Source organism: uncultured Parabacteroides sp., assembly GCF_902493135.1.
Classification (GTDB): domain Bacteria; phylum Bacteroidota; class Bacteroidia; order Bacteroidales; family Tannerellaceae; genus Parabacteroides.
The window spans coordinates 1-46,099 of sequence record NZ_CABUOD010000038.1 but is presented as its reverse complement, the minus strand read 5'-3'; the positions used below and the strand labels follow the sequence as shown (position 1 = coordinate 46,099).

At 44.3% G+C, this 46,099-nt stretch carries 33 protein-coding genes; 19 read left to right on the top strand and 14 right to left on the bottom strand.

Translation table 11 applies throughout. The annotated features are described in order from the left end of the window. Window positions 1-288 precede the first annotated feature (288 nt). The 3 genes from RDN79_RS15070 to RDN79_RS15060 are packed head-to-tail and all read left to right on the top strand — an operon-like array spanning window position 289 to window position 4,993. The gene (locus RDN79_RS15070) at window positions 289-1,758 is read left to right on the top strand and encodes an ATP-binding cassette domain-containing protein (RefSeq protein ID WP_298555198.1); all 1,470 of its coding nucleotides are present in this window, start codon (window positions 289-291) and stop codon (window positions 1,756-1,758) included. 11 nt (window positions 1,759-1,769) lie between these two features. After that, window positions 1,770-3,521, top strand: coding sequence for a DUF6057 family protein (locus RDN79_RS15065; protein WP_298555195.1), 1,752 nt, complete (start codon window positions 1,770-1,772; stop codon window positions 3,519-3,521). A gap of 11 nt (window positions 3,522-3,532) precedes the next feature. Continuing rightward, a complete protein-coding gene (locus tag RDN79_RS15060; protein WP_298555193.1) occupies window positions 3,533-4,993 on the top strand; it encodes a hypothetical protein in 1,461 nt (486 codons plus the stop codon). A 76-nt stretch (window positions 4,994-5,069) separates the two neighbouring features. Here RDN79_RS15060 and RDN79_RS15055 read toward each other — a convergent pair whose 3' ends face one another. Genes RDN79_RS15055 through RDN79_RS15045 form a run of 3 tightly spaced genes read right to left on the bottom strand, consistent with a single transcriptional unit; the run spans window position 5,070 to window position 10,690 of the window. Continuing rightward, the gene (locus RDN79_RS15055; RefSeq protein WP_298555191.1) at window positions 5,070-5,939 is read right to left on the bottom strand and encodes a hypothetical protein; all 870 of its coding nucleotides are present in this window, start codon (window positions 5,937-5,939) and stop codon (window positions 5,070-5,072) included. 30 nt (window positions 5,940-5,969) lie between these two features. Beyond that, window positions 5,970-7,508, bottom strand: a complete 1,539-nt coding sequence (locus RDN79_RS15050) for a RagB/SusD family nutrient uptake outer membrane protein (RefSeq protein ID WP_298555190.1) — start codon at window positions 7,506-7,508, stop codon at window positions 5,970-5,972. Between the two features lie 29 nt (window positions 7,509-7,537). Then, complete coding sequence (locus tag RDN79_RS15045) at window positions 7,538-10,690, bottom strand: TonB-dependent receptor (RefSeq protein WP_298555188.1); 3,153 nt, start codon at window positions 10,688-10,690, stop codon at window positions 7,538-7,540. 1,123 nt (window positions 10,691-11,813) lie between these two features. Here RDN79_RS15045 and RDN79_RS15040 point away from each other — a divergent pair. From RDN79_RS15040 to RDN79_RS14995, 10 genes are all read left to right on the top strand, one after another. Then, window positions 11,814-14,693 carry a TonB-dependent receptor gene (locus RDN79_RS15040; protein WP_298555207.1) on the top strand — a complete coding sequence of 960 codons (2,880 nt, stop codon included), beginning with the start codon at window positions 11,814-11,816 and terminating at the stop codon, window positions 14,691-14,693. A 31-nt stretch (window positions 14,694-14,724) separates the two neighbouring features. Further along, entirely contained in the window at window positions 14,725-16,143 is a 1,419-nt protein-coding gene (locus RDN79_RS15035) for a RagB/SusD family nutrient uptake outer membrane protein (protein WP_298555141.1), read from the top strand. Window positions 16,144-16,653: 510 nt separating this feature from the next. After that, complete coding sequence (locus tag RDN79_RS15030; RefSeq protein WP_308573257.1) at window positions 16,654-19,635, top strand: TonB-dependent receptor; 2,982 nt, start codon at window positions 16,654-16,656, stop codon at window positions 19,633-19,635. Between the two features lie 27 nt (window positions 19,636-19,662). Continuing rightward, a complete protein-coding gene (locus RDN79_RS15025; protein ID WP_298555139.1) occupies window positions 19,663-21,258 on the top strand; it encodes a RagB/SusD family nutrient uptake outer membrane protein in 1,596 nt (531 codons plus the stop codon). A 229-nt stretch (window positions 21,259-21,487) separates the two neighbouring features. Then, the gene (locus tag RDN79_RS15020) at window positions 21,488-22,657 is read left to right on the top strand and encodes a site-specific integrase (protein WP_298555137.1); all 1,170 of its coding nucleotides are present in this window, start codon (window positions 21,488-21,490) and stop codon (window positions 22,655-22,657) included. Window positions 22,658-22,913: 256 nt separating this feature from the next. Beyond that, window positions 22,914-24,185 carry a replication-associated recombination protein A gene (locus RDN79_RS15015; protein WP_298555204.1) on the top strand — a complete coding sequence of 424 codons (1,272 nt, stop codon included), beginning with the start codon at window positions 22,914-22,916 and terminating at the stop codon, window positions 24,183-24,185. 186 nt (window positions 24,186-24,371) lie between these two features. Further along, window positions 24,372-25,439, top strand: coding sequence for a 3-phosphoserine/phosphohydroxythreonine transaminase (gene serC, locus RDN79_RS15010; RefSeq protein WP_298555135.1), 1,068 nt, complete (start codon window positions 24,372-24,374; stop codon window positions 25,437-25,439). A 2-nt stretch (window positions 25,440-25,441) separates the two neighbouring features. Then, complete coding sequence (locus tag RDN79_RS15005) at window positions 25,442-26,365, top strand: NAD(P)-dependent oxidoreductase (RefSeq protein ID WP_298555132.1); 924 nt, start codon at window positions 25,442-25,444, stop codon at window positions 26,363-26,365. Between the two features lie 149 nt (window positions 26,366-26,514). Continuing rightward, on the top strand, window positions 26,515-27,762 hold the full coding sequence (locus RDN79_RS15000; protein ID WP_298555129.1) for a DUF1015 domain-containing protein: 1,248 nt from the start codon (window positions 26,515-26,517) through the stop codon (window positions 27,760-27,762). Between the two features lie 163 nt (window positions 27,763-27,925). Further along, window positions 27,926-28,552, top strand: a complete 627-nt coding sequence (locus RDN79_RS14995; RefSeq protein ID WP_298555126.1) for an HAD family phosphatase — start codon at window positions 27,926-27,928, stop codon at window positions 28,550-28,552. A 203-nt stretch (window positions 28,553-28,755) separates the two neighbouring features. Here the strand turns inward: RDN79_RS14995 and RDN79_RS14990 are convergent, their stop codons facing one another. The 11 genes from RDN79_RS14990 to RDN79_RS14940 form a co-directional block, all read right to left on the bottom strand. Further along, window positions 28,756-29,262: a hypothetical protein gene (locus tag RDN79_RS14990; protein ID WP_298555123.1), complete on the bottom strand. Its 507-nt coding sequence runs from the start codon at window positions 29,260-29,262 to the stop codon at window positions 28,756-28,758. Window positions 29,263-29,276: 14 nt separating this feature from the next. Continuing rightward, window positions 29,277-30,644, bottom strand: a complete 1,368-nt coding sequence (locus tag RDN79_RS14985; RefSeq protein ID WP_298555121.1) for a C10 family peptidase — start codon at window positions 30,642-30,644, stop codon at window positions 29,277-29,279. Between the two features lie 232 nt (window positions 30,645-30,876). Beyond that, entirely contained in the window at window positions 30,877-31,917 is a 1,041-nt protein-coding gene (galE, locus tag RDN79_RS14980; RefSeq protein ID WP_298555119.1) for a UDP-glucose 4-epimerase GalE, read from the bottom strand. Between the two features lie 24 nt (window positions 31,918-31,941). Beyond that, window positions 31,942-32,514, bottom strand: a complete 573-nt coding sequence (gene rsxA / locus RDN79_RS14975) for an electron transport complex subunit RsxA (protein ID WP_293733327.1) — start codon at window positions 32,512-32,514, stop codon at window positions 31,942-31,944. A gap of 11 nt (window positions 32,515-32,525) precedes the next feature. Next, window positions 32,526-33,110, bottom strand: coding sequence for an RnfABCDGE type electron transport complex subunit E (locus RDN79_RS14970; protein ID WP_298555115.1), 585 nt, complete (start codon window positions 33,108-33,110; stop codon window positions 32,526-32,528). Continuing rightward, a complete protein-coding gene (locus RDN79_RS14965) occupies window positions 33,103-33,747 on the bottom strand; it encodes an RnfABCDGE type electron transport complex subunit G (RefSeq protein WP_298555112.1) in 645 nt (214 codons plus the stop codon). Before RDN79_RS14965 ends, RDN79_RS14970 begins: the two co-directional genes overlap by 8 nt. A 2-nt stretch (window positions 33,748-33,749) precedes the next feature. Beyond that, entirely contained in the window at window positions 33,750-34,709 is a 960-nt protein-coding gene (locus tag RDN79_RS14960) for an RnfABCDGE type electron transport complex subunit D (RefSeq protein ID WP_298555108.1), read from the bottom strand. Between the two features lie 12 nt (window positions 34,710-34,721). Beyond that, complete coding sequence (rsxC, locus tag RDN79_RS14955; RefSeq protein ID WP_298555105.1) at window positions 34,722-36,053, bottom strand: electron transport complex subunit RsxC; 1,332 nt, start codon at window positions 36,051-36,053, stop codon at window positions 34,722-34,724. An 11-nt stretch (window positions 36,054-36,064) separates the two neighbouring features. Then, complete coding sequence (locus tag RDN79_RS14950) at window positions 36,065-37,072, bottom strand: Fe-S cluster domain-containing protein (RefSeq protein WP_298555102.1); 1,008 nt, start codon at window positions 37,070-37,072, stop codon at window positions 36,065-36,067. A 10-nt stretch (window positions 37,073-37,082) separates the two neighbouring features. After that, window positions 37,083-37,499 (bottom strand): SoxR reducing system RseC family protein, encoded by a 417-nt coding sequence (locus tag RDN79_RS14945; RefSeq protein ID WP_298555099.1) that lies wholly within the window; start codon window positions 37,497-37,499, stop codon window positions 37,083-37,085. 100 nt (window positions 37,500-37,599) lie between these two features. Further along, window positions 37,600-39,147, bottom strand: coding sequence for a DUF3078 domain-containing protein (locus tag RDN79_RS14940; RefSeq protein ID WP_298555096.1), 1,548 nt, complete (start codon window positions 39,145-39,147; stop codon window positions 37,600-37,602). A 265-nt stretch (window positions 39,148-39,412) separates the two neighbouring features. Between RDN79_RS14940 and RDN79_RS14935 the strand changes: the two genes are divergently transcribed. The 6 genes from RDN79_RS14935 to pgeF all read left to right on the top strand — a co-directional run bounded on the left by RDN79_RS14935 (window position 39,413) and on the right by pgeF (window position 46,018). Further along, a complete protein-coding gene (locus RDN79_RS14935; RefSeq protein ID WP_298555093.1) occupies window positions 39,413-41,821 on the top strand; it encodes an ABC transporter permease in 2,409 nt (802 codons plus the stop codon). Between the two features lie 36 nt (window positions 41,822-41,857). Continuing rightward, a complete protein-coding gene (locus RDN79_RS14930) occupies window positions 41,858-42,532 on the top strand; it encodes an ABC transporter ATP-binding protein (RefSeq protein ID WP_298555090.1) in 675 nt (224 codons plus the stop codon). Window positions 42,533-42,803: 271 nt separating this feature from the next. Continuing rightward, entirely contained in the window at window positions 42,804-43,343 is a 540-nt protein-coding gene (gene hpt, locus RDN79_RS14925) for a hypoxanthine phosphoribosyltransferase (RefSeq protein ID WP_298555087.1), read from the top strand. Window positions 43,344-43,467: 124 nt separating this feature from the next. Next, window positions 43,468-44,037, top strand: a complete 570-nt coding sequence (locus RDN79_RS14920) for an adenylate kinase (RefSeq protein WP_298555084.1) — start codon at window positions 43,468-43,470, stop codon at window positions 44,035-44,037. Between the two features lie 21 nt (window positions 44,038-44,058). Beyond that, on the top strand, window positions 44,059-45,222 hold the full coding sequence (gene obgE / locus RDN79_RS14915) for a GTPase ObgE (RefSeq protein WP_298555081.1): 1,164 nt from the start codon (window positions 44,059-44,061) through the stop codon (window positions 45,220-45,222). Beyond that, window positions 45,170-46,018: a peptidoglycan editing factor PgeF gene (gene pgeF, locus RDN79_RS14910; RefSeq protein ID WP_298555201.1), complete on the top strand. Its 849-nt coding sequence runs from the start codon at window positions 45,170-45,172 to the stop codon at window positions 46,016-46,018. The genes obgE and pgeF overlap by 53 nt, the downstream gene beginning before the upstream one ends. The last annotated feature ends 81 nt before the right edge of the window (window positions 46,019-46,099 follow it).

Genomic DNA, 46,099 nt, shown 5'->3' with positions numbered 1-46,099 from the left:
GATAAAATAAGCCTTATTTTCAATATTCGTCTATTTTTTAAATGAAAGAGCCGTGTGTTTTGCAACAAATTTAAGTCTTTAAATGATAATAAGTGAAATTATTTACTATATTTGTGGAGTAAATAGTTTAAGTGTATTTCTGAAACGAACGTTGGGGTATTGTACAGGTCTGTTTTTGGTAACTAATTTGCGAAGGAATATATAACAATATACCTGTACAAAATAGAAGGGGGAGCTTGGGAGAGTTTCCCCTTTTCTGTTACCTTTGCTTCGTGTAATAAAAAGGCGATGGAAAATAGGAAAATAATGGTGAATATTCGGAACGTCGTGACCCGCTTGCCGGAACTGCGTTTTGAAGAACCTCTTAACTGGATAATAGAAGAGGGACAACAATGGGCTGTCATGGGGCCGAACGGTGCAGGCAAAACGTTGATTGCCGACGTCATGCAGCGTAAATTTGCATTGAAGGAAGGCGAAGTTACTTTCGGATACGAGGGGAATGTCGGTACCCTGGTGAAAAGTATTGCGTTTAAAGATATTTACTCCTTGGCCGATTGTCGTAATTCTTATTATCAGCAACGTTGGCATTCGACTGAAACGGACGAAGTCCCTACAATAGAAGATATATTAAATGAAGATGCGGGGTCGGAAGATTATCATAAAGTGTTATCTTTGTTCGGCATAGCAGAGTTTTTGCCGAAGAAACTGATCTTCCTTTCCAGTGGTGAATTGAGGAAGTTCTTGATTGTCCGTACGTTGTTGAAGCGTCCCCGTGTCTTGATATTGGATAATCCGTTTATCGGGCTGGATGCTCCTTCGAGAGGGGTCCTGGTGGAGATGTTGCAGCAAATGGCAAAGTTGAAAGGCGTGCAGGTGGTCTTATTGCTTTCCAATCCGGACGATATACCTGAGATGATTACGCATGTCTTGCCGGTCAAGCAGCGCAGATGCCTTCCGGTTTGCAGCCGCAATGAATTTCTGAAGGATACGGAGTTGATAGCCGATTTGTTCCCGTCTGAGGGAAAGGATGATCCCGTTCGGAGCGGATCCTTTTCCCTTCCGGTTGAGGAGCGGAAAGAACCTTCCGCCCATCTCGTTACTTTCAGGATGGAACACGTTTCGATCAAATACGGTAGCCGTACGATCCTGAAGGAGCTGGATTGGGAGGTGAAAAACGGGGAGAAATGGGCGTTGTTCGGTCCGAACGGGGCCGGCAAATCGACTTTGTTGAGTTTGATTTATGCCGATAATCCGCAATCGTATGCCAACACGCTTTATCTTTTTGACCGGAAGCGTGGTTCGGGAGAAAGTATCTGGGATATAAAGAAACGCATCGGATATGTTTCCCCTGAGATGCATCTCTTCTATATGGAGAATGTGCCGGTATTGAATATCGTCGGTTCCGGCTTTTTTGACTCGATCGGGCTGTTTAGGAAATGTACGGAACAGCAGCAACAGGTAGCTTTGGCCTGGATGCGTGTATTCGGTATCGGAGAGTTGAAAGACCGTTCTTTCCTTACGCTTTCTTCCGGCGAACAGCGGTTGGCGCTTTTGGCGCGTGCGTTTGTCAAAGATCCGGATCTGATTATCCTGGATGAACCGTTGCACGGTCTGGATGTGAGTAATAAGAAAAAGGCGGCTGCCATTATCGAGCAGTTCTGTTCGCGTCCGGGGAAGACGCTGATCTATGTCACGCACTATCCGCATGAATTGCCGGCTTGTGTGGATAAACGTTTTGAATTGGTTAAACACGCTTAAGGATTTGTCTGATGAAATACAAACTTGTAGCCTTTTGGTTGATCGTTTTCGGAGCTTTGTTCGCTTTTTTGCAAATGAGTTTCGAGTATCACTTTTATTATATAGAACAGAGCCAGCTGTTTCTGTTCTCCGAGTCGTATATAATGGATAAACTGGTTCTTCCGGGTGGCTTTTCCATGTTGGTGGCGGAATTCTTGGTGCAGTTTTTTATCCGGCCCTATGTCGGGGCGTTGGTCACTGCGGCCTTATTGACAGGTGTCGGGATTTGTACGGCTGGCATTGTGAAACGGCTCGCGCCTGCTTCGGGGCTTTTTATCCTCTATGTGCTGCCGATGTTGGCTTTATTGTTCATGCATTTCGATTTCAATTACCGGGTGCAGGGTACTGTTTGCTATCTGATGATGACGGCTTCGCTCTGCGGGTATATGCGGTTAAGGAATGATCTTTTCCGTTTGGTTGCAGGCTGTGTGCTGGTTCCGGTCTTGTTCTGGCTGGCAGGATCGATTGCCGTCTTGTTCGCCGGAATGGTTTGCCTGTCCGAAGGGTTGCAAAAGACTCCTAAATGGTATATCTCGTTGATCGGGGTTGCGGAAGTTATCCTATTGGGCATCGGAACGGTTTATTTCTCTTTGATGGGTGAATACCGGTGGGTTTTCGGGCCGGATCTGTATTATCATTATACGCTCCATCCTAAAGAAATCATTTATTATTCTTGGATTTGCCTGCCTCTGGTTTTTCTCGTCGCTTTCTTTTTCCGGAATAAAAATAGTTTGTCCGGGAAGAAGTGGCGGGCGGGTATCAGTTGTATCGCTCAGTTGGCAGTGATCGGTGCCGTCTTGTGGTGGGGGATTCCCAAGTATAGCGATGCTAAAACGTTGAAGTTGAAAAAACTGGATTATTTTGCCCGTACGGAACAATGGGACAAGACGATAGAAGAGTGTAAAGGAAAACTGACTAACTTCTTATATATGTGCCATCTGAATATGGCATTGGCCAATAAGGGGGAACTTTCGGATAGAATGTTCTGCTTCGACCAGCGGGGACCTCAGGGATTGCTTGTACAATGGAATAAATCGGAAAATATCTCTTGCATGCTCAGTGATATCTATTTTACGATGGGAGCAACCGCTTCATCGCAGGAAATGGCTTTTGAAGGTTATGTGAGTGCTATGGAGGATGGTAATCCGCGTATGTTGAAAAGGCTGGTGCAGACGAATCTGATTTACGGCACGTATCCCATAGCCGAAAAATATATCTCGATACTTGAGAAGACGTATGCATACCGGGATTGGGCTCAATCACAGCGCAAATTTCTTTATAATGACGATGCTGTCGAAAACGATTCCGTATTGGGAACTCGCAGGCGGATGTTGCCGGACCGGAATTCATTGGCAATGATCGATGGATTGGCGGGAGACCTGGGGCTTTTCCTGGAAAAGGGACCGGCCAATTCTGCCGCATTGCAATATTTGGGTGCTATGTATTTGTTGGCCAAAGACCTGGAAGGGTTTAAAGCCTTGATGGAGAAATATTACGGAACGGAGTTTTTGCCCGCATTGCCCGTGCATTTCCAGGAAGCCGTCATTGTGATGTCTGAAAAAGAACCGGATTATTGGAAACGTTTCAATATCTCCGAAACGACTGTAGCCCGCTTTGCCGATTATAAAAAACAGGTGCTTGCGAACCGTAATAACAGTGCCATAGCTGGATTATTGAACCGGTCGTACGGAAACACCTACTGGTTTTATTTTATGTTTAAATGATGCGTAGGAACATGGAAAGAAAGAATCTATATTTATGTATGCTGGCAGCTTTGTTGTCCTGTTCCGACTCGGTGAAAATGAGTTGGACGGCAGAACATATGCCGAATATTTTTCCGGATTATGCCGGTGTGGTCATACCGCCTAATATCGCTCCGTTGAATTTCGCTTTGAAAGACTCTGCCGATGAGACACGGGCGGTTTTTTCGTCAGGAGAACAATGCTTTGTTGTGAAAGGTGGAAAGCGAGGCTTCGTTATTCCGGATACGAAATGGAAAAAAATGTTGGATGCCGCTACCGGGAAATCTATTCAAGTGACGGTCCAGGCAAGGCGAGGAGGCGAGTGGATGGCGTATGCCCCATTTTCAATTCAGGTGGCTCCGGAAAAAGTAGACTCTTATTTGGCTTATCGCCTGATCGATCCCGGATATGAGTTATGGAACAAGATGGGCATTTATCAGCGGGATTTGGAGAGCCATACGCAAACTCCCATTATTGAAAATAAGATGAGTGGAAACAATTGTGTGAATTGCCATTCGTTTTGCATGCAGAATCCGGATAAGATGCTGTTCCATATGCGTGAAACTTTTCCGGGAACGATTTTGGTCGATGGCGACAAGATTGAAAAGCTGAATACCAAAACGAAGAAAACGATTTCTTCTTTGGTCTATCCATCTTGGCATCCTTCGGGCAAATATGTGGCTTTCTCCGTGAATACGACCAAGCAGGCCTTTCATCTGAATGACAAGAATAGGGTGGAGGTATATGACGAGGCTTCCGATGTTGTGGTGTACGATGTGGAAAAACACGAGATTGTAACGGCCTCGAATATTTTCTCGAAAGATGCTTTTGAAACATTTCCGACTTTCTCTCCCGACGGAAAGACACTTTATTTCTGTACTGCGGAGGCACGGCCGATTCCGCAAGAATATTCGGAAGTCAAATATAACTTATGTTCTGTCTCCTTTGATCCGAAGACACGTGCTTTCGGGACACAGGTCGATACGCTTTATAATGCGAAGAGCGGCGGAATGAGTGCTTCTTTCCCGCGCGTTTCGCCTGACGGACGTTACCTTTTATATACGCTATCCGGTTATGGAAACTTTTCAATCTGGCATAAAGATGCGGATTTATACATGGCGGACCTTCAGACAGGTACGAGCCGTCCGTTGGCGGAAGTGAATAGTGACGATGTGGAAAGCTATCATTCCTGGAGCAGCAACAGTCGTTGGTTTGTTTTCAGCAGCAGGCGGATAGACGGTTTATATACGCGTCCGTATATTGCTTATGTAGGCGAAGACGGCAAAGTCGGCAAACCGTTCCTGTTGCCTCAGAAAGATGCCGGTTTCTATCAGGCCTTTATGAAATCCTTCAATATTCCGGAATTTATAACCGGAAAGGTAAAAGTGAAAGGCCGGGTCCTGGCCATTAAGGCGAAAGAAGATAAGGGGACGGACGTCGGGTTTGCCCAATAATAAGACCGGACAAAAAAATAGAGGCTGAGTCCTATTCTTTAGAACCAGCCTCTATTGTTAATGGGCAATTTCTTCTTTATGGAAGAGTAATAAGGATGGAACCTCCTTCTCCTGTATAGTCAAAACCTCCTTGTAAGGCTTCAATATAGTAATAAGGAGCTAATTGGAATGTCTTGTCATCAAGCTGTTTATTATTTGCTAAGGTGATTCCGTCAAAATCACTTGGATGGTGTGCATAGATTGCATTTGAAGCGCTCCCGTCATAGTTGATTCCGATGAAGAACTTATTATAATAAATAATGCCATCCTTAATCCAGAATTCGATATAGTCACATGAAGTTGCGGCTACAGCATTTCCCCATTGGCCGTCATCATTCTTCAAGCCTTGTTCATACGGTTTCATTACGCGATAACGGTCGAAACCGTCCGCTTTTTGAATTTCCACATTATAAGGCTTTTCAGTGAAAGCCAAAACATCTGCAAATGTACCTGTACCCAAAGATACCCAATTGTAATCTTTGTTCACTGTCACCGAGATCGTATTACTGCCACTAAGAGGTTCTTCAGTATTATCCAATGTCAGTGTGACATTCAATTCCTTGCCAATTTCCAAAGGAGAAACGTTTACAGTGATTTTAGTGATATTTTCACCCGCAGCAAAGGTATAACCGGAGACGGTACAGCCGGCCAATGGTTCTTTGCCGATTGTTGCTGTCAATGTAACTGCCCCGCTTAATTCGCTATCAGCTTTTGCGCGAACGACATCTACCGTGAAAGTCGGATCAGATGGCGAAACTGTAATATTTGCTAAAGAAGCGTTTATGAAAGTAGCTCCATTTGTTGCTTCTTTATAGATAGCACATTCTTGTTCACTGTCACAAGCCGTGAAACTTAGTGTAGCCAGAAGAAGAGCTATTAATGTTGAAATTTTTGAGATATATTTCATCGCTTTAATCTTTTTATCTGTGGATAGAATTTATTTAGTATCACCTACCGGATTTTGATCTTTTTCCGGATCCATATTAACATTTCCATCAAACTCTGTTTGTGGAATTGTCAATACCCACATGTAGCTTTCCGGATCATTTGCGTTGCGATTGACAAGCAAAGCATCGGTCGGCCAACCCATCTCTGCAGTTCGTTTGAATCCTTGTTTCAAACGGCGAATATCATAAATACGTCCGGCTTCACCCCAAAGTTCAATTCGGCGTTGTATAATGATTTCTTCCAATAATGAACCTGTATAATCAGTGGTCAATTTTCCCATGGACGTACCGGATTTTTGGGCGCAACTGTAAGACGCGTCACGTTTGCTCATCAAATCCATTAAGTATTCGCGTGCGCCGGCGTCATTTCCTAAGCGGCATTCAGCTTCTGCTGCAATCAGATACATTTCTTCTATACGCATCCATACATAGTCTCCCATCCAAGTCTGGATATCGGAAAATTTGAATTTTTCCTGTTGATAGCCACCTTCTTTATTGTTGGCATCTTTGGGATTCCACCATGCCAAACGATCGTCTTCCGTGCCTATTTTTCCATATAGGTCTTTGTTGATCTGTTTACGGGCTGTTGCTCCATATTTATCGGCTGTAGCATCCATGTGTGAGAACAAACTTGCATACATACCGCTCTGGTCGGATATGATTTCAGCTCCCCACATGACGTTAGGTGCGCTTACGTTGTTCAAGCCTTTGAATTCTGAAACTTTAGCAATCGTGCAATTACTTGCGGCAATTGCATCTTCTGACGCTTTTTTGGCAGTCGCCCAGTCTTCCATCACTAATGCGATACGTGCTTGCAAACCTAATGCCGTGGCATAGTCGATATGCGAAATATGTTTGCGCGTCGTGCCGTTTAACCGTTCGACCGCTTTGCTGATATCACTTACGATCTGGTCGTATGTCTCTTGTACCGTGGAACGCGGTTTGCCTTCCGTACCGGCGACTGTCGGTTCGGTGTATAACGGGCAACAGGGTTCGGACTCATGGCCTTTATAGGTCCGGGCGAAACTCTGTGCCAACATGAAATAGGAATAAGCGCGTATTGCGTAAGCTTGTCCCATGATGTAGTTTACTTCCGTTTCCGTACCGGCCATCGTTTCTTCAGCCGCAAGGATATAGTTTGCATTGGAGATCCAAGTGTAATAGCAATTCCATAAATCGTATGAACGCCAAGTGGTAGTGGTATATCTACTTTTTACGTTATACAAGCAATCGTACCAGAACCAACCGCTACCTGATGCAGACATAATCATGTCTTCGCCCATTACGTCGGCCATCAGGTTGTAGGCGCTGATACCGAAGCATTGATGTGTATTGCCTGTCGGAGACCATGCCGAATACATGGAGCGATAAAGACCGTTCAGTGGTACCAAAGCTGCGTTTGCATTAGCCAGCAGTCCGCTTCCGGACATTGAATCGGTCGGATTGGTGTCAAGAGAACTCTCTAAGCAGGACGACAGAGTCGTACAAGCCACCAGACCGACAATCATATATTTGAATATCTTTTTCATCTTGTTTCTTATAAAATAATGATTCTACTTTAGAAATTAATTTCTACACCAAAAGAATATGTTTTGTTTGGTGCGTATGAATAATCGGTTTCACCCTTAAAATTATATTGAGGGTCCATACCTTTCAAATGGGAAAATAACGCCAGATTGTCAATGGAACCGAAGACACGGACATTTCCCAGCTTTGCCTTTCTCATCCAGTCTTTAGGCAAGGAATAACCTAATGTGATATTTTTGATTGCAAAATAAGATGCATTGATCAAGAAACGATCTGTCGTTGTATAAGAACCATTGATTTCCACGCGAGGAACATCCGTTATATCACCTGGCTTCTGCCAACGGCGTAACTGATGTTTATTCCATGTGTTTGTTGCATATTGGGCATTCATGGCACCCATATACAGGCCGTCATAAATCTTACCGCCAATTGAATACGAAGTCAGGACTGACAAGTCGATGCCTTTGTAAGAAAAGTCGGTTCCGATACTTCCGTAAAGATCCGGAATACGGTTGCCCTGATAATACTTACTGGTCGATGCTTTTGAGTAGTCGTCGCTGATACGTTCGTTAATGATGTTTCCGTTTTCATCCTTGTCGTACACCCAATAGAGTTGAGCTCCTGTGGCAGGGTCTACCCCGGCTGATTTTGCCATATAGAACGTATTGATAGGCATATCCTCTTTAATACTGTAAACACCTTTAATGATTTCAGGTGCAGTGCTTGTCAGTTTCAGGACCTTATTTTTTACAGTCGATCCCATCAAGCTTATATTCCAGACGAAATCGTCCGTTTTGATAGCAGTACCTCTTACCTCAAATTCGAAACCTGAGTTTCTCATGTCTCCGACATTGGCATTGTAGCCGTTGAATCCGGTAGAAGTGGCCATCGGATAACTTAACAGCATATCGACTGTCTTGCGGTTATAATATTCAGCGTTGACAGATAAACGGCTTCCCAGTAATGTCGCTTCGATGCCGACATTCAAATTACCATTTTTTTCCCAAGACACTTTTTGGTTTTCCAATGAAGTCACCAAGCCTCCGATCTGATTTGCATTCGGCCATCCCAAATCGTACAGGCTCTGCCATAAGTAATAATTGCTTGTCTGATCCGAATTCAGGATATTGTCGTTACCTTGTTGACCATAGCTCAACTTTAAAGACAAGTTGTCGACCCAATCAACATCTTCCATAAACGCTTCCTTGGAAATACGCCAGTTACCACCTATAGACCAGAATGTTCCCCAACGATGGTCTTTATGGAAACGGGAAGAACCATCCGTACGCAATGAAGCGGAGAAATAATATTTTTCATCATAGTTGTAGTTGAAACGTCCCAACCAGGATTCAATACGATAATTATCGGTATAAGAGTCGGCTGCATACAAAGTCGTTCCCGGACGCAATTCAAGGATACCATCGACTAAGTTTGTCTTTCCGGCTTTAAGGTATTCATAGCTGTAAGCATAAAATTCGTGTCCGACCAAAACATCAAAAGAATGTAATCCGAAAGAACGATCCCATGACAGTAATTGATTGAACGTATAACTCTGCATGCGCGTGTTGTATTTTGTCAGCAAACCGCCGGCAGTAGCCTGGTTACCGTGATACATATTCATGTAGCTCATTCGTGACTGGTTACGATAGTCAAGACCGAAATTAATATTCAGTTTGATCCCCTTGAAAATTCCGAAATTATCCTTGTCCGAACCAAAAGTCATACCTGTACGAAGACTTGCCACGTCATTTTTTTTGTTTGATTTGTCGTCAGTCAAACCGCCAACAGGGTTGTAATCCGTATAACTTCCCGGACGTCCGTTCTCACCATAATCCAACTGAGGCTTGCCATTTTCACCCAACACATTCTTTCCATCCAAACCCTTTACATAAACAGGGAATAACGGTGAAACGAATTGAGCCGAATACCATACATTTGATGTCGAAGAACCATCGTAGTCGCTATAATCCTGCACAGAGTTCGATAAAGAGGCGTTAACATTGGCTTTGAACCAATCCGTTACATTTGAATTAACGTTTACGCGGGCATTATAACGTTGAAAGCCCGTATTGATAAGAATACCATCTTCATTCAAATATCCGAGTGAAAACATATACTTCGTTTTGTCAGAACCTCCGTTTACGGATAACTGGTGTTCTTGTCTGAATGCATTATCACGCTGAACAGCGTCCATCCATCGTTCATCCCAAGCTGAGGCTGCATCAGCCTGTACCATTCCGGTTTCAGGATTGATCAAATTGTCCCAAGTATAGTTCTTAAACGGGTTGTATAATTCACCGCCTAAATTGGCACTTAAACCGGCTCTTGCCATCTGTTGTGCTTGTTCCCATGAATAACCGGAGTTGAATGCATAACCGTTACGAAGAGCTTCATAAGTCAATTGGACGAATTCTTTCTGATCAACCATATCATACGGTTGGATGGCACGTGAAGCCCATCCTACGGTAGAGCGCCATGTAACCTGGGCTTTCCCTTCTCTACCCTGTTTGGTCGTGATCATGACGACACCATTTGCACCACGTGCACCATACAAAGCACCGGCGGAAGCGTCTTTCAATACAGTCATGGACTCAATGTCAGACGGATTGATAGAGCTTAAAGATCCATCGAACGGAATGCCATCGACAACGTACAGTGGGTCTTGTGATGCGTTAATTGAACCGTAACCGCGGATCACAATGGAAGCATCTTCGCCAGGCTGTCCGGATCCGGAAGTTGTTAACAAACCTGTAGCCTGTCCTTCCAATCCTTTCGTTAAGTTCGTGATAGGGCGAAGTTCTAACTTTTCATTACTAATCGTAGAGGCCGATCCAGTAAAAGAACTTTTTTTCGCAGTTCCATAAGCGACAACCATTACTTCATCAAGCATCTGATTATCAGATTCCAAAGTAATTTTCAAATTCGGTTTCACTCCGATTTCCTGGGCCTTCATACCCACGAAGGAAACTACCAGAGTCTTTGCAGAACTTGGTACATCCAGAGAAAATGCACCGTTAAAATCTGTTACCGTACCTATAGTCGTACCTTTAACAACTATAGATGCACCAATGATGGGCTCGTTGTCTTCCGCCGAAATAACAGTACCTGTTACTTTCGTCGTCTGAGCGTTGGCCATCCCAATGCCTAATAATAGGCAGAATAAAAGGAAAGTTAACCTTTTCATAGACACACTTTTTTTGTTTAACTTATAAATAACTAATTTGCACTATCTGTTTTTTTACACATCATGTAATGTATAAATATTCCTAAGAGAGGGCAAATGTAATAATAAATTTATTATAACAACTAAAAACTAATAGGATTTTACAAAAATGGGGATGATAATTAACAAAAGATCATGCAAAATCGATATTTTGGATTGAATTCTCATGACATTCCTCTTAATTCCGCCTCCTTTAAAATTATCTATTTTTAACCTCTCGCCCAAGCATCGTTTTTGGGCGATTCTGAGGGGTCAAAAAAGAGCTCAGGTCTACAAGGGTAGAAAATAATCAAAAACTGACAAATATTATGGTATGATATTGCAATACACTCCGATCTTGGTATAAGTTAGACAAATCAGTTATCTTTTTCCGGCTATCAAAAAGTCAAATCAAAACAATCCTCTTCTTTAAGCCCTAAAACAAGACTACGCCTTGTGCCGCAAAAGAGAGCCTGCGGTATGAGGAAAGCCTCGCCTTAAGGCTGCCCGACAGGACATAGCCCAGAGCACAGCCCTAAGATATCGACACTATAATCACAAACATGAAACACACCGGTAAATCATCATTCACTTCCAAGAAATGAACCTGTTCTAAACGGATTTATATATGATAAAAAATACAAGAACCCCTCCCCAAAAGGCGGATATCCATATATTGTTAATATTCAAACTCTTGCCAAATTTCTTGTTTCTTAAAAAATATTACCCTTGCGGGAAATTTGAAATATATGGGGTATAAAATCAAATTTCATGCGCTACTGTTTCGATTCAGACCAACGGGTATTTTGGAAAATCGTACAATAAGTAAGAAATAACAAAAAGTTTGCTTTAAGCAAAGCATGATAATATGACAGTTGTTTTCGCAATCAATAATAAGTTTCTATAATAATAGACCAATTGTACCGCTAAAGAATCAGGATAAAACTGGTAGAACAGTAGTCCTATTTACGATTATCTTTGAAGGAACCATTATTTAGAGTATATATATTAATACTCTGAATATCAATAGTATGTATATGGATTATATTCGATGCGTAATTTCTTATAAATAGATAATAGCTTAGACTACATAAATAATTAACCAATTAACAATCAGGATGTTACAAATGCACCAAGTTCTGCAAAGACTCTGATTGTTTCTTTTGTAGGTATGAAGTCCCAGGAAGTCGGGGTGAAACCGACGTTACATGTCTTGTTGGCATCAGACAATCAAATGCTTGACGAAGTTATGGTTGTCGCTTATGGTACTGCTAAAAAGTCATCATTTACCGGAGCAGCTTCATCTGTGAATACAGAGAAAATATTAAAAGATGTACCTGTTACATCTTTTGAGCAAGCCTTGCAAGGCGCAACAACAGGTCTGACCGTAAATTCGAGCAGTGGACAGCCAGGTGCAGGTTTAAGTATTCGTATTCGTGGTACAGGTTCCATGAACGCCACAAATGAACCTCTCTATGTAATTGACGGAGTACCCGTTGTTTCCGGTGATATTGCCGTATCTGGAGTAAGCAATGATTCAAAAGCATTCAATATTATGTCTTCAATCAATCCGAGCGATATCGAAAACATTACGGTTTTGAAAGATGCGGCAGCTGCTTCCTTGTACGGTTCACGTGCAGCAAATGGTGTAATCCTTATTACGACGAAAAGAGGTAAGGAAGGTAAGACCCAAATCAATTTTAAAGCGAACTGGGGCTTTTCCGACTGGGCTGTTAAAAACAGAGAAACTGTTTCCGGGGAACAGCAACATGAACTTACCTATGAAGCTTATTACAATGAAGGTATCCTGTACAAGGATATGTCAGATGAGGAAGCAAGAGCTTATGCGCAGGATGGTGCAGATACTTTCGCCCCTCTGAGAGATCACTATTCAAACTGGGAAGATGCATTGTTCAAGAAAACGGCATTCAACCAGAATTATGAATTTTCGGCACAAGGAGGTAGCGAGCAGACCAGTTTCTTTGCTTCATTAAACTACAAAACAGAAGACGGTATGATCAATACGACCGGTATGGAAGGCTTTACCGGTAGAGCTAACGTTACCCACAGATCAAAAGATGGGAAGATGCAGATGGGAGCAAACATCTCATTCTCAAAACAAAAATCAGAAATGGCTTCGGAAGGTACAGCTTATGCCAATGCCTATTTCGTTAAAAACTGGTATGCCATTCCTAACATTCCTATCTATAATGAAGATGGATCGTTTTACGACGGTTTCCCATTGGCCCAGTTAAATGTGCCTAACCCATTAAAAGACCAGGGGTTGGATAAAAACACTTCGGAAGTATTGAGAAGCACCAACTCCCTGTGGGCTTCTTATAAAATAATCGAAGGTCTGACAATCAAGGAAACAATAAGTTATGACTTTATCGACAACCAGTCTACGACTTATTGGCCGATGAATTCAAATAACGGTGAGGCTTACAAAGGCTTGATGATCAAATATCCGTATCAGCATCACAATATCTATTCATCAACAGTATTGAATTATACCAATACATTTGCCGACAAACATAATTTGGATGTTTTGGTCGGTTGGGATGTCGATGATAGAAAAGAACAATATGTCCAGGCTGTCGGAGCTAACTATCCGCACGATAAACTGCCGGAGCTGGAGAACACTTCGGAACCGATGACGGCAGCGTCCGGATATAAGGAAGACCACCTGTTGTCTTTGCTCTCCCGTATCAACTATGACTACGATAACAAGTATTATATTTCAGCAAATTACCGTCGTGACGGTAGTTCGAGATTAGGAGCAAACAAACGTTGGGGTAACTTCTGGTCTGTTTCAGGGGCTTGGAGATTGAGCCAGGAAGCTTTCATGAAGGATTTGACCTATGTCGATGATTTAAAACTGAGAATTTCATACGGTATAAATGGTACTTTGCCTTCCAAATTTTATTCCCATTTAAGTCTGTTCGGTTATGGTTATAACTATCAGGATCAACCGGGATCTGCTCCTACGACTATCCCTAACCCTGATTTGGGATGGGAAAAGAATGAAAACTTCAACATCGGTTTTGATGCCAGACTGTTCGGCCGTTTAAGCGTCGCATTCGATTTCTATAATCGTGAAACAAAAGACTTGCTGCAGGATGTTCCGGTATCTATGACCACTGGTTTCAATAACACATTGAAAAATGTAGGTGCTATGAATAACCGCGGTATAGAATTGGATGTAAACTATGACGTATTCAACGAAACTGCTCTAAAATGGTCTACCGGTATTGTTTTGTCTCACAATAAAAATAAGGTCAGCAAACTGTATGGAGGAAAAGACATCATTGACGGAACTACCATTTTAAGAGAAGGTGAATCTTATTATTCCTGGTGGAGTCGTGAATGGGCCGGCGTCGATCCGCAAACAGGTGAAGAGCAATGGGTATTGAACACAGAGAATGAAGATGGAACAATCAATCGTGAATTGACTAAAGACCCGTCACAGGCTCAACGTGTTATCGTTGGAAAACCGGACCCTAAAATAACCGGGGGATGGAGAAATACTCTTTCTTGGAAAGGATTGGATTTAAATGCTTTATTTTCATTCTCTTTAGGTGGTCATATCATGGATGATCCTGCGTTGCTGTACACTGATACGGATGGTGAAACAGCATATCAATCCATCGGTATCCAGCAGTTGGACAGATGGCAGAAGCCCGGCGATATCACAGATGTGCCGAGACGTATCAATAGCTACCAATATGCTCGTTACGGAAGTTCCCGCCATATGAAAAGCTCCAATCATCTTCGTCTGAAAACCGTGACATTATCTTATAATTTGCCTTCAAAATGGATGCAGGCTGCCGGAATGAGAAATGTCAGAATCTTTGCATCCGGTAATAACCTGTTGACATGGGCTGCTTATAAGAATATTGATCCTGAACAACCGGTTAAAGGTGTAGCTACTTGGGCATTGCCTAACTTGAAATCAGTAACATTTGGTATTGAAATCGGATTGTAATCCGGAATTCGTTTTACTATAAATAATAACAATGATGAATAGACTAAATATAAAATCTATATTTGTTGCTGCTGCAATAGCTTCAGTTACATTTACATCTTGTGATGGATATCTGGAAACTCTCCCTTCAGATTCATTGGTCAGTACAGATGCTATCACATCTTTGCAAGATGTAGAAACAGCATTGAACGGTACATACTACAGTTTAAAAGACGACAGCTATTACGGTTGTGACTTTGTTTCACGTGCCGAAGTCGGAGGTGAAGATGTGCAGACAATTTCTTCCGGCGGTTTAAGAACAGATACTTATTACCGTTTCACGCATCGTCAGAATAACTCGCCGGAAGATCTGTGGAGTTTTCCGTATAAGATCATTAATCGCGCCAATGTATTGCTAAACGCAATTGAAACAGGTGATCTTCCTGCCGGAGATGAACTCAATAATGCAAAAGGAGAAGCTTTGGCTCTTCGTGCTTTATGCCATTTTAACCTCCTGATCACATACGGAAAGCCTTATTTTGTAGAAAATGGAGCCACTCCGGGCGTCATATTGGTAAAAGAAGTTTTGGGCGCAGACGATCTTCCCGGCCGTTCAACCGTAGCAGAAGGATATGAAATGGTCATCAACGATTTGGAAGAAGCTTTGAAATATATCGGAACAGAAGTAAAAGACGGACGTTTCAATAGTTGGGCTGTAAAAGGTTTGCTGGCACGTGTCAATCTATATAAACGAGATTGGGACAAGGCTTTTTCTTATGCTGAAGACGTCATTAACAATTCTCCGTATTCTTTGCTGAAAACAGAAGATTATGTAGCGGCATGGTCAGGAAGATATTCTTCGGAATCTGTATTCGATCTGGAAATATCGGACTTGGATGCTGGTAATCGTGAAATGTTTGGATATGTGGTCGATCCTAAAGGATATGCGGCAGTCTCCAACACGAAAGAATTTGAAGATCTTATCAATGAGAATCCGGATGACATCCGCCGTAATTTGTTGGCTGCGACATCTGTCGAAGGCCGTACTTACATGAATAAATATCCGGGCATCAATGGCAAAAGTGCTGTAAACAATATCCGTGTAATTCGTCTGTCCGATATTTATCTGATTGCTGCCGAGGCTGCATTAAAAAAATCTTCTGCAGATCAGGCAAGTGCAAATAAATATTTGAATGCGATTATCAAACGCGCTATTCCTTCCGCTTCAGATGTGACTGCCACCGAAGCATTGGTCTTGAAAGAAAGACGTAAGGAATTGGTAATGGAAGGTCATCGTTTTTATGACATCATGCGTTTGGGAATCACGGTGACTCGTAAGGGAGGATATCACTTCCTGAACAATACCGATCTTATATCTCCGAGTTATCAGGATTATCGCACGATTTTGGCAATACCACAGGCTGAAATAGATGTTAATCCTAATATCAAACAGAACGAAGGGTACTTCTAAAAAATAGAATCTGAATGAAAAGGGTCGTGTCATAATTCACTATCCTGTAATCCCGGACTTGATCCGGGAGCGCATTCTTTTAAGCAATATACATGAAACCGATTAATTTGAAATGAGTTGATTTCAAATTAGTCGGTTTCATATTTATGGCATTCAACTATTGTCACTACGTTTGTTTATAATAAAAAGATTGTTCTATGGAAGCACCATTCGTTTACGGACGTATTGCCGATGATCGGAATTTTACTGATACCGGAAAGCGAATATCGGATGAATGATCCGGTAGTATGATTGCCGACAAAATGAAAAATCATCCATATTATACTCAGCAACTAAGGTAGAACCATAGTCCCAATTTACGATCATCTTTGAAAAAACCATTATTTAGAGTATATATATTAATATTCTGTATATCAAATACATGTACATAAATCATATTCGATGTATTATTTCTTATAAATAGATAATAGCTTAGACTACATAAATAATTAATCCACTAACAATCAGTATATTACAAATGTACCAAGTTCTGCAAAGACTCTGGTAGTTTCTTTTGTGGGTATGAAGGCCCAGGAAATCGGAGTGAAACCGAATCTTCGTTTGGTATTGGAACCTGATAACCAAATGATTGACGAAGTGGTCGTGGTGGCGTATGGTACTGCGAAAAAAGCCGCTTTTACTGGATCAGCCGGTGTTGTAAAGACCGAACAAATTGAAAAGCGCCAGGTTTCAGATGTTACAAATGCATTAGCCGGTGCTGTTGCCGGTGTGCAAATTCAAAGTGCGAACGGACAGCCGGGAACCTCAGCAACCGTTAAAATCCGTGGTGTAGGCTCTATAAATGCCAAATCCGATCCTCTATATGTGGTAGATGGTATTCCTTATGATGGCGATATCTCTTCTATTAACTCGCAGGATATTGAATCAATGACCGTATTGAAGGATGCAGCTTCGACCGCTTTGTACGGTGCACGTGGTGCAAATGGTGTGATTATGATCACAACCAAAAAAGGTAAAAGTGGCAAGGCATCCATTAATTTCGACGCTAAATGGGGTGTAAATTCCCGGATGATAAAAAACTATGATGTTATGACAGACGTAACGGATTATATGGACCATGCTTATCAGGCTTTATATAATGCTGGTACATATAATTTGGGGTATGATGCAGCTAAATCAAATAGCTATGCCAACACTTGGCTGCCTATTAATAGTAAAGGCGGTTTAGGCTGTCAAATCTTTACTGTTCCTGATGGAGAATCTTTATACGGATTAGATGGTAAAATGAATCCAAATGCCAAATTGGGATATACGGATGGCTCCTATTATTATACTCCGGATAATTGGGCAAATGAAATATTCAGCAATAAAGGCCGTCAGGAATATAATCTGAATGTTTCCGGTTCTTCAGAGAAAGCCAATTATTATGTGTCTTTTGGCTATTTGGATGATCAAGGTATTATCGATGGCTCTGGCTTCACAAGATATTCAACCCGTGCCAAAGGTGATTATCAGGTGAAAGAATGGTTGAAAGTTGGTGCAAACCTCAGTTATACTTATTCAAACAGCCGCTATCCGGGAGACCAGACTGCAACAGCTTCTTCAGGAAATGCTTTCTTGATGGCAAATATGATTGCTCCGGTTTATCCTTTATACGTGCGTAATGCGGACGGTTCTATTAAAATGAATGGCGGACGTAAAGTTTACGATTACGGTGACGGGGTAAGCACTAAATTCTCTCGTTCATTTATGGCTATTTCCAATCCTGCCGGTGACTTGATTTATAATAAAGACGAATATCTGCACGATATCGTGAATGCTAACTGGTATGCTGACTTTACTCCTATAGAAGGATTGACTGTTACCGCTCGTTATGGTATGAATTTGGACAGCCAGCGGTATAATTTGTTGGGTAATGCCTATTCGGGCCAGAGCGCTTCTTATGGAGGTACAGCCTATCAAGGACATTCACGTACTTGGGGATTCGACCAACAGTATATTGCAACTTATCAAAAGACGTTCAACGATGATCATAACCTCGATGTAATGATCGGATACGATGGATATAAATGGAATGAAGAGGTTGTGGAGGCTTCCGGACAGAACTTGTATAACCCTGAAAATTTCCATGTTAATAATGCGATCGATCAACTTATTGGATATGGATATGGAAACTCATACGCTACAGAAGGTTATATCGCTCGCGTAAACTATGATTATCAGAACACATATTATGTAAGTGCATCTTTCCGCCGTGACGGCTCTTCCCGATTCCATCCGGATCACCGTTGGGGTAATTTCTGGTCGGCAAGTGCTGCCTGGATATTGTCTAAAGAAAGTTTCCTCGAAGATGTGAAATGGATTGATTTATTAAAATTCAAAGCTTCTTTTGGGCAGCAGGGTAATGATATGATTGGTAATTATTATGCTTATATCGATCAGTTCAAAATGACTGGCGCCAACGGTATTTTTTCTGATGGTGCATTGGATTATAAAGGAAATCCTGATTTGACATGGGAAACATCGACCTCTTTCAACACGGGTTTTGATTTTAGCATGTTCAATAATCGTTTCAATGGTAGTATCGAATATTTCTTGCGCCAATCCAGTGATATGCTGTATTACAAACCGGTTGGACCGATTTCTGGCTATCAGGAAATTCCTATGAACGTCGGTGCTATGCGTAACTCTGGTTTGGAATTAGATTTCAGCTATGCTATTATCAAAAATAAAGATATCAGTTGGGATGTCAATTTAAATGCATCATTCATTAAAAATGAAATTATTGAATTGCATCCGGACTTGAACGGCGAATTGATCAACGATACGCGTATCTATACAGAAGGAGAATCTATGTATCGTATGTATCTGGTCAAATATGCAGGTGTCGATCCTGAAACCGGTATGGCGTTGTATTGGGCGAAAGATAAAGACGGAAATCCTATTAAGACCTCAGACTATTCAAGTGCGGTCAACTACAAAGAAGCGACTGATGATTTGTTGCCGACTGTTTATGGTGGTTTCGGGACTTCTTTGAGCTTGTATGGATTCGACGCTTCTGTTCAGCTGTCTTATCAGTTAGGCGGTAAGATTTATGATTCTGGTTACGCACGATTTATGCATGGAGGGGCCGCTACCTATGCAGGAACAAACTGGCATAAAGATATTTACAATGCATGGACCGAAACAAACAAAAATACCGATGTTCCGCGTCTGGATGCAGAAGACAAATATGCAAGTTCACAGTCAGATCGTTGGTTAACGAAATCAAACTATCTTTCTTTGAACAATATCACAATCGGTTATACTTTGCCTAAATCATTGACGACTAAATTCTTGGTGGACAGACTGCGTGTTTATTTCGCTGCTGATAATGTTGCATTGCTTTCTGCTCGCAAAGGTCTTGATCCACGTCAGAGTTATACCAGCGCCACAACTGCACTTTATACTCCGATCCGTACAGTTTCAGGAGGTATTAGCGTTACATTCTAATTAATAAACGAATAAAGTTATAAATATATGAAAGCTAAATATATATTATCTGTATGCGCTCTTTCTACATTAGCCTTGAACAGTTGTGTAGATTTGGACACATATCCTGAAGATAAAATTATTACATCCGACCAGAAAGAAGAAGTGGCAGAAAGCGATCCTTCCAAAGCTGAAGCCGGTGTCAATGCGGTGTTTACACAATTCAGTTCTTATGGCTCCATCATTACTGAAACAGAACGGCATAATGATATCGGCTATCCGGGCTTGATGTTGTTCATGGATACGAATGGTGCAGACTTTGTAAGTAAAGATAACGGTTATAACTGGATGGGCAATAGCTTGACTTATGAAGACCGTATTTTTACAGCTTATGAATGCCGGATGATGTGGGGAGTGATGTATAACCAAATTTATGCTGCTAACAATGTCGTAGCTTCGGTTGGCGAAAATCCGGATGATCCGACTTTGCAAAACTATCTTGCACAAGCATTGGCAACCCGGGCTTTTAACTATTGGGTATTGGCACAAAACTACCAATTCAACTATAGAACTCACAAAACATCGCCTTGCGTCCCTATCATTACCGAACAGAATGCTGCCACTGCCTCAACGGAAGGCTGTGCCCGTTCAACGGTCGAGGAAGTTTATACTCAGATTATGAACGACATCAATAAGGCAATCGAATATTTGGAAAACTCAACCATCAAGAGGAGAGACAAACGCTACATTGACATAACTGTGGCTTATGGTTTGCGTGCTCGTATCAATTTAACAATGGGGAATTGGGCTGATGCGGCAAAAGATGCGGAAAGTGCGATCAACCTATCATCTGCAACACCCTATTCTATTGATGAAATGAAAAGACCGGCGTTCAATACTGCTGATGATAATTCTTGGATGTGGGCAATCAAGGTTGCGGAATCTGATCGTGTTGTAACGACCGGTATCTGTAATTTCCCGTCTCACATGGGATCATTAAACTATGGATATTGCTGGTATAGTGGCGGCCGTCAGATTAATAAGAATTTGTATAATTCAATTCCGGATACAGATGTTCGTAAGGGATGGTGGCTGAATGAAGATACTGTTTCTCCGATTCTGACAGAAGAAGAACAAGATCTGGTCTATTATTATTATGGTGCTTATACACAGGTAAAGTTTGCTCCATATAATGACGAATTGGAAACTTCTACGAATGCAAGCGATATACCTTTAATGCGTATAGAAGAAATGTACTTGATCAAAGCTGAAGGTGAGGCTATGAGTGGAAACGTAGCCGGGGCTAAGACGACTCTTGAGTCTTTCTTGCGTGATTATCGTGATCCGGAGTATTCATGTACTGCTTCGACACCTGAAGCTATGCAAGAAGAAATCTATCATCAACGCCGTATTGAACTTTGGGGTGAAGGTATGAGCTGGTTTGATATTATGCGTTTGAACAAAGGCGTTGATCGTCGTGGCGCTGGTTATCCAAATGCATCATCCGTCTTTAATATCCAACCCGGAGATCCGATCTTATTGTGGCGTTTGCCGGAAAAAGAAATCCAGGCAAATCCGGCTTTGTCTAACAGTGACAATAATGAAGCCGTACCTGTTCCTTCTCCTGTTCCTGATATAGAATAAAATAATTAAAACAAGAAGGAAAAAGTTTACATCCGGAAAAGGAATAAAGAGGCGTGTTTTTGTGAACACGTCTCTTTTTTTGTCTCTGTCCAGGCTTTTGCGGGATCGCTCTGAGGATAGTTGTTCTTCTATTGAAACATGAAATATAACAAACTTTTAGTTTGTCTCATACGGAACAAAGAACTTATTATTGTTCCTTCGTGTTCTCATTCAGAAAATAATGTATATCATGGAAAAAGTTATTTACAATCTGGTGTTCAATCGGAAGAAGCGGTTGAATGCAGAAGGAAAGGCTTTGATTCAGGTAGAGGCCTACCTGAATAGGCAAAAGAAGTATTTCTCAACGAAAATCTATGTTAAACCCACGCAGTGGGATAGCAAGAAGAAGGCTGTGAGGAATCATCCCAACATGGATGAACTCAATCAGTACATTGAGGATTATATTTCTTATTTGGAACGGATCGAATTGGATATGGTTCAGAGCGGACGTCCGTTCTCTTTGAGGGATTTGAGAGAGAAGGGAGATTTTGAATCCGTCTCTTCTTCTTTTGTCTCTTTTATGAAAAATGAGATCGAGCATAGTAATTTAAGACTTTCCACGTTGAAAAACCACTTATCCACTTTGCAGGTTTTGTGCCAGTATCAGCCACAAGTCTCTTTTGAAGATCTCACTTTTAATTTCCTTTGTGATTTTGAACGTTTTCTTCTTGAGCAAAAGTATCACCGGAATACGATTGCCAAGCATATGAAGCATCTGAAAAGATATGTCAACCTGGCGATTAATAAGGATTTGTTTGAATTGCAGAAATATCCTTTTCGCAAGTATAAGATTAAATATATGGAAAGCAAGCGTGGTCATCTGACGCCGGAAGAATTGGATAGGCTGGAGAAAGTCGCTCCTAAATTGCAACGGACGCTCAGACGGACACTCGATATGTTCCTCTTCAGCTGCTATACCGGGCTTCGTTTTTCCGACATTGTAAATATACGGCCGGATAATTTCCATTTGATCGATGATAAGTTATGGCTGGTCTATTCATCGGTCAAGACGGATGTCAACGTCAGGCTTCCTTTATTCCTGTTGTTCGACGGGAAAGCCCTTGCTGTCTATGAGCGTTATCGAAAGCGTTATTCAAGAACGCTGTTTGGAGTCTCTGTCTCGGCAAACTCGAACGTGAATAAACAGCTGAAAAGAATTTGCCGGCTGGCGGAAATAGATAAAAGGCTGTCTTTCCACATGGCCCGCCATACCAATGCTACCTTATTGTTATATAATGGGGCGAATATCACGACAGTCCAGAAGCTGTTAGGGCATAAAAGCGTACGGACAACGGAAATCTATAGTGATATTATGGATATGACTGTTATACGGGATCTGGAAAATATCACGTTGAAATAAAACAGAGCAATGGATGCAGGAGGACAGGCTGTATTGGACGGGGTTTGATACGGCCTGATCTTTCATGATTTTATTTAGCCGCCGAGAATTGTAAATATGACAAAATGTTATCTTTTTATGCCGCCGAAAGAGGTGTGCTGCTATGTGTGCTTACTTTTTATTATATTTTCCTGTTGTCAAACATTAAAATAGGCTCGAATTTTTACGGTGTTTATGCTTTGAAAAGTAAATAAAATATGCGACTTTTGTTGGCATGATGAGTCAACCGTTAGCAGAGAGATTACGTCCGAAAACGTTGGACGACTATATCGGGCAGAAACACCTGGTAGGTCCGGGTGCTGTCCTTAGAAAGATGATTGATGCGGGCCGAGTCCCTTCTTTTATATTGTGGGGACCTCCGGGAGTAGGAAAGACTACGCTGGCGCAGATTATTTCGAATAAACTGGAAGCTCCGTTTTATACGTTGAGCGCAATCAGTTCAGGAGTGAAAGATGTGCGGGAGGTAATAGAAAAGGCAAAAAGCAACCGCTTTTTCAATACCGTTTCACCGATCCTGTTTATTGACGAAATACATCGCTTTAGCAAGTCGCAGCAGGACTCTCTGCTCAATGCAGTAGAGACAGGTGTGGTAACCTTGATCGGTGCCACGACGGAGAATCCCTCGTTCGAGGTCATCCGTCCGTTGCTTTCCCGTTGCCAGGTATATGTCTTGAAGTCGTTGGAGAAAGCGGATCTGTTGACCTTGTTGAATAAGGCGGTTACGGAAGATATCGTATTGAAGGATATGAATATCGTGCTGACCGAGACGGACGCCATGTTGCGTTATTCCGGTGGCGATGCACGGAAACTGCTGAATATCCTGGAGCTTGTTGTAGCTGCAGAAGAAGGAAATGAAAAGATTGAAATAACAGATGAAAAGGTGGTAGAGCGCTTGCAGGAAAATCCGGCGGCGTATGATAAAGGAGGAGAGATGCATTATGACATTATATCCGCTTTCATCAAATCCATTCGCGGAAGTGATCCGGATGCCGCTATCTATTGGCTGGCGCGTATGGTTGCCGGTGGCGAAGACCCGGAATTCATAGCCCGCCGTCTGGTTATTTCAGCATCGGAAGATATCGGGTTAGCGAATCCGAATGCTCTATTGCTGGCAAATGCTTGTTTTGATGCCTTGAAGAAAATCGGCTGGCCGGAAGGACGGATCATTTTGGCGGAAACGACCGTTTATCTGGCATGCAGTCCCAAAAGTAATTCGGCTTATATGGCGATTAACGATGCGTTGGAGTTAGTGAATCGTACAGGTAACTTGCCTGTTCCCCTTCATTTGCGGAATGCACCGACAAAATTGATGGCGGAGTTGAATTACGGAAAAGATTACAAATATGCGCACGATTATGAAAATCATTTTGTCAAGCAAGAGTTCCTTCCTAAGGAAGTTTTGAATGAACGGCTGTGGAAAGGACAGGAAAATCCATCCGAACACAAACTTATTGAACAAATGAGACGTTTGTGGGGAGGACGATTTTAGGAATTGATAATTGATAATTGAAAGTGGAAAATGAAAGATAAATGTAAACGGAATGGCTGTAGTTGCGACGTTTTGCTGATATTTTTCGGCTTTTAGTTTTCATTTCTCGATTTAATTCGTACATTAGCCGCCTGTTTTTGGAAAATTAGTTACTTGAATTATATTTAACATTAAAAAGACATTGGTATGAAGAAGCACAATTTTTATGCAGGTCCCTCTATCTTGAGCGAGTATACAATTAAAAATACGGCTGCTGCGGTAGAAAGTTTTGCCGGTATGGGTTTATCTCTTCTTGAAATCTCCCACAGAAGTAAAGAATTTGTAGCTGTGAATGATGAGGCACGTGCATTGATCAAAGAGTTACTGGATGTTCCTGCCGGTTATGAAGTTGTCTTTATGGGAGGCGGTGCAAGCATGCAGTTCTGTATGGTCCCTTATAACCTGTTGAATAAGAAAGCTTCTTATCTGGATACAGGTACATGGGCATCTAATGCGATTAAGGAAGCCAAGTTGTTTGGTGAAGTAGATGTGGTTGCTTCCTCCAAAGATGCAAACTATACTTATATCCCTAAAGATTATAAGGTAGCTGAAGATTCGGATTATTTCCATTTTACCTCCAACAATACGATCTACGGAACCGAAATGCGTAAAGATCCGGATATGAATGTTCGTTTGGTTTGCGATATGTCTTCCGATATCTTCTCCCGTCCGATCGATATTTCCAAATATGACATTATTTATGCCGGTGCACAGAAGAATCTGGCTCCTGCCGGTGTGACACTCGCGATTGTGCGTCAGGATGCATTGGGGCATGTGGACCGTCCTATTCCCACTATGTTGAATTATAACACGCATATCAAGAAAGACTCTATGTTCAACACGCCTCCCGTACTGCCTATCTATGCAGCTCTGCAGACATTGAAATGGTATAAGGAACAGGGCGGTATTGCTGCTATGGAAAAGAAAGACCTGGAAAACGCAGCTATCCTGTATGATGAAATCGATCGCAACAAGTTGTTTAAAGGAACAGTTGCAACGGAAGACCGTTCTATCATGAATGTTTGTTTCGTGATGAATGACGAATATAAGGAACTGGAAGACGAATTCAGCAAATTCGCTGCGGCTGCCGGTATGGTAGGTATCAAGGGACACCGTTCTGTCGGTGGTTTCCGTGCTTCTCTGTACAACGCAATGCCTAAGAGTAGCGTTGAGGCTTTGGTTGCATGTATGAAAGAATTTGAAAAGCAGCATTGATTATGGCAAAGATATTAGTAGCAACAGATAAACCTTTCGCTGCGATAGCAGTGAAAGGTATCCGCGAAGTCGTGGAAAGTGCAGGTGATGAACTGGTCCTGTTGGAGAAATACGGTGAAAAGGCTAAACTGCTGGAAGCCGTCAAGGATGTGGATGCCATCATTATCCGTAGTGACATTATCGATGCCGAAGTGTTGGATGCCGCTAAACAGTTGAAGATCGTGGTACGTGCCGGAGCCGGTTACGATAACGTTGATCTGGCTGCTGCGACAGCGCATAATGTCTGTGTGATGAATACACCGGGGCAGAACTCCAATGCCGTTGCCGAATTGGCTTTCGGTATGATGGTAATGGCTGTCCGTAACTTCTATAACGGCACTTCCGGTACGGAACTGAAAGGAAAGAAACTGGGTATCCATGCCTATGGCAATGTAGGCCGTAATGTGGCTCGTATCGCGAAAGGTTTCGGAATGGAAATCTATGCATTCGACGCTTTCTGCCCGGCTTCGGCCATTGAGGCGGATGGTGTGAAACCGGTTGCTTCACCGGAAGAGCTTTATGCTACCTGCGATGTCGTTTCCTTGCATATCCCGGCAACTGCCGAAACAAAGAACTCCATCAATTATGCTCTGGTCGGCAAGATGCCGAAAGGCGGCTTGCTGGTCAATACGGCCCGCAAGGAAGTTATTAATGAAGCAGAACTTATCAAGTTGATGGAAGAACGTGCGGACCTGAAATATGTAACCGACATCATGCCTGCTGCCAACGAAGAGTTTGCAGCCAAGTTTGCCGGCCGCTATTTCTCCACTCCCAAAAAGATGGGGGCACAGACTGCCGAAGCCAATATCAATGCCGGTATTGCCGCTGCCAAGCAGATCGAAGGTTTCCTGAAAGAAGGATGTGAAAAATTCAGAGTAAACAAATAGATTTATAATTTATGATTTATGGAGCAAAACCCGACCTATGAGAAAGCTTTGTTGTTTGCGAAATTGAGGAAAATCCTCGTATCCATAATCCTTACCTCTAAAAGGAAGCTCCATAAATCATAAATCATAAATCATAAATCGAAAATATCATGGCACAAATTAAACCTTTCAAAGGAATCCGTCCTCCTAAGGATTTGATCGAACAAGTGGCTTCCCGTCCATACGATGTATTAAATTCCGAGGAGGCGCGTGAAGAAGCAAAAGGCAATGATAAATCTCTTTATCACATCATTAAGCCGGAGATCGACTTCCCGGTCGGGACGGATGAACACGATCCGGCTGTTTATTTGAAGGCTGCCGCCAATTTCCGGATGTTCCAGGAAAAGGGCTGGCTGGTGCAGGATAAGGAAGAATGTTACTATGTGTATGCCCAGACTATGAACGGCAAGACGCAGTACGGCCTGGTTGTCGGTGCGTACGTGCCCGATTATATGAATGGCGTTATCAAGAAACATGAGCTGACACGCCGTGACAAGGAAGAAGATCGCATGAAACATGTCAGGGTGAACAATGCCAACATCGAACCGGTCTTCTTTGCCTATCCCGATAATGCGGAGTTGGACAAGATTGTCGCCAAATATACATCCCGCAATCCTGAGTATGACTTTGTAGCGAAGGATGATGGTTTCGGCCATACGTTCTGGATTATCGATGAGGCAGCCGATATTGCCCGTATCACGGAGTTGTTCGGCGAAATGCCTTCCTTGTATATTGCCGACGGCCATCACCGTTCTGCCGCCGCCGCCTTGGTTGGTGCGGAAAAGGCAAAACAGAACGCCGATCATAAAGGTGACGAAGAATATAACTATTTTATGGCAGTCTGTTTCCCTGCAAACCAGTTGACCATTATCGACTATAACCGGGTGGTGAAAGATCTGAACGGCCTGTCGGAAGAAGAATTTCTGGCTAAGTTAGGGAAGAATTTTATAGTAGAAGAAAAAGGTACTGATATTTATAAACCGGCAGCTTTGCATAACTTCTCCCTCTATTTAGATGGAAAATGGTATTCGTTGACTGCCAAGCCGGGAACATACGACGATAACGACCCGATCGGTGTCCTGGATGTGACGATCTCTTCCAACCTCATTCTGGATGAAGTCTTGGGTATTAAAGACCTCCGTTCGGACAAGCGTATTGATTTCGTAGGCGGTATCCGTGGACTGGGAGAATTGAAACGTCGTGTGGACAGTGGCGAGATGAAGGTGGCGCTGGCGCTTTATCCTGTCACCATGAAGCAACTGATGGATATTGCCGATACCGGTAATATCATGCCTCCCAAGACAACCTGGTTCGAACCGAAACTGCGTTCCGGCCTGGTTATCCACAAACTCGAATAGAATGATTTCACATTCACAAGCCTGCTTTAGGCCTGTATAATAACGATTTACTGTGAAGGCTGTATGTAGAGGTAGTTTCACCTGCCGCATACGGTCTTCACTTTTTTTATTTGGTTGTTCGGACACTTTTATGTAAGTTTGTGAGTATAACATAAAGAAGAATATGGAAAGAATCAGAAATATAGTATTTGACTTGGGAGGCGTCTTGATCGACCTGGATCATCACCAGGCTATGAGCCGTTTTGAAGAGATAGGAGTGAAGGATGCAAAACAGTTGCTCGATCCATACGAGCAGAAAGGTTTTTTTCTGGAAGTGGAAAATGGAAAGATCGATGTCGATACCTTCTGCCGGAAGTTGCGCGAGCATACCGGCAAGCAACTTTCTTATGATGAAATCAAATATGCCTGGATGGGCTTTATCGCCGGTGTCCCTCAATATAAGTTGGATTTCCTGCTGGAGCTTCGTAAGAAGTATAAGGTTTATTTGTTGAGCAATACGAACCCGATTGTCCAGTCGTGGGCGAGGAGCGAGGCGTTCACTCCCGCCGGTCGCCCGATATCTGCTTATTTCGACAAAATGTACACTTCCTATGAAGTTGGGGTGACGAAGCCGGATGCCGCTATCTTCAATCGGATGATAGAAGATGCTCCGCTTATTCCGGCAGAAACGTTGTTTGTCGACGATGCCAAATCGAATATAGAGGTCGGGCAAGAGCTCGGTTTTCATACCTATCAGCCGGAAAACGGGGAGGATTGGCGGGAAGCTGTTCTGGATATACTGGAAAAGTAATCTTCCGGCCTGCTCTTTTTAGTCGCCGAGTGCATTCTTATTTATCGGCCCACAGCTGTGAGCCGTACTTTCCACGTTTGTGAGCCGTACGTTCCACCCGTGTGAGCCGATCGGCTCACACGGGTGGAACGATTAGTTTCTCTTTGATGGTTACTTACTTTGTGCTTGGTTTCGGGAAAGTTTTTGTTATTCTCTTTCCTTCTTTATTTGGTAAGGGTTATAAGAACCGTATATGCATTTGATCCCTGTTTTTGTGTAAATTGAAAATCCTTGTCATCGCAGCTGATTTTCAAGCAAGAGGCCATGTGGTCTTCTTCTTTCCAATAAGAAGTAATGATATGTTCTTCGTTATCCCCGAATATATGTGGGCATACTAATTTCCATGTGATGGCAGATGCCACATAATCGAAAGTGCTGTATGAAAAATACAAGTATTCAGCTTGGTCGTTCTCAACCTCGACATAGAGTATTTCTTTTTGGTCTGATACATCGGTTGATGAGACCTGCAGTTTATACGCATCTGTGACTTGGAACGAATAGCCGCCGCTTTCCTGTTGATACTTTAGCCCGTTTACTAAATTCTTGCCGGAGCTATCCTCGAATTGCAGTTTAAGATGATATGTATAAGGAGGTGCGTCGTTACCATGGTTACATCGACTGAATAGCATGACTAATAGTGTCAATAGGCATAATAAATTTGTTGTTTTCATGAAGATTGTTGTTTTTATTTGGGACTTACATAAATATTTTGTCTGCGATATTTATAATCTTTATCACTTGTCGGGTTAGCTCCTGTGTACCAACCGTCATGACGGCCTCCCCATCCCCAATTCATGTGGAAAGTTGTATAGGAAATTCCACCGAAACCACCAGGCAAATCAAGCAAAGTTTCTCCGAAATTATCATACGAACCATTATAAAGATATTCTACATAATATTCATATTCAGAAGAATTACTTATTAGACCATCACATATCCAAGCATGCCCTTTTGTTAAATTTCTATCTCCGCACATAAATACTGGCCTGTTGAAATTTCTTATCTCAAATGCAACCTCGCTTGGTTTATGGTCTTTTAATATGGCATTATATCCATAATTGTCAAACTGCTTAACTGCGTTTTTGGGTTTTGCCCCAGAGGAATCTTCCCCATAATCAGTATCGATTGCTTTTCCCACTTCAGCAATTAAAAATTGATTTGCATATGTTGCCCCTGTATTTGGCATATCGTTCCAATTGAAATATGTCGGAAATCTATGAAATTTCATGATTTGTGCCATCGCAATTGCTACGCAGCCAGCCTGCGCTTGATTTGGACATAATGCATTGTAGGGTGAACCTTGATCCCATTGTGTTACAACCAATGGTTCTATTGAGGTGTGAATGCTTACATCTCTGATTCCTACAATTGTATATTCATAAGGAGATCCGCATTGATCGGCTGTGCTGTAAACCTTACTTGGCAGATTAACGTTTGACTGGGATGAAAGAGTGGTAAATGACCATCCCTCAGAATAATAAGTTTCATTCAATTGTTTGAGTCGGTTGCGACACATGATAGCTTCGGTGGAGTTACCTCCAGGTATGTTTGATCGTTGAAGTTCTGCCACTTGAGGGGTGTACTTAAGCCATTCAAGCGCAATTCGTGAAGTGATTTGCGGATCAAGATTTTCACTTGACTCAATAGCTTGAATTGTTTCGTCAAGCCATACTTTCAGACCTCCATTCATGTCTGTAGTATCGAGGACAAATTGGCTTTCGTTTGAGTAAGCCAGAATAGGGTAGTAGTCTTTGGTGGCACTCATAATTGCCCAACCGCCTTCTTCGTAGTTGACAACATAGGCAAGCGGGGTATTTGTATTGCTGTTGATAAGTTCAATCGAACCTATGGATTTGCTGCTCTTTGTTTGTTTACCGTTCTGAAAATCGGCAAAGAAAATATTTGCGATTTCTTGAGCTGTATTTTTGGATACAAAACTTTGTTTGGTTGGATTCCCGGATTCCCACATCTCAGGGAATGTTAGAATCTTTTCTTCATTGCTGCACGAGAGTAGACTGCAACAGATAAGCAATAAATTTGTGATTTTTTTCATAACTATATATTATTATTGATTGATAATAAAAATGTAACATATGTCGCAATGTAGCAAGAATACCTGAAATATCCTATTAAAATCAGAAAAGTTATTTCAATCTTGGTCAAAGGATGAGGGTTCACAAGAAGATTTTGATTGATAGGGGTTTAGGAGGTGTGTGAATGTGAAATGTAAAAAGGGAAACATCGGCTGATGCTTCCCTTTTTATCAATAAAGAGGATGTTCCCGATTACATGATACCGCGTTCGCGCAGTCTCTCCTGCCATTTCCAGGCGGAAGCCAATGTATCGGCCAATGTTTCTGTAGCTTTCCAGCCTAAGACTTTATTGGCGCGTTCGGGATTGGCCCAAACCTTTTCGATATCGCCTTCGCGGCGGCCTACGATCTTGTGCGGGACTTTAACGCCTGTTGCAGCTTCGAACGTGTTGATCAGCTCCAATACGGAAACACCGTTGCCGGTTCCGAGGTTGAAGATTTCCACATTTTCCAGAGACTTGCCACCCAACATACGGTCCATGGCGATCACGTGAGCCTTAGCCAGGTCTACGACGTTGATATAGTCGCGGATGCAGGAACCGTCAGGCGTGTCATAATCGTCGCCGAACACGCTCAACTCCTTGCGTATGCCCATAGCCGTCTGAGTCAGGTAAGGGATCAGGTTTTGAGGAACCCCGTTAGGCAATTCGCCGATCTCTGCTGTCGGATGTGCTCCGATCGGGTTGAAGTAGCGCAGGATGATGCTCTTGAAAGGAGCGCCGGCGTGGATCGTGTCGCGGATGATCTCTTCGTTGATCTGCTTCGTGTTTCCGTAAGGAGAAGTGGCCGGTTTGATCGGTGCGTTCTCGGTTACAGGCAGGTTTTCAGGGTCAGGCTGTCCGTAAACGGTGCAGGAAGATGAGAACACGATACCTTCGATATCGAATTCCGGCATCAGTTCCAACAGGTTTACCAGTGTAACGACGTTGTTTCGGTAGTATTTCAACGGCTGCTGTACGGATTCGCCTACTGCTTTGCTGGCGGCGAACAGGATGATGCCTTTGATTCCCGGATGAGCTTTCAACGCTTCGCGGGTTGCTTCCTTGTCTTTCAGGTCCAGCTGGATGAATTCAGGACGGATGCCTGTGATGCGTTCGATACCGTCCAATACTTCTATATTGGAGTTAGACAGGTCGTCGATGATGACTACTTCATAACCTGCGTTCTGCAGTTCTACTGTGGTGTGTGATCCGATGTAACCAGTTCCACCTGCTACTAAAATCTTTTGTTTCATCTTAGTGTTTATTTAGATTAGTAATTACACAATCCCTGAAAAACCCATGAAAGCCATAGCCAACAGACCTGCTGTGATAAGGGCGATCGGGGTTCCTTTCATGCCATCGGGAACATTTGTCATTGCTAATTGTTCTCTGACACCTGCAAAGATAATCAAAGCTAACGCAAATCCAATAGCTGTAGAGATTGCATATACAACGGATTCCAATAAATTATATTCTTTTTGTATTACGAGGATGGCTACACCCAGGATACAACAGTTTGTCGTGATCAGAGGAAGAAACACGCCAAGCGCCTGATAAAGGGCCGGAGAGACTTTCTTCAGGATGATTTCCACCATCTGTACCAATGCGGCAATGATCAGGATGAAGCTGATGGTCTGCATAAAGCCCAATCCAAAAGCATCCAGAATATATTTTTGTACGAGGAACGTTACGACAGTAGCGATCGTCAATACGAAAGTCACGGCGGCGCCCATGCCGGCTGCCGTTTCCACCTTCTTGGATACGCCCAGGAACGGACAGATACCCAGGAACTGTGCCAGTACAACGTTGTTTACGAATACGGCGGCAATAAAGATCAATATATATTCCATATCGTTCGTTTTTAAGCTTTACGCAGTTTGTTTACAATAGCAACCAGATATCCCAGCGCGATGAAAGCACCCGGAGCCAGTACGAAAATCAGTGAACCGTATTGTTCGGGCATCAATGTCAGGTTGAACAACTTGCCGGTTCCCAGCAACTCGCGGACAGCCCCTAACAATGTCAAGGCCATCGTGAAGCCCAGTCCCATACCCAGTCCATCGAAAGCGGAAGGGATGATGCCATTCTTGGCGGCGAATGCTTCGGCACGTCCCAGCACGATACAGTTTACAACGATCAACGGGATAAACAAGCCCAAGCTCGCATACAAAGCCGGTACGAAAGCCTCCATACACATCTGGACAACCGTCACGAAGGTTGCGATCACGACAATGAAAGCCGGAATACGCACCATGTCGGGGATCAGGTTCTTCAAGGCCGAAATCACGATGTTGGAGCAGATCAATACAAACATGGTTGCAAGTCCCATACTCATACCGTTGAGAGCGGAAGAGGTCGTACCTAATGTCGGGCACATACCTAATAGCAATACGAATGTCGGGTTCTCTTTGATGACACCATTCATCAATATTTTCAGGTTACTCATTGTCGTTTCCTCCCTCTTTAGTTGTGTTATCGGATGATGTGGTTGCCCCGGTCATTCCGTCGGCACCGGCGAATGCGCTGTAAGCGCGGTTCACCGCGTTCAGGAATGCGCGGCTGGTGATGGTTGCCGCTGTGATCGCGTCTACATCGCCACCGTCTTTGGATACTTTCAGTTCGCCGTCTGCCAGGTTACGTCCTAATACGCTCTGTTTGTTCTTGTCAGCGCGGAACCATTCCTGCATCTTGGCGCCTAAGCCCGGAGTCTCGGCATGTTGCAGCACGGAGTAGTTCAATAGTTTGCCCTCGGCATCGAAGCCTACGATCACTTTGATTTCGCCGCTGAACCCTTTCTTCGTATTACTTTCTACGGCTGCGCCAACGAATTGGCCGCCTTTGGTGGCCGGATAGATCTTCAGCGAATCGCCGTCTGCCGTAACAGCCATATAAGCCTGCTCGGTCGGCTTGTTATCGAAATCCGGCGTCACCGCTTTGATCGCCTCTTCCAGCGCAGCGGCTTTGGTGGCGGCAATCGGGCCGGTGGTGTACATGTTCACACCTGCTAATATTGCTCCTGCCACTACACAGATGATGGTGAGTGAAAGGAACATATTGGGTAATGTTGATTTTAGTTTTGCCATGCTTATTTTCCTCCGAAATGTTTAGGTTTCATATAACTGTTGATTAGCGGAGTAACTCCATTCATGATGAAGATGGCAAATGACATGCCTTCGGGATAAGAACCGAACAGACGGATCACCGTTGTCAGGATACCAATGCCGACACCGTAGACAATCATGCCGCTCTTGCTCATCGGCGAAGTCACATAGTCGGTCGCCATGAAGATGGCTCCGAGCATCAGGCCTCCGGATAACAGATGAACGAACGGGCTTGCGTATTGGACCGGATTCACCAGGTGCATGATACCTGTAAAGATAAATACCGTGACGAAGATGGAAACCGGAACCTGCCAGGTGATAATCTTCTTCCATAACATATAGAACATACCTAACAGCAGTGCGAATGCGCTGACTTCACCAAGGCTACCGCCCATGTTACCGACCAGCATGTCGCTGAGTGTCGGCATCTTGTCGAGCGCACCCTCGTTCATCAGGGAAAGAACGGTTGCGCCAGTCGTCGCATCTGCATAAGATGTCAACTGTCCGACAACGGGCCAGGTGGTCATCTGTGCCGGGAAGGAGATCAGCAGGAAGATACGTCCTGTCAGTGCCGGGTTGAAGATATTGTTACCCAGGCCGCCGAACGACATCTTACCGATACCGATGGCAGCCAGCGCGCCGATGGCGATGATCCAGACCGGCAGGTTAGACGGCAGGTTGAACGCCAGCAAAACGCCGGTCAGGATGGCCGAACCGTCGTAAATGGTCGGTTCCTTTTTCATCAGGAACTTCTGAATCAGATATTCGAACAGGACACAGAAGAAAACCGAAGCTACGGTTACGATCAGCGCACCCAGTCCGAAAAAGTAGAGTGATACCAGGAAAGCCGGAACAAGGGCAATCAGTACACCGTACATATTTTTGCTTATGCTGTCGCCGCCATGAATGTGGGGCGAGGGAGATACGTATAATTTGTTTTCCATATTGCTCTTGTTTTATGACTTTCTTGCACGAATAATACCCATTACTTTGCCTTTTCCCAACCGGATCTGGTCTAACAGCGGGCGGTTGGCTGGGCAAGTATAGCTACAGGAACCGCATTCGATGCAATCCTGAATGTAGCCTGCCTCGGCTTTTTCCCAGTCTTTATAGACGGTGAACTTCATCAGGAAGGCCGGGTTCAGACCCATCGGGCAAACGTTCACGCATTTGGCGCAACGGATACAGTCCTGCATCGGTTTACGGACGGATTCTTCCTTAGTCAGGAGCAATACGCCGGAACTGCCTTTGGTTACCGGCACTTCGGCGCTGACCAATGCTTTACCCATCATCGGGCCTCCACCGATAATCTTACCCGTGTTCTCAGGGATGCCGCCGGCTGCTTCGATCAGCGTGTTGATAGGCGTACCCATACGGACCAGGAAGTTCGACGGATTGGCTACAGCCTTCCCGGTTACGGTCACGACACGTTCGAACAACGGTTTGTTCTTCTGGACGGCTTCATAGACAGCGTAGGCTGTTCCTACGTTCTGTACGACGGCTCCGGCCGAGATAGGCAGTGCGCCGCTCTTTACCTGGCGACGGATCACGGCATCGATCAACTGCTTTTCACCTCCCTGCGGATATTGCACTTTCAACGGCATGATCTCGATACCGGGATAAGCGGCCGCCAGTTTCGTCAAATGGGCGATTGCGTCGGGTTTATTGTTTTCAATGCCGATAACGGCTTTGTTTACGTTTACCGCCTTCATGAGCAATGTAACGCCCACCAAGATTTGTTCGCCTTTCTCCATCATCAGGGAATGGTCGGAAGTCAGATACGGTTCACACTCTACAGCGTTGATAATGATAATCTCCGCTTTGCTTCCCGGAGGCGGCATCAACTTCACCTGTGTCGGGAAAGTGGCGCCACCCAGACCTACGATACCGGCTGCTGCAATCTTGTCGACGATCTCTTTAGAGGACAACGTACAGTCTTTTACCAAGGCGTCGCTACGGTCGATCGTTTCTTCCCATTCGTCTCCTTCCACGTCGATGTAGATGGCGGGGCGTTTGTAGCCGCTTGAGTCGAGAGCGTTATCTATTTTGTTTACTTTACCGGATACCGACGAGTGGATGTTGGCGGAGACGAAACCTCCTGCCTTGGCGACAAGTGTTCCAACTTTAACCAGATCACCCTTCTTGACCACTGCCTGGGCCGGGGCCCCGATGTGCTGACTGAGCGGTATGATTACCTGCTTAGGAGCAGCTAACGCGGTAATCTTCTTACCGGCAGACAATTTATTTTCGGGCGGATGTATACCTCCGATTCGAAATGTCCTTAGCATACTATTAGATTTTATTTTTGATTTGTTTCTTCTTTTGTTTCAACTTTGGGAGTTTCTGCTTTTGGCGTAGCGTTTGTAGCCGGGGCTTCTGCCTTTGGTCCCTCCGGTTTTGCTTCTGCTTTCGGAACTTCAGCCTTTGGCGCAGCAGGTTTCGGAGCTATTGCCGGTTTTACTTTGTCGGCGTCCACAGCCGGAGCTGCTTCTTTACGCGGCGGGAAGTTCAATTCGTGGATGGCTCCGGTCGGACATACGGCTACACATTTGCGGCATAAACGGCATTTGGTGTAATCGATGTAGGCCACGTTGTTTTCCACCGTAATTGCTTCGAACGGGCATTCCTTTGCACATTTGCCACAACCGATACAAGCGTTGGCACATGCTTTCTTGGCTACTCCGCCTTTGTCTTTGTTTACACAGCTAACGAAGATACGGCGTGACTTGGGCCCTTTCTTACGCAGTTCGATGATGTTTTTCGGGCAAGCTTTTACGCAAGCTCCGCATGAAGTACATTTGTCTTCGTCCACTTCCGGAAGTCCTGTCTCCAGGTTGATGTGGATGGCGTCGAAGTTACATGCAGCCACACAGTCGCCATAACCCAGGCAACCGAATGAACAGCCGGTCTCTCCGCCATACAGGGTAGAAGCAATCGCACAACTCTGCACACCGTCGTATTGATTGGTGCGCGGACGGGCTGCACAGGTTCCGTTGCAACGCACAACGGCAACCATCGGCTCAGCACTGGCAGCTTCCTTTCCGAGGATCGTGGCTACTTTACCCATTACCGGCGCTCCGCCTACGGGACATAACAGGCCGTCCAATGTGTCGGCCTTTACACAAGCCGTAGCAAAACCACCGCATCCGGGGTATCCACAACCTCCGCAATTGGCTCCGGGCAATACCTCCTGGACTTGTGCGATACGAGGATCTTCGTATACTTCAAACTTCTTGGAGGCGGCGTATAGAAAAACTGCGCCGATGGCTCCAATCGCTCCTAATGAAATAACGGCAATTAAAATCATGATATGTTTGTCAATTAAGTTTTTTCAAAGTAAAAATGAATCGCCTTTTTAGTTTGTCGCGTAAAATGTATAATATGCAATAATAAGGAACTAAGAGCAGTAATCCGGTTAACCCGCTTGTGGTTTCTTCCCATTGCATACTTGTACCTGTTACAATAGCCGCAAGAACTATTATTAGCGGAAATATAAATGCAAGAAGTACGGCCTGCAGGCCCAGTGAACTTTGTCCGCATAACTGGACTTCTTCATTTACATGGAATTGTCCAGAGTTGTCCGGAACCTCGATAATCTTTACTTTACTCTCGGATGCCGCGCACATGCTTCGCGCATGGCACCCGGAGCAAGCCGATTGCTGGATGATCCTGACATAGACCGTACCGCCGTCGATCTTCTCTATAACCCCATTGTGATTGATACTTTCGCTCATATTTGTAATCTCGACATTGCAAAACCGAGGCAAAAGTACGTATTATTTGGAAATTATGTCACGATTAACAAAGTTTATTATGGAAATAATAGACTTTGTCTTACCATTTGTAATTAAACCCGAAGCTCAACAGCTCGTTGATCTGAAGATAACTGTCGAAATCTTCTTTCTTGGTGACTGCGTCATCGTAACGTAAGTTCAACGATATGGTGGTCGAGAAGAAACGGCTGATAGCCATTGTCAGGCGGTTTTCGAATTCACCCAACATGCGGTCGTAACTGGTAAAATAGTAGAAACGCGAATACCAGCTTACATTCCGGTTGAACTGGAATGTCATGGTTGCGTTTATCGTGGAACCGAATTGGCTTAATTTGCGTTCGTATTTGCCTGTGGCTTCATCTTTTTTGAAACCGTGACGTCCCAAATCGATGTCCTTGTTCGTGCTATACATAAATGTATAAGAGAGCGGAGCGAGGTTGGCAGACAATGTCAATTTCTTATGTCGGCTATTGGGAAATTTCTTGTTCAGGTCATATTTCATACCGACACCGAGGTTGATGTTGAACGGCGAAAGGAAGCCGGCCAGTTTGTTGTCGGTATTTTCGGCATAGTTGCTGAAAAGCTGTGTCTGGAAAGTGGCATCGAATGTATAGAACCACTTATTGAAGGCTTTATAACCGATGTTACTGTGGAGCCGCAACACATCGTCACCGATCTTGTAATCGCGCAACGTGTCTTTTGGAGCCGTATAGACATTCGTTTTCCATTCCAGTTCGTTAGTGAACTGCACTTTGTCCTTATTATAATTGTACACGAAATATTGGCGGTTGGTCAGGTTCAAAGTGCTCACGCCTCCCTTATGCCAGTTTGGGGAAATATAATTCTGGGCAAACTGGATGGCACTTTCGAAATGGGAAGTCCAGTAGCGACGTTCCGGAATGAATTTTACCGGAGCATCCACATCGCTGAATGCATTCGGATCACTTTCTATTTTGATCAGTTCCGGTTCGTATGTCACTTTCTTGATAACATGCGTTTTAACGACATCTGTCGGCAGGTCACGTTCCGAATAGCGGAAATATTCCGGGTAGTTTACACGTACATAATTATATGCGGTATTCTGCAACTTGTTCTTCAATGTTTCGTCTTGGAATAAAGTAGTATCCGGCTTGAACAATGGAAAGTCGGGACGTTGTTTTGCAATAAAGTCCTTGTCATACAATTGCAGGTCTTTCGGGATAAGCCCTCCCTTGAACAGAATAGGAGTGAACAGCGGATTGACGATTGTCGTATCCCGCAAGGTTGCCCACGGGCTGATGATGGTAGACGGGTCACGTACCCAATTTACCCAATATTGTGCCTCCGGCGATAACTCTATCTCGTCTTTCTTTAAAAAACGGAGCAAGTTTTCACTCGGTGTGGCGGGAGATGAGTAGCTGCTATTGAGTTTTTCGAACTGTGCCCTGAGATCAGGAATTTTATCCAGTTCCGTTTCTTCCAAGTCTAATAAAGGAAATGTATCGGGAACAGCAGTCTGGACCGTTTTGTTCAACTGATTCCCGCTGATTATATTAACATCTTGTGCCTCTACCCGATTACTGCTGAATGACAATACAATAAATAACGCTAAAACAGATCTCTTCACCATCGTCGTATCTTTTTTACATTCATTTAAAATATTGGTGCGAAATTAGTCAAAAGTTCCGAGATAGACTAATTTTATCTGAGATAACCGTATCAAAATCTGTCAAGACAAGCAGTGAAAGGGATACTTTCGTGCGTTTTTGCACGTAGTGTGTACGGAAGTGGACAGTCGGCAAAAAGATGAACCTCTGTATGTGGTTGTGAATAAGTCGGTTCTGGAAATGGCATGGCATTTGCTTTATGTTGGGTAATTTATAAAAAACAGTCCTATGTTTAAACACTATGTTAAAGTCGCGCTCCGGCTGATCAAGCGGAGTTTCCTGTTTTCTTCCATCAATATGCTGGGGTTCGTGTTAGGTATGACGGCTGCTTTCCTGATCTATCTCTGGATTGTGGATGAATCGGCCTTTGAGGATTTTCAAATTAACCGGGATTCGATCTACCGGATAATTGCGGTAGAACAGGAGGCAAGCGGACAAGTGAAGAAGTCAGCCTATACGGTGGCGCCGTTGAGCAAGGCATTCCGGGAAGAATTCCCACAGGTGGAGAATGCTACTTTTATGTTGAATTTCGGAACTTTGAACCTGCATTCGGGCACCGATCTGATCGAAGCTGCCTATAAGTATGTCGATACGACTTTTTTCGATGTATTCAGTTTTCCTGTTATCGCCGGCGATCCCGGTCTGATAAAGAAAGATCCGCAACAAATCGTGCTGGCGGAGTCGGCAGCAAAGAAATTGTTTGGCGGGGCTTCGGTTGTCGGGAGAGAAGTTACCTGCCAGTTTTTCGGGCAGACTTTTCGTTATAAAGTGGCGGCAGTCCTGAAAGTCCCGCGTAAAAGCCATATCAAGTTTGAGGTCCTGTTGAGCGAACAGGCCTATTACGAACCGATGAATTGGGATTTTGTCGAGGGGACAAACGTTTATATCCAGTTAAGAAAAGGTGCGGTTTTATCAGAAGCGGATTGGCGGAAGATGAGCCGTGTCTGGTTAAACCATAAGGAGAAAGGAATGCTTTTGGATTTCCAACCGCTGAAAGATATCCATCTGCATACTTCATTTAAAGATCCGGAAGTCGGCAATCACGGGAATATGTCGCAGATTTATCTGTTTACGGCTTTGGCTGTCCTGATCGTTTTTATGGGAGCATTCAATTTCACAACTTTGTCTACGGCACGCGCCTCCCAACGTTTTAAGGAAATCGGCGTCCGGAAAGTGACAGGAGCCAAGCGGAAGGTCCTGGTGATGCAATTTCTGTCGGAGAGTCTGGTACAGGCGTTCCTGTCGTTGATACTGGCATTGGCGTTGACGGAATTGCTGTTGCCGCTTTTCAACCGGTTTGTGGAAAAGGATATTGTGCTGACGGCCAGTTGGCAGACCCTATTGTTTGTCCTGTTTGGGATTATCGGAGTCGGCTGCTTGGCGGGAGCGTTTCCCGCTTTTTATATGTCGCGGTTTAATCCGCTGCAATCTTTTAGGGGAGGAAATCCCGCCGGGAAAAAAGGCGCGTTGGTCAAAGGTCTGGTGTGTGTGCAGTTTGTTATCGCCATAGTAATGATCTTTTGTACTTCTGTCGTATTCAAACAACTTCATTATCTGCAAAATGCGGATTTGGGACTGGACAAGGAAGACATGGTGGTTGCCGATTGCGGCCTTTTCGACTTTATGTCCTACATGGGCGGTTATGGAATTGATGATTATAAACAGGAGGTGTTGAAGAACCCGAATGTCAGGTCTGTGACCGGAGGAGTGGAGCTTTCGGATTATCTTCAGGGACATCGAACGGAGGAGAACTCGTTCAGCTGGATGAACGAAGCCGGACAGGTCGATTCGCTGAAAATGGTCGGAGTGGCCGGTGATGGTGATTTTATGGAGACGTTGGGCTTGACCCTGTTGAAAGGAATGCCGTTTGGAGCTGATAAAAAGGCCTATATGGACGGTGCCTATGAAAAAGAGTTGCCGATTGTCATTAATGAAACGGCCTGGAAAATGATGAATGTGGAAGATCCGGTCGGTATGCTTTTACAGAATAAAGGGTGGTACGGAGAGGCATCGCGGATCGTCGGTATCGTGAAGGATTTTAACTTCCAGCCATTGCGTGAGAAAGTGAAACCGGCTTATCTGTATTATTCCCGCCGTCTGTTGAATACATTATATATAAAGATCTCTCCTGAGAATAGAGTAGAGACATTGAAGTTCCTGAAAGACGAGTATGAGAAGATGCGTCCGGATAACGTCTTTACCTATCGTTTTTTCTCGGACGCTTTGAATTTGAATTATGCTCATGAGCGGCAGCTTGGCCGGATGTTCCTGGTCTTTACGGTGCTGGCTATCATTGTCGCCATGATGGGGGTGTTCGGCTTGGTCGCTTTGTCGACGGTGCAACGTACGAAAGAGATCGGCGTCAGGAAGGTGAACGGAGCACATTCCCGCCGGATCGTGTGGATGTTCTGCCGGGAATATATGGTTGGGGTCGGAATTGCGTTTCTAATCGCCTGCCCGTTGAGCTATCTGTTGATGCTTCGCTGGATAAGCAATTTCGCTTATCATACAGCCGTCAGTTGGTGGCTGTTTCCGCTGGCCGGTTGTATCATCTTGCTGATAACGATGTTGACGGTTGTTGTCCAGACTTGGCGTGCCGCCTCCCGTAATCCGGTGACATCACTACGTTATGAGTAAATGAAATGATAAGTATGAAATAAAAAACAGATAAGTATGATACGAGCAATTAACCTGACGAAAGTATTCCGCACGGAAAGTGTGGAGACGACAGCCTTGAATGGCATTAATCTGGAAATAAACGAAGGAGAATTCCTGGCAATCATGGGACCTTCCGGTTGTGGCAAATCGACATTGCTGAATCTCTTGGGGCTGTTGGATAACCCGACGGACGGCGAACTGTGGTTTCTCGGGCAGGAAGTTTCCCGATATACGGAAAATAGCCGTACGGACCTGCGGAACGGAAATATCGGTTTTGTCTTTCAGAGTTTTAACCTGATAGACGAATTGACGGTCTTTGAGAATGTGGAACTTCCCTTGCTCTATGCCGGTGTTTCTATGAAGGAACGGGTTGAAAGGGTGAATGCTGCCCTCGACCGGATGCAGATCGCCCACCGTTCGGAACATTTCCCCCAACAATTGTCCGGTGGTCAGCAACAACGTGTGGCGATTGCCCGCGCCATCGTCACGAATCCGCATATCGTCTTGGCGGATGAGCCGACCGGAAACCTGGATTCCGTCAACGGCAATGAAGTGATGAACCTCCTGACTGAACTGAATCGTGAAGGAACGACCGTCGTGATGGTTACCCACTCCGAGGAAAATGCCCGGATGGCCGGTCGGCTGATCCGTATGATGGATGGCAATATTTTGACAGAGAGTAGAAAATAAAATAAGGGAAAAAACGGATTTGCGTGGTATCAAAATGTCACTACCACCCTGTCAAAATAGAATTTCTACCCCATATAGTTGGAATTACACTGGCGGGTAATATTTTTTAACATAACAAAGTGGACTGTCTTACCGGTATAAAAGTGGCAATGTGTCAAATCTGCCTTTCTCCTGATTTGTCTGTATTGCCTATCGGATGGAAACGGTTACGGATAAGTTTGCGCTTACCCGAAAAAGTTGTACCTTTGTCCCCTCGAAAATCGAACGGAATATGGATAGGATCCGATTAAAAGACAAAGAATTTGAACTCTTTATCCCGGAAGAGGAGATAAAAGAAGCGATTGCGAAAGTGGCGGAACGTATTCGCGCCGATGTGAAAGGCACGCATCCGTTGTTCGTGGGAATTCTGAACGGGGCTTTTATGTTCACGGCGGAGCTGATGCGGCAGTTGAACGAACCGTATGAAATTACTTTTGCCCGCTATTCATCCTATAAAGGGACCAGTACGACCGGTGTGGTCCGTGAGATCATGCCGGTACAGGCCGATGTGAAAGGGAGGACTTTGATCTTGATCGAGGATATTATCGATACCGGATTTACGATGCAGTATGTGATGGATAAACTTCGCAAGGACGGGGCGGCCGATGTCAAACTGGCGACTATGTTGTTCAAGCCCGATTCGTTGAAGTGCAGTCTGAAACCTGATTATATCGGCATCCGGATTCCGAGTGACTTTATTGTCGGTTACGGATTGGATTATGATGAGATGGGACGGGCTTACAGAAACATCTATAAAATAGTCGAGAGCTGATAAATGGTCGCAGGCCGGTTAAAGAGGGGGAATTTATTAGATTAATGTATAATAAGCGATGATCGGTGATTGGGCGTTGATGTGATTGTCTATTGCCAATTGTCAATTAAAAGGTAAACTTTTTATGTTGAACATTGTTATTTTTGGTGCTCCCGGTTCAGGAAAGGGAACACAGAGCGAATTGATTATTAAAGAATATGGTTTGGACCATATTTCTACAGGTGATGTTTTGCGTTCTGAAATGAAGAACGAGACAGAGCTGGGTAAGATTGCTAAAGATTACATCGAAAAAGGACAACTGGTCCCGGATGAACTGATCGTTGACATGCTGGCTAAGGTTTTGGACAGCAAAGTGAACTCCAAGGGCGTTATCTTCGACGGTTTTCCCCGCACGATCCCGCAGGCAAAAGCACTGAAAGAAATGTTGAACAAGCGCGGAACCGATGTTTCAGTTATGTTGAACCTTCAGGTAGAAGAAGAAGAACTGATCAACCGCCTGTTGGAACGCGGGAAGGTCTCAGGCCGTTCGGATGATAATCTGGAAACAATCAAGTCAAGACTGGACGTTTATCACAAACAGACTGCTCCTCTGGCTGATTACTATATCGGTGAAGGCAAACATGTCGCCATCAAAGGTATGGGTACAATCGAAGAAATTTTCGGCCGTATCAAGGATGCGGTAAATAGTTTGTAAATCATAAATTAAAAAGTAAAAGTGGCTGAATCGAACTTTGTAGATTATGTAAAGATCTATTGCCGCTCTGGTAAGGGCGGGAGAGGGTCTTCTCACTTTCGCCGCGAGAAATACATTCCGAAAGGAGGTCCCGACGGAGGCGATGGAGGGCGAGGAGGCCATGTGTATCTTCGTGGAAACAGGAATTACTGGACACTTCTCCACCTGAAGTATGAGCGTCATATCATGGCGACGAATGGCGAAGGCGGCGGTGCCAAGCGCAGTTTCGGAAAAGACGGTGAGGATCGTGTGATAGAGGTTCCTTGCGGAACAGTCGTGTACGATGCCGATACGGGAGAGTTTATCTGTGACGTGACCGAAGACGGTCAGCAGGTAATGCTGTTGAAAGGCGGACGCGGAGGATTGGGCAACTGTCACTTCAAGACGTCGACCAACCAGGCGCCCCGTTATGCGCAACCCGGCGAACCGGCACAGGAACGCATGGTGATCCTGCAATTGAAACTGTTGGCCGATGTCGGCCTGGTCGGTTTCCCGAATGCCGGAAAGTCGACGTTGCTGTCGGTTGTTTCGGCTGCCAAACCGAAGATCGCCAATTATCCGTTTACGACGCTCGAACCGAACTTGGGTATCGTGAGCTATCGCGACAACCGTTCGTTCGTTATGGCCGATATTCCCGGTATTATCGAGGGCGCCAGCGAAGGTAAAGGTCTGGGATTGCGGTTCTTGCGCCATATCGAACGCAATTCGTTGCTCCTGTTTATGGTGCCTGCCGATGCGGATGATATCAAGAAAGAATATGAAATCCTTTTGGGCGAACTGGTCAAGTATAACCCGGATTTGCAGGGTAAAAGCCGTGTTCTGGCTATCACCAAGAGCGATATGCTGGATGAGGAGTTGATCGAGGCGTTGTCCGAAGATCTTCCGGAAGGCGTTCCGCATGTCTTTATCTCTTCCGTTACCGGAATGGGGATCACCGAACTGAAAGACCTGTTGTGGAAGGAGCTGAATAAGGAAACGTTCCACGAGGTAGAGCGTATCGTCCATAAGAACATCGATGTAAGCACACTTTCGCTTGACGATGACGATTTTGTCATTCCTCTTGAGGAAGAGGATCCCGACGATGATGAAGAGTATGAAGAATATGAAGATTGGGACGACGAAGAAGATGAAGATACTTCCAAATGATAAAGTGAAGATGTTGCAATTTCCCGTATTAAGCGAGGATTGCAACATCTCTCATTTTGTGACGACCCGTCAGGGAGGTGCGAGCGAAGGTGCGTATGCCTCCTTTAACCCCGGTGAATACAGCGGGGACAATCCGGAAGCCGTCCGGGCGAACCGGAAACTTCTTTCGGATGCAATCGGGATACCATCCGAACGTATTTTCGCGCCTTTTCAGGTCCACGGGACGGAGATCCGTTCGATCGAACCTTTTTCCCTTTCCCTTCCTTTGGATGAACAGCGGGTTTATCTGCACGGTGTAGATGCGTTGGTGACGGATGTGCCGGGCGTTTGCATCGCCGTCTCGACAGCCGATTGTGTCCCTGTCCTGCTGTACGCTCCCGATGTGAAGGCGGTAGCTGCCGTTCATGCCGGTTGGCGGGGGACCGTACAGAGTATCGCTGCAAAAACCGTCCGTTTCCTCATGGATGAATATGGAGCCGATCCTTGCCTCATGAAAGCCGGTATTGCTCCTTCCATCGGTCCCGATGCCTTCGAAGTCGGCGAGGAGGTGGTCGACGCCTTTCGGGAGGCCGGTTTTGAAATGCCGCGTATCCTGAAGCGTAATGCCGATACCGGAAAAGCCCATATCGATTTATGGGAGGCCAACCGCCTGCAACTATTAGCCGCGGGCCTCTCTGCCGGAAATATCGAACTCGCCGGCATCTGCACCTACACCCATCCCGACGAGTTCTTCTCCGCCCGCCGCTTAGGAATCAAGAGCGGGCGTATCTTGTCCGGCATCTTCTTGTGTGTTTGATACAAACATTGATGTTTCGGCACGGTTCTTTCATTTAACTGAAAAATAGAGATATAGTTCCCTTACCCGGTTCGGATAGAA

What these genes read in the sequence shown, in the direction of transcription:
- RDN79_RS15070 (WP_298555198.1), top strand. Translation starts at nt 289, where the DNA reads ATGGAAAATAGGAAAATAATGGTGAATATTCGGAACGTCGTGACCCGC.
- RDN79_RS15065 (WP_298555195.1), top strand. Translation starts at nt 1,770, where the DNA reads ATGAAATACAAACTTGTAGCCTTTTGGTTGATCGTTTTCGGAGCTTTG.
- RDN79_RS15060 (WP_298555193.1), top strand. Translation starts at nt 3,533, where the DNA reads ATGGAAAGAAAGAATCTATATTTATGTATGCTGGCAGCTTTGTTGTCC.
- RDN79_RS15055 (WP_298555191.1), bottom strand. Translation starts at nt 5,939, where the DNA reads ATGAAATATATCTCAAAAATTTCAACATTAATAGCTCTTCTTCTGGCT.
- RDN79_RS15050 (WP_298555190.1), bottom strand. Translation starts at nt 7,508, where the DNA reads ATGAAAAAGATATTCAAATATATGATTGTCGGTCTGGTGGCTTGTACG.
- RDN79_RS15045 (WP_298555188.1), bottom strand. Translation starts at nt 10,690, where the DNA reads ATGAAAAGGTTAACTTTCCTTTTATTCTGCCTATTATTAGGCATTGGG.
- RDN79_RS15035 (WP_298555141.1), top strand. Translation starts at nt 14,725, where the DNA reads ATGATGAATAGACTAAATATAAAATCTATATTTGTTGCTGCTGCAATA.
- RDN79_RS15025 (WP_298555139.1), top strand. Translation starts at nt 19,663, where the DNA reads ATGAAAGCTAAATATATATTATCTGTATGCGCTCTTTCTACATTAGCC.
- RDN79_RS15020 (WP_298555137.1), top strand. Translation starts at nt 21,488, where the DNA reads ATGGAAAAAGTTATTTACAATCTGGTGTTCAATCGGAAGAAGCGGTTG.
- RDN79_RS15015 (WP_298555204.1), top strand. Translation starts at nt 22,914, where the DNA reads ATGAGTCAACCGTTAGCAGAGAGATTACGTCCGAAAACGTTGGACGAC.
- serC (WP_298555135.1), top strand. Translation starts at nt 24,372, where the DNA reads ATGAAGAAGCACAATTTTTATGCAGGTCCCTCTATCTTGAGCGAGTAT.
- RDN79_RS15005 (WP_298555132.1), top strand. Translation starts at nt 25,442, where the DNA reads ATGGCAAAGATATTAGTAGCAACAGATAAACCTTTCGCTGCGATAGCA.
- RDN79_RS15000 (WP_298555129.1), top strand. Translation starts at nt 26,515, where the DNA reads ATGGCACAAATTAAACCTTTCAAAGGAATCCGTCCTCCTAAGGATTTG.
- RDN79_RS14995 (WP_298555126.1), top strand. Translation starts at nt 27,926, where the DNA reads ATGGAAAGAATCAGAAATATAGTATTTGACTTGGGAGGCGTCTTGATC.
- RDN79_RS14990 (WP_298555123.1), bottom strand. Translation starts at nt 29,262, where the DNA reads ATGAAAACAACAAATTTATTATGCCTATTGACACTATTAGTCATGCTA.
- RDN79_RS14985 (WP_298555121.1), bottom strand. Translation starts at nt 30,644, where the DNA reads ATGAAAAAAATCACAAATTTATTGCTTATCTGTTGCAGTCTACTCTCG.
- galE (WP_298555119.1), bottom strand. Translation starts at nt 31,917, where the DNA reads ATGAAACAAAAGATTTTAGTAGCAGGTGGAACTGGTTACATCGGATCA.
- rsxA (WP_293733327.1), bottom strand. Translation starts at nt 32,514, where the DNA reads ATGGAATATATATTGATCTTTATTGCCGCCGTATTCGTAAACAACGTT.
- RDN79_RS14970 (WP_298555115.1), bottom strand. Translation starts at nt 33,110, where the DNA reads ATGAGTAACCTGAAAATATTGATGAATGGTGTCATCAAAGAGAACCCG.
- RDN79_RS14965 (WP_298555112.1), bottom strand. Translation starts at nt 33,747, where the DNA reads ATGGCAAAACTAAAATCAACATTACCCAATATGTTCCTTTCACTCACC.
- RDN79_RS14960 (WP_298555108.1), bottom strand. Translation starts at nt 34,709, where the DNA reads ATGGAAAACAAATTATACGTATCTCCCTCGCCCCACATTCATGGCGGC.
- rsxC (WP_298555105.1), bottom strand. Translation starts at nt 36,053, where the DNA reads ATGCTAAGGACATTTCGAATCGGAGGTATACATCCGCCCGAAAATAAA.
- RDN79_RS14950 (WP_298555102.1), bottom strand. Translation starts at nt 37,072, where the DNA reads ATGATTTTAATTGCCGTTATTTCATTAGGAGCGATTGGAGCCATCGGC.
- RDN79_RS14945 (WP_298555099.1), bottom strand. Translation starts at nt 37,499, where the DNA reads ATGAGCGAAAGTATCAATCACAATGGGGTTATAGAGAAGATCGACGGC.
- RDN79_RS14940 (WP_298555096.1), bottom strand. Translation starts at nt 39,147, where the DNA reads ATGGTGAAGAGATCTGTTTTAGCGTTATTTATTGTATTGTCATTCAGC.
- RDN79_RS14935 (WP_298555093.1), top strand. Translation starts at nt 39,413, where the DNA reads ATGTTTAAACACTATGTTAAAGTCGCGCTCCGGCTGATCAAGCGGAGT.
- RDN79_RS14930 (WP_298555090.1), top strand. Translation starts at nt 41,858, where the DNA reads ATGATACGAGCAATTAACCTGACGAAAGTATTCCGCACGGAAAGTGTG.
- hpt (WP_298555087.1), top strand. Translation starts at nt 42,804, where the DNA reads ATGGATAGGATCCGATTAAAAGACAAAGAATTTGAACTCTTTATCCCG.
- RDN79_RS14920 (WP_298555084.1), top strand. Translation starts at nt 43,468, where the DNA reads ATGTTGAACATTGTTATTTTTGGTGCTCCCGGTTCAGGAAAGGGAACA.
- pgeF (WP_298555201.1), top strand. Translation starts at nt 45,170, where the DNA reads ATGAAGAATATGAAGATTGGGACGACGAAGAAGATGAAGATACTTCCA.